The organism is Streptosporangium heterodermiicola (assembly GCF_051390675.1).
GTDB lineage: Bacteria > Actinomycetota > Actinomycetes > Streptosporangiales > Streptosporangiaceae > Streptosporangium.
Genome location: NZ_JBPJSR010000036.1, coordinates 1 through 56,537, shown reverse-complemented (window position 1 = coordinate 56,537; position 56,537 = coordinate 1). Strand labels below are relative to the sequence as shown.

51 protein-coding genes, 2 tRNA genes and 1 pseudogene (1 of these 54 running past the window's edge) are annotated in these 56,537 nt (G+C 72.0%); 37 read left to right on the top strand and 17 right to left on the bottom strand.

Annotated elements, in window-relative coordinates; genetic code table 11:
* The 20 genes from ACSC1Q_RS40495 to ACSC1Q_RS40400 form a co-directional block, all read left to right on the top strand.
* Nucleotides 1–260, top strand: the 3' portion of a protein-coding gene (locus tag ACSC1Q_RS40495; RefSeq protein WP_436764049.1) for a DUF4233 domain-containing protein. The gene continues 79 nt to the left of window position 1, outside the view; only the last 260 of its 339 coding nucleotides appear in the window; its start codon lies off the left edge, out of view; it ends in the stop codon at nt 258–260.
* Between the two features lie 11 nt (nt 261–271).
* Nucleotides 272–2,230, top strand: coding sequence for a hypothetical protein (locus ACSC1Q_RS40490; protein WP_436764048.1), 1,959 nt, complete (start codon nt 272–274; stop codon nt 2,228–2,230).
* Nucleotides 2,231–2,489: 259 nt separating this feature from the next.
* On the top strand, nt 2,490–2,900 hold the full coding sequence (gene ndk / locus ACSC1Q_RS40485; protein WP_344918587.1) for a nucleoside-diphosphate kinase: 411 nt from the start codon (nt 2,490–2,492) through the stop codon (nt 2,898–2,900).
* Between the two features lie 191 nt (nt 2,901–3,091).
* Nucleotides 3,092–4,123: a rod shape-determining protein gene (locus ACSC1Q_RS40480; RefSeq protein ID WP_436764047.1), complete on the top strand. Its 1,032-nt coding sequence runs from the start codon at nt 3,092–3,094 to the stop codon at nt 4,121–4,123.
* On the top strand, nt 4,123–5,139 hold the full coding sequence (gene mreC / locus ACSC1Q_RS40475) for a rod shape-determining protein MreC (protein ID WP_436764046.1): 1,017 nt from the start codon (nt 4,123–4,125) through the stop codon (nt 5,137–5,139). The genes ACSC1Q_RS40480 and mreC overlap by 1 nt, the downstream gene beginning before the upstream one ends.
* Nucleotides 5,117–5,671, top strand: coding sequence for a rod shape-determining protein MreD (mreD, locus tag ACSC1Q_RS40470; protein ID WP_436764045.1), 555 nt, complete (start codon nt 5,117–5,119; stop codon nt 5,669–5,671). Before mreC ends, mreD begins: the two co-directional genes overlap by 23 nt.
* A gap of 118 nt (nt 5,672–5,789) precedes the next feature.
* Nucleotides 5,790–7,853 (top strand): penicillin-binding protein 2, encoded by a 2,064-nt coding sequence (mrdA, locus tag ACSC1Q_RS40465; protein ID WP_436764044.1) that lies wholly within the window; start codon nt 5,790–5,792, stop codon nt 7,851–7,853.
* A 70-nt stretch (nt 7,854–7,923) separates the two neighbouring features.
* On the top strand, nt 7,924–9,087 hold the full coding sequence (gene rodA, locus ACSC1Q_RS40460; RefSeq protein WP_436764043.1) for a rod shape-determining protein RodA: 1,164 nt from the start codon (nt 7,924–7,926) through the stop codon (nt 9,085–9,087).
* Nucleotides 9,088–9,241: 154 nt separating this feature from the next.
* Nucleotides 9,242–9,466, top strand: a complete 225-nt coding sequence (locus tag ACSC1Q_RS40455) for a hypothetical protein (protein ID WP_436764042.1) — start codon at nt 9,242–9,244, stop codon at nt 9,464–9,466.
* Nucleotides 9,467–9,497: 31 nt separating this feature from the next.
* Nucleotides 9,498–10,931, top strand: coding sequence for an NsdA family TPR-like regulatory protein (locus ACSC1Q_RS40450; protein ID WP_436764041.1), 1,434 nt, complete (start codon nt 9,498–9,500; stop codon nt 10,929–10,931).
* Nucleotides 10,928–11,824 carry a phosphotransferase family protein gene (locus tag ACSC1Q_RS40445; protein WP_436764040.1) on the top strand — a complete coding sequence of 299 codons (897 nt, stop codon included), beginning with the start codon at nt 10,928–10,930 and terminating at the stop codon, nt 11,822–11,824. The genes ACSC1Q_RS40450 and ACSC1Q_RS40445 overlap by 4 nt, the downstream gene beginning before the upstream one ends.
* 18 nt (nt 11,825–11,842) lie before the next feature.
* On the top strand, nt 11,843–13,753 hold the full coding sequence (locus tag ACSC1Q_RS40440; protein ID WP_436764039.1) for a TIGR03960 family B12-binding radical SAM protein: 1,911 nt from the start codon (nt 11,843–11,845) through the stop codon (nt 13,751–13,753).
* Nucleotides 13,754–13,855: 102 nt separating this feature from the next.
* A complete protein-coding gene (locus ACSC1Q_RS40435) occupies nt 13,856–14,635 on the top strand; it encodes a TIGR03936 family radical SAM-associated protein (RefSeq protein ID WP_436764050.1) in 780 nt (259 codons plus the stop codon).
* 97 nt (nt 14,636–14,732) lie between these two features.
* A complete protein-coding gene (locus tag ACSC1Q_RS40430; RefSeq protein ID WP_436764038.1) occupies nt 14,733–17,618 on the top strand; it encodes an Rne/Rng family ribonuclease in 2,886 nt (961 codons plus the stop codon).
* A 210-nt stretch (nt 17,619–17,828) separates the two neighbouring features.
* Nucleotides 17,829–18,131 (top strand): 50S ribosomal protein L21, encoded by a 303-nt coding sequence (rplU, locus tag ACSC1Q_RS40425; RefSeq protein WP_030924785.1) that lies wholly within the window; start codon nt 17,829–17,831, stop codon nt 18,129–18,131.
* A 19-nt stretch (nt 18,132–18,150) separates the two neighbouring features.
* The gene (rpmA, locus tag ACSC1Q_RS40420; RefSeq protein WP_030924780.1) at nt 18,151–18,408 is read left to right on the top strand and encodes a 50S ribosomal protein L27; all 258 of its coding nucleotides are present in this window, start codon (nt 18,151–18,153) and stop codon (nt 18,406–18,408) included.
* 117 nt (nt 18,409–18,525) lie between these two features.
* Complete coding sequence (gene obgE / locus ACSC1Q_RS40415; protein ID WP_436764037.1) at nt 18,526–19,875, top strand: GTPase ObgE; 1,350 nt, start codon at nt 18,526–18,528, stop codon at nt 19,873–19,875.
* 68 nt (nt 19,876–19,943) lie between these two features.
* Nucleotides 19,944–21,068 (top strand): glutamate 5-kinase, encoded by a 1,125-nt coding sequence (proB, locus tag ACSC1Q_RS40410; RefSeq protein WP_436764036.1) that lies wholly within the window; start codon nt 19,944–19,946, stop codon nt 21,066–21,068.
* A gap of 17 nt (nt 21,069–21,085) precedes the next feature.
* Entirely contained in the window at nt 21,086–22,354 is a 1,269-nt protein-coding gene (locus ACSC1Q_RS40405; RefSeq protein WP_436764035.1) for a glutamate-5-semialdehyde dehydrogenase, read from the top strand.
* Between the two features lie 201 nt (nt 22,355–22,555).
* Nucleotides 22,556–24,511 carry a serine/threonine-protein kinase gene (locus ACSC1Q_RS40400; protein ID WP_436764034.1) on the top strand — a complete coding sequence of 652 codons (1,956 nt, stop codon included), beginning with the start codon at nt 22,556–22,558 and terminating at the stop codon, nt 24,509–24,511.
* A gap of 41 nt (nt 24,512–24,552) precedes the next feature.
* On the opposite strand, the gene ACSC1Q_RS40395 is transcribed toward ACSC1Q_RS40400, so the two are convergent.
* Together ACSC1Q_RS40395 and ACSC1Q_RS40390 are read right to left on the bottom strand one after the other, a co-directional pair.
* Nucleotides 24,553–25,332, bottom strand: coding sequence for a neutral zinc metallopeptidase (locus tag ACSC1Q_RS40395; protein ID WP_436764033.1), 780 nt, complete (start codon nt 25,330–25,332; stop codon nt 24,553–24,555).
* A 93-nt stretch (nt 25,333–25,425) separates the two neighbouring features.
* Entirely contained in the window at nt 25,426–26,451 is a 1,026-nt protein-coding gene (locus ACSC1Q_RS40390; RefSeq protein ID WP_436764032.1) for a M48 family metallopeptidase, read from the bottom strand.
* Between the two features lie 74 nt (nt 26,452–26,525).
* Here ACSC1Q_RS40390 and nadD point away from each other — a divergent pair, with 74 nt between their 5' ends.
* The 6 genes from nadD (at nt 26,526) to ACSC1Q_RS40360 (ending at nt 31,974) form a co-directional block, all read left to right on the top strand.
* Entirely contained in the window at nt 26,526–27,146 is a 621-nt protein-coding gene (gene nadD, locus ACSC1Q_RS40385) for a nicotinate-nucleotide adenylyltransferase (protein ID WP_436764031.1), read from the top strand.
* Between the two features lie 169 nt (nt 27,147–27,315).
* The gene (locus ACSC1Q_RS40380; protein WP_436764030.1) at nt 27,316–27,873 is read left to right on the top strand and encodes an SMI1/KNR4 family protein; all 558 of its coding nucleotides are present in this window, start codon (nt 27,316–27,318) and stop codon (nt 27,871–27,873) included.
* 360 nt (nt 27,874–28,233) lie between these two features.
* Nucleotides 28,234–28,641, top strand: a complete 408-nt coding sequence (gene rsfS, locus ACSC1Q_RS40375; protein WP_436764029.1) for a ribosome silencing factor — start codon at nt 28,234–28,236, stop codon at nt 28,639–28,641.
* Nucleotides 28,638–29,291 (top strand): histidine phosphatase family protein, encoded by a 654-nt coding sequence (locus tag ACSC1Q_RS40370; protein ID WP_436764028.1) that lies wholly within the window; start codon nt 28,638–28,640, stop codon nt 29,289–29,291. Before rsfS ends, ACSC1Q_RS40370 begins: the two co-directional genes overlap by 4 nt.
* Nucleotides 29,292–29,417: 126 nt before the next feature.
* A tRNA-Ala gene (locus tag ACSC1Q_RS40365) sits at nt 29,418–29,490 on the top strand.
* 360 nt (nt 29,491–29,850) lie between these two features.
* Nucleotides 29,851–31,974, top strand: coding sequence for a WD40 repeat domain-containing serine/threonine protein kinase (locus ACSC1Q_RS40360; protein ID WP_436764027.1), 2,124 nt, complete (start codon nt 29,851–29,853; stop codon nt 31,972–31,974).
* 46 nt (nt 31,975–32,020) lie between these two features.
* Here ACSC1Q_RS40360 and ACSC1Q_RS40355 read toward each other — a convergent pair whose 3' ends face one another.
* The 6 genes from ACSC1Q_RS40355 to ACSC1Q_RS40330 all read right to left on the bottom strand — a co-directional run bounded on the left by ACSC1Q_RS40355 (nt 32,021) and on the right by ACSC1Q_RS40330 (nt 38,134).
* Nucleotides 32,021–32,728 carry a class F sortase gene (locus ACSC1Q_RS40355; RefSeq protein ID WP_436764026.1) on the bottom strand — a complete coding sequence of 236 codons (708 nt, stop codon included), beginning with the start codon at nt 32,726–32,728 and terminating at the stop codon, nt 32,021–32,023.
* Nucleotide 32,729: 1 nt separating this feature from the next.
* Nucleotides 32,730–33,701 carry a DUF4397 domain-containing protein gene (locus ACSC1Q_RS40350; protein ID WP_436764025.1) on the bottom strand — a complete coding sequence of 324 codons (972 nt, stop codon included), beginning with the start codon at nt 33,699–33,701 and terminating at the stop codon, nt 32,730–32,732.
* Between the two features lie 79 nt (nt 33,702–33,780).
* Entirely contained in the window at nt 33,781–34,686 is a 906-nt protein-coding gene (locus ACSC1Q_RS40345; protein ID WP_436764024.1) for a hypothetical protein, read from the bottom strand.
* Between the two features lie 160 nt (nt 34,687–34,846).
* The gene (locus ACSC1Q_RS40340; RefSeq protein ID WP_436764023.1) at nt 34,847–35,833 is read right to left on the bottom strand and encodes a helix-turn-helix transcriptional regulator; all 987 of its coding nucleotides are present in this window, start codon (nt 35,831–35,833) and stop codon (nt 34,847–34,849) included.
* Nucleotides 35,834–36,119: 286 nt separating this feature from the next.
* Nucleotides 36,120–37,460, bottom strand: coding sequence for a sensor histidine kinase (locus tag ACSC1Q_RS40335; protein ID WP_436764022.1), 1,341 nt, complete (start codon nt 37,458–37,460; stop codon nt 36,120–36,122).
* On the bottom strand, nt 37,457–38,134 hold the full coding sequence (locus tag ACSC1Q_RS40330) for a response regulator transcription factor (RefSeq protein WP_436764021.1): 678 nt from the start codon (nt 38,132–38,134) through the stop codon (nt 37,457–37,459). Before ACSC1Q_RS40330 ends, ACSC1Q_RS40335 begins: the two co-directional genes overlap by 4 nt.
* 50 nt (nt 38,135–38,184) lie before the next feature.
* Here ACSC1Q_RS40330 and ACSC1Q_RS40325 point away from each other — a divergent pair, with 50 nt between their 5' ends.
* On the top strand, nt 38,185–38,871 hold the full coding sequence (locus tag ACSC1Q_RS40325; RefSeq protein ID WP_436764020.1) for a hypothetical protein: 687 nt from the start codon (nt 38,185–38,187) through the stop codon (nt 38,869–38,871).
* A 46-nt stretch (nt 38,872–38,917) separates the two neighbouring features.
* Here ACSC1Q_RS40325 and ACSC1Q_RS40320 read toward each other — a convergent pair whose 3' ends face one another.
* Nucleotides 38,918–39,463 (bottom strand): 2-thiouracil desulfurase family protein, encoded by a 546-nt coding sequence (locus ACSC1Q_RS40320; RefSeq protein WP_436764019.1) that lies wholly within the window; start codon nt 39,461–39,463, stop codon nt 38,918–38,920.
* Between the two features lie 86 nt (nt 39,464–39,549).
* On the opposite strand from ACSC1Q_RS40320, the gene ACSC1Q_RS40315 reads away from it, so the two are divergent.
* From ACSC1Q_RS40315 to ACSC1Q_RS40300, 4 genes are all read left to right on the top strand, one after another.
* Complete coding sequence (locus tag ACSC1Q_RS40315; RefSeq protein ID WP_436764018.1) at nt 39,550–39,912, top strand: hypothetical protein; 363 nt, start codon at nt 39,550–39,552, stop codon at nt 39,910–39,912.
* A complete protein-coding gene (locus ACSC1Q_RS40310; RefSeq protein WP_436764017.1) occupies nt 39,909–40,289 on the top strand; it encodes a hypothetical protein in 381 nt (126 codons plus the stop codon). The genes ACSC1Q_RS40315 and ACSC1Q_RS40310 overlap by 4 nt, the downstream gene beginning before the upstream one ends.
* A 68-nt stretch (nt 40,290–40,357) precedes the next feature.
* Nucleotides 40,358–41,029 carry an SRPBCC family protein gene (locus ACSC1Q_RS40305; protein ID WP_436764016.1) on the top strand — a complete coding sequence of 224 codons (672 nt, stop codon included), beginning with the start codon at nt 40,358–40,360 and terminating at the stop codon, nt 41,027–41,029.
* 381 nt (nt 41,030–41,410) lie between these two features.
* Entirely contained in the window at nt 41,411–42,640 is a 1,230-nt protein-coding gene (locus ACSC1Q_RS40300; RefSeq protein ID WP_436764015.1) for a CynX/NimT family MFS transporter, read from the top strand.
* A gap of 210 nt (nt 42,641–42,850) precedes the next feature.
* Here the strand turns inward: ACSC1Q_RS40300 and ACSC1Q_RS40295 are convergent, their stop codons facing one another.
* Both ACSC1Q_RS40295 and sigJ read right to left on the bottom strand, forming a co-directional pair.
* Nucleotides 42,851–44,083 carry a phytoene desaturase family protein gene (locus ACSC1Q_RS40295; protein ID WP_436764014.1) on the bottom strand — a complete coding sequence of 411 codons (1,233 nt, stop codon included), beginning with the start codon at nt 44,081–44,083 and terminating at the stop codon, nt 42,851–42,853.
* Between the two features lie 48 nt (nt 44,084–44,131).
* Nucleotides 44,132–45,064: an RNA polymerase sigma factor SigJ gene (gene sigJ / locus ACSC1Q_RS40290; protein ID WP_436764013.1), complete on the bottom strand. Its 933-nt coding sequence runs from the start codon at nt 45,062–45,064 to the stop codon at nt 44,132–44,134.
* Nucleotides 45,065–45,173: 109 nt separating this feature from the next.
* Between sigJ and ACSC1Q_RS40285 the strand changes: the two genes are divergently transcribed.
* Nucleotides 45,174–46,604 (top strand): MFS transporter, encoded by a 1,431-nt coding sequence (locus ACSC1Q_RS40285; RefSeq protein WP_436764012.1) that lies wholly within the window; start codon nt 45,174–45,176, stop codon nt 46,602–46,604.
* 19 nt (nt 46,605–46,623) lie between these two features.
* Nucleotides 46,624–46,696: transfer RNA gene (locus tag ACSC1Q_RS40280), tRNA-Ala, on the top strand.
* Nucleotides 46,697–46,970: 274 nt separating this feature from the next.
* Here ACSC1Q_RS40280 and ACSC1Q_RS40275 read toward each other — a convergent pair.
* Nucleotides 46,971–47,468: a hypothetical protein gene (locus ACSC1Q_RS40275; protein WP_436764011.1), complete on the bottom strand. Its 498-nt coding sequence runs from the start codon at nt 47,466–47,468 to the stop codon at nt 46,971–46,973.
* Nucleotides 47,469–47,692: 224 nt separating this feature from the next.
* Here ACSC1Q_RS40275 and ACSC1Q_RS40270 point away from each other — a divergent pair, with 224 nt between their 5' ends.
* The 3 genes from ACSC1Q_RS40270 (at nt 47,693) to ACSC1Q_RS40260 (ending at nt 49,561) form a co-directional block, all read left to right on the top strand.
* A complete protein-coding gene (locus ACSC1Q_RS40270) occupies nt 47,693–48,610 on the top strand; it encodes a diacylglycerol/lipid kinase family protein (RefSeq protein ID WP_436764010.1) in 918 nt (305 codons plus the stop codon).
* Between the two features lie 163 nt (nt 48,611–48,773).
* A complete protein-coding gene (locus ACSC1Q_RS40265) occupies nt 48,774–49,070 on the top strand; it encodes an SDR family NAD(P)-dependent oxidoreductase (protein ID WP_436764009.1) in 297 nt (98 codons plus the stop codon).
* Nucleotides 49,067–49,561, top strand: coding sequence for an SRPBCC family protein (locus tag ACSC1Q_RS40260; RefSeq protein WP_436764008.1), 495 nt, complete (start codon nt 49,067–49,069; stop codon nt 49,559–49,561). Before ACSC1Q_RS40265 ends, ACSC1Q_RS40260 begins: the two co-directional genes overlap by 4 nt.
* A 183-nt stretch (nt 49,562–49,744) precedes the next feature.
* Here the strand turns inward: ACSC1Q_RS40260 and ACSC1Q_RS40255 are convergent, their stop codons facing one another.
* Nucleotides 49,745–50,566, bottom strand: a complete 822-nt coding sequence (locus ACSC1Q_RS40255; RefSeq protein WP_436764007.1) for a MerR family transcriptional regulator — start codon at nt 50,564–50,566, stop codon at nt 49,745–49,747.
* A 260-nt stretch (nt 50,567–50,826) separates the two neighbouring features.
* Between ACSC1Q_RS40255 and ACSC1Q_RS40250 the strand changes: the two genes are divergently transcribed.
* Nucleotides 50,827–51,660, top strand: coding sequence for an SCO6745 family protein (locus ACSC1Q_RS40250; protein ID WP_436764006.1), 834 nt, complete (start codon nt 50,827–50,829; stop codon nt 51,658–51,660).
* A 74-nt stretch (nt 51,661–51,734) separates the two neighbouring features.
* Here ACSC1Q_RS40250 and ACSC1Q_RS40245 read toward each other — a convergent pair whose 3' ends face one another.
* The 4 genes and pseudogenes from ACSC1Q_RS40245 to ACSC1Q_RS40230 form a co-directional block, all read right to left on the bottom strand.
* The gene (locus tag ACSC1Q_RS40245) at nt 51,735–52,985 is read right to left on the bottom strand and encodes a serpin family protein (protein ID WP_436764005.1); all 1,251 of its coding nucleotides are present in this window, start codon (nt 52,983–52,985) and stop codon (nt 51,735–51,737) included.
* Nucleotides 52,986–53,207: 222 nt separating this feature from the next.
* On the bottom strand, nt 53,208–53,843 hold the full coding sequence (locus ACSC1Q_RS40240) for a hypothetical protein (protein ID WP_436764004.1): 636 nt from the start codon (nt 53,841–53,843) through the stop codon (nt 53,208–53,210).
* A gap of 82 nt (nt 53,844–53,925) precedes the next feature.
* Nucleotides 53,926–55,311 (bottom strand): selenium-binding protein SBP56-related protein, encoded by a 1,386-nt coding sequence (locus tag ACSC1Q_RS40235; protein WP_436764003.1) that lies wholly within the window; start codon nt 55,309–55,311, stop codon nt 53,926–53,928.
* A 637-nt stretch (nt 55,312–55,948) separates the two neighbouring features.
* A pseudogene (locus ACSC1Q_RS40230) lies at nt 55,949–56,537 on the bottom strand (hypothetical protein); the annotation flags it as partial.

The following is a 56,537-nucleotide window of genomic DNA, read 5'->3' as shown; positions in this document are numbered from 1 at the left end:
CGCCGGTCGCCATCAACACGCAGGGCATCGAACCGGCCGTCGCTGCCACCGTCGGCCTCGGCCTGGCGCTCCTCTGTGTGGTGGTGATCGGCCTGCTCAAGCGGCCTTTCGCCTATGTCGCGGGGAGCGTGATCCAGGTGCTCGCCATCGCCTCCGGCCTCATGGTCCCGACCATGTTCCTCCTCGGAGTGATCTTCGCCGCGCTGTGGATCACAGCGATATTCGTCGCTCGCCGTGTCGAGGGCGTGACTTCTCGCTAAAGTCGGCCAACATGGCCGTCCCTCCCATCCAACCGACTCGGGTGGTGTCCGCCAGGCCCACGGGCCTGGTGCGCGCGCTCCGTGTCTCCCTGATGCTCGACGTCGTCCTCGGACTGCTCGTCGCGGTAGTGCTGCCGCTGGCGATCGTCGCCATCCCCAACACCATCTCGGTGGTCGCCGCCCTCCTGCCGCCGGACATTTCGCAGATAGCGATGATCAGGGCGCACGGGCTGGCGCTTCCCGCGATGGTCCTGACCGTGCCGGTGGCGGCGGTGGCCGTGCACCGGATGAGGGCGGCCCCGACGATGGTCGCGGGGCTTACCCTGCTCGCCTTCGCCGACGCCGCCGGTGGGTACGCCGGGTCCACGGCGCTGGTGGGGGTCCTGCGGGTCCTGCACGGGGTCGGCGCGGGCCTGTTGGTCCCGGCTACCTTGATGGCCGTGTGGGGGCGTTCGGTGCTCCTCAGGGCCGTGTGGGCGGCCGCGTTGACGGCGAGCCTCCTGGCCGCCCAGGCGCTCGCCCTGTGGCCCCTCGACCAGGTCGACTCCTGGCGTGTTACCCTCCAGCCGTACCCGATGCTCACCGGGGTCGCGCTCGTGCTCGCGGCGGTCTACCTGGTGCTGTGGCTGAAGGAGGGCGAGGGCGCGGGTCCCGTGGGGGGCGTCGCGGAACGCGGGCGCACGCTGTGGGTGTTCGTGCCCGCCGTGGGCGTCGCGGCCCTCGCCCTGGGCAGCACGTTCGACTGGTCGCCGAGCCTGGTGATCCGCGCGGCGCTGGTGTCGGTCCTCGTCCTGCTGGCCCTGGCCTCCTCCGGTGCCTCGAAGGGAGCCGTCGGCCGGGCGCCGGCCTACGCGATGATCGCGGTCGGCGTCGTCGCGCTGCCGACCGCCGCCCAGATCACCTATGTCGAGCTCGGCGGGCTGGGAGGTCCCGGGCTGTCCGGGCTGTGGCCGGCCTTCGCGATCGCCGCGCTGGTGGGCCTCCTGTCCGCGGCGCTGGCGAACCGGCTGGGCCACGCGGCCATGCCCCTGGTCACCGCGGGCGGGCTCGTAGTGATGGTCGCGGGCCTGTGCGCCGTGCGGCTGTTCCTTCCCGCCCCCGGCGGGCTTCCGCTGATCATCCCGTTCGCGCTGCTCGCGGGGGGTGCCTCGGTGGCGCTCACCGGCGCGCTGCGCTCCTGCGGGGAGGGGGCCGCGCTCCTGGCGCTGTCGCTGTTCTTCCCCGCGGTGCTCGTGGGCTTCCTGCTGGGCAGCGGCGTCCAGGTCACCCGCCTGGAGGAGGCCACGACCCCGCAGGCGCTGGTCGACGGGTTCGTGGACGCCCTGCACCTGTGGGCGCTGATCGGGGGCGGCCTGGTGCTCGCGGTGATCGTGCTCGGCGCCGTCCTGGCCCGCCTCCTGCCCGGCACCCCGGCGGGCGCCCGGGACGCGAGGGGGACGGGAGACACGCGGGACACTCCGGCCGGTACGGCGGCCCCGTCCGGCGCGGGTTCCGCCTCCGGGTTGGTGCCCTCCCCGGCGAGGGAGGTCGATCTCGCCGGTGGCGCGTGGCCGGCCGCCACGGCGTCGGGACCTCCGAAACAGGCCGGTCAGACCGGCCGGACCGGCAGACCTGAGCAGGCCGGGCAGTCGGACCGGGACGCGCAGGCCGGGCAGGCGAGACACGCGGTGGTGCGGCCGCGTTCCGAGGCCGGGGCGGGTGCGCAGCCGCAGGTCCGCCAGAGCCCCGAGGCCGGGCCCATGGCGACGACCGAGTCCATGAGCGGGTCCATGGCCGTCAGCGGGGGCGGGCACGGGGCGGGGACGGGCGGAAGGCCCAGGCCCCGGCACGAGCCCGACCGGGTTCCCGAGCGCGATCCCGAGCCGGAGACGGAGACCGAGCAGGAGAAGGTCGTCGCGCCTCCCGTGGTGGTGCCGCCGCCCGCGCCCTCTCCCGAGGACGGCCCGGGGAACGGGCCCGCCCTCCAGTGAACTCGCCCGCCCACACAGGCCCTCCGGCAGTAGCTTCACCGCGACCACCCGGGCCCTCCCGGCAGTGACCTCGCCGCCCACACGGGCTCTCCGGTCGTGATCTCGCCGACTACCCGGGCCCTCCCGGCAGTGACCTCGCCGACCATACGGGCCGCCCTCCGGTGGTGACCTCGCCGACCACGGGGAATCGCGCGAAGGACGGTAAACTTCGCGCGATTACCGCAGTCCGCGACCCATACATGTTCAAAGGAGAACTTCAGTGTCCGAGCGCACCCTTGTCCTGATCAAGCCCGACGGTGTGGCACGTGGTCTCATCGGCGACGTGATCGCCCGTGTCGAGCGCAAGGGTCTGAAGGTCGTGGCGCTGGAGCTGCGCACCCTGGACGTCGACACCGCCAAGGTGCACTACGCCGAGCACTCCGAGCGGCCGTTCTTCGGCGAGCTGGTGGACTTCATCACCTCCGGCCCGCTGGTCGCGCTGGTGCTTGAGGGGCCGCGCGCCATCGAGGCCTTCCGCGGCCTCGCCGGCCTCACCGACCCCGTCAAGTCCGCGCCCGGCACCATCCGCGGCGACCACGCCCTGGAGATCGGCGAGAACGTCGTCCACGGCTCCGACTCGCCCGAGTCCGCCGCCAGGGAGATCAAGATCTTCTTTCCGGATCGCTTCTAGACGCACGCTTTCGCCGTGTTCGCCGGGCCCCGCCGTTCTTGTGGACGGCGGGGCCCGGTGTGTTCGGCCAACCCAAGATTTTGCTGCGGCAGGCCGCCTCATTGCGCTCAATGGTGGGTACGTCACGTTACGATTCGAGTGCGTTCCGTAGTTTTCGCCGACGACCTGACGGAAGGAGGCCGGCCTTCCTCATGGGCAGCAATCTTGCTTTTCTGGGCCGTGACATGGCGGTCGACCTCGGCACCGCGAACACCCTCGTGTACGTACGAGGCCGCGGGATCGTGCTCAACGAGCCGTCCGTCGTGGCGATCAACACCGCGACGGGGAAGATCGTGGCTGTTGGTATCGAGGCCAAGCGGATGATAGGCCGCACTCCCGGCAACATCGTGGCCATCCGCCCGCTCAAGGACGGCGTCATCGCCGACTTCGACGTCACCGAGCGCATGCTGCGCTATTTCATCCAGCGGGTGCACAAGCGCCGCCACTTCGCCAAGCCGCGCATCATCATCGCCGTGCCGAGCGGGATCACCGGGGTCGAGCAGCGAGCGGTCAAGGAGGCCGGTTACCAGGCGGGCGCGCGCAGGGTCTACATCGTCGAGGAGCCCATGGCCGCCGCGATCGGAGCCGGGCTCCCGGTGCACGAGCCCACCGGAAACATGGTGATCGACATAGGGGGTGGCACCACCGAGGTGGCGATCATCTCGATGGGCGGTGTGGTCACCAGCCAGTCGATCAGGGTGGGCGGCGACGAGATGGACCAGGCGATCATCGCCTTCGCCAAGAAGGAGCACTCGCTCATGCTCGGCGAGCGCACGGCCGAGGAGATCAAGATGGCGATCGGCTCCGCGTGCATGCTCCCGGAGGAGAGTCACGCCGAGATCCGGGGCCGCGACCTGGTCAGCGGCCTGCCCAAGACGATCGTGGTGTCGGCGGCGGAGATCCGCAAGGCCATCGAGGAGCCGTTGAACGTGATCGTCGACGCGGTCAAGACGACGCTCGACAAGTGCCCGCCCGAGCTTTCCGGAGACCTGATGGACCGCGGGATCGCCCTCACCGGGGGCGGGGCGCTCCTCAAGGGCATGGACGAGCGGCTGAAGGCCGAGACCGGCATGCCGATCCACCTCGTCGACAACGCCCTCGACTCCGTCGCGCTCGGCTCGGGCAAGTGCGTCGAGGACTTCGACGCCCTGCAGCAGGTCCTGGTTCCCGAGCCGCGGCACTGATGAAGGACACCCGCCGGGCACGGGTCAACCTGGGGCTGCTGCTGGCCGCCGCGCTCGTGCTCGTGACCATCGACCACCGTTCGGTCACGGAGTCGCCGTTCGGTCCGCTCAGGACGGTCGGCACGACGCTGTTCGGCGCCGCGGAGAGCGCGGGGGCCGGGCTCGTGCGGCCGGTCGGCGAGTTCTTCGAGACGATGGCCGAGGCTCCCACGGCGCGCGCCCGCATCGAGAAGCTGCGCGTGGAGAACCAGCGGCTCAGGCACGACCTGGCGGCGCAGAGCCTCGACCGGGAGCGGTCCCGGGAGCTTCGCAGGCTGCTCGGGGTCGCGGGGACCGGCGGATACCGGATCCTGCCCACCCAGGTGATCGCCCGGCGCGGCGCCCCGGGGTTCGAGGAGGCCGTCGAGCTCGACGTGGGGCGCGCCGACGGGGTGCGCCCGGAGATGACCGTGCTGAACGCCGACGGCCTGGTCGGCAGGGTGGTCCAGGTGGGCCCGTCCACCTCGACGGTGGTCCTGCTCAGCGACCCCGCCTCGGCGGCCGGTGCCCGGCTGGAGGGCAGCAACGAGATCGGGGTGGTGCACGGCGTGGGGGAGAACGGCCGCCTGGTCCGCTTCCGGCTGCTCGACTCGACCGCGCCGATCACCCCCGGCCACCGCATCGTGAGTTTCGGCTCCCAGCGTGGCGCGCCGTACGTGGCGGGGGTGCCGATCGGGGTGGTGGAGCGGGTGGAGGCCACGCCGGGTGAGCTGACCCGCATCGCGTACGCGCGGCCGTCCGCCGATCTCACCGCGCTGGACGTGGTCGGCGTGGTGGTGCGGGCGCCGCGCCGTGACCCGCGTGACGCGGTGCTCCCGCCGGGACCGCCCAAGGAGCCCAAGGAGCCCAAGGAGAGGGCCTCGACGCCGGAGCGGGTCACGTCACGTTCCCCCGGTTCCGACCCCGACGCCGAGTCCGGCCCCGAGTCCGGCCCGCGTGAGGCGGAGGCTCCCCGTGGCCGGCGAGAGGGGGCCTGACGGGATGGGCCGCAACGCGGCCTTCGTGCTGCTGCTCCTCGGGATCATGATCGTCCAGGTGACCGTCGTCAACAGGCTGCCGCTGCCCGGGCACGCCGCGCCGGATCTGGTGCTGCTCGCCGTGGTGGGGTACGCGCTGGCGCGCGGGGCCGCCGCGGGGGCCGGCATGGGCTTCGCCGCCGGTCTCGTCAGCGACCTGCTGCCGCCGGCGGCGCACCTGCTCGGGCACAACGCGCTCGTGCTCTGCCTCATGGGCTTCCTGGCGGGACGCGCGGTGGAGAGCCGGCCGTTCGCGGCGCCGCTCGTGGCGATGGCCTGCGCGGTCGCCGGTCCCGTGGTCGCGCTGGTGACCGGTGCCCTGGTGGGGGATCCGCGGACCGGGCTGTCCATGCTGACGACGGTGCTGCCGCAGGCGATGGCGTACAACCTGGTCGCCGCGCCCCCCGTGGTGTGGATGGTGCGCAGGCTCGTGCGAGGGCCGGAGCCGAGTCCCGTCCGGGTGCCCCAGCACATCATGCGGAGTCGCCTATGAGGCCACGTACGCGGCCTCGTGCGCCGTGGGGTCGTGGCGGGTTCCGCCGCGAGGGGAGCGGGAGGTCGGGCGGGTCGTGGGCCGGGGGTTCCGGCCGGGTGCGCGGGGAGGACGGGGTATGGGCCTGATGCGGGGGCGGCTGGTCGTGGTGCAGGTGCTGGTGGTGTCGATGCTGGCGCTGCTCGCCGTACGGCTCTGGCAGGTGCAGGTGGTGCGCGGTACGGAGTACGTGGAGGCCGCGACCGAGACGCGTACGCGTGACGTCGTCGTCCCCGCGGTGCGCGGGCAGATCCTCGACGCGACGGGCCGCCCGCTGGTGCGCAACCGGACCACGCTGGTGGTCTCGGTCGACCGTACGCGCCTGAACCGGATGGCGGGCAACGGCCAGGAGGTGCTCCAGAGGCTGGCCGGGGTGCTCGGCCGCCGTCCCACCGAGTTGCGGGAGCGGATCAGGGCGTGTGGCCCCGGGGTGGCCCGTCCCTGCTGGCCTGGGTCTCCGTACCAGCCGATTCCCATCGACGTCGACGTCACCACGCGCGAGGCCCTGCAGATCCTGGAGCGGCAGGAGGAGTTCCCCGGGGTCACGGCCGAGGTGCAGGCCGTGCGGGAGTATCCGCGCAAGGGCGCGGGCGCGCAGGCGCTCGGCTACCTGCAGCCGATCACGCAGGAGGAGCTGGACAGGCGCGACGGGCTGAGGGCGGCGTTCTCCGGGGTCGACCTGGTGGGCAGGGACGGGCTGGAGTCGGTCTACGACGTGCCGCTGCGCGGGACGCCGGGGATGCGGCGGGTGCAGGTCGACCGGCTGGGCAAGGTCATCGGGGTGGAGCGGCACGTGTCGCCGGTTCCCGGTGACACGCTCATCACCAGCATCGACGCCAGGGTGCAGACCTTGGCGGAGAAGGCGCTGGCCGAGGCGATGAAGGGCGCGCCCAAGGCCGACGGGGCGGCGGCGGTGGTGCTGGACGCGAGGACGAGCCGGGTGATCGCGCTGGCCAGCGCGCCGACGTACGATCCGGCGGTCTGGAGCGGGGGGATCTCCGAGGCGGAGTACCAGCGGCTGCTGTCCGGCAAGACCGGCAAGCCGCTGGTGTCGCGGGCGATCAAGGGCGAGTTCGCGCCCGGTTCGACGTTCAAGGTGTCGTCGGTGGCGGCGATGCTCAAGGACGGCTACCCGCTGCACGGCAAGTACGACTGCCCGGGGTCGTTCATGGTGGGCGACCGGCCGTTCAACAACTTCCGGGGCATCGGGCTGGGCGTCCTCAACCTGCACATGGCGCTGGTGAAGTCGTGCGACACGATCTTCTACCGGGCGGCGTACGAGCAGTGGCTGCGCGACGGCGGGCTCCATCCCAGGGGGAGGACCAAGGAGCCGATGGCGAACATGGCGCGCGCCTACGGGTTCGGCCGCCCCACGGGCATCGACCTGCCGGGCGAGTCGTCGGGCCGCATCCCCGACCGGGCGTGGAAGAAGGCGCTCTGGGCGGTGACCAAGGACGACAACTGCAGGCGGGCCAAGACCGGGTATCCGGAGGTGGCCAGGAGCAGTCCCAGCAGGGCCGCGTTCCTCAAGCGGCTGGCGTACGAGAACTGCCTGGAAGGGTTCCAGTGGCGGCCGGGTGACGCCGCCAACTTCTCCATCGGGCAGGGGGACGTGCTGGTGACGCCGCTGCAGCTGGCGGCGGCGTACGCGGCGCTGGTCGGGGACGGCAAGCTGCGCAGTCCCAGGGTGGGCTGGGCGCTGGTGCGGCCCGACGGCACCAAGGTCAAGGAGATCAAGGTGCCGGTGGTGGGCAGGATCCCGATCTCGCGGGAGGAGCGGGCCTACATCAAGGGGGCGCTGAGCGAGGTCGCCTCCGACGGCACCGCGGCCGGGGCCTTCTCGGGGTTCCCCATGGACAAGGTCAGGATCGGTGGGAAGACCGGCACCGCCGAGGTCTACGGCAAGGCCGACACGTCCTGGTTCGCCTCGTTCGCCCCGACGGACAAGCCGCGGTTCGTGATCGTCGCCATGGTGTCCCAGGGCGGGATGGGCGGCCAGACCGCGGCTCCGGCGGTACGGAAGATCTACGAGGGAATCTACGGCTTCAAGCCCGACGGGAAGCCGTCCTCCTCGGCCCTGCCGGGCGGGCGCCCGGCGAGGGCGCTCCCGGTGATCGCCAAGGACGGGACGGTGTCGCGATGACGACTTCGACCTCGATGTCCGCGATGGGGCTCGTGAGGGCGCCGGTGGTGACGTCCGCCGGGGAGGCGGCGTGAACCGGGCGGCAGCGCCGCCGAGGGCGTCCCTGGCCGGCCGGACGGTGGCGGCCGCCTCCACGGTGGGCCGGATGGACGGGGTGATGCTGGTCGCGGTCGCCGCGCTGGCGGTGATCGGCACGATGCTGGTCTGGTCGTCGACGAGGACCTGGGCGGCCGGCTCCACGGGGCTGGTCAAGAAGCACATCCTCAACCTCGTCATCGGTGCCGTGCTGGCCGGTACGGCCGCGATGGTGGACCACCGGGCGCTGCGGACCTTCACGCCGCTGATCTACGGCGCGACGCTGGTCGGGCTGATCCTGGTGATCACGCCGCTCGGCAGCACCGTGAACGGCGCCCACTCGTGGATCATGCTGGGCGGCGGTTTCGCCTTCCAGCCGTCGGAGTTCGCCAAGCTCGGCCTGGTGCTGATGCTCGCCATGCTGATGGCCCAGCCCGTCAGGGGCACCGACCGGCCGCGCGGTTTCGACGTCGTGGTCGCGCTGGTGGTGTCCATGTTCACCATGGGCCTGGTGATGCTCCAGCCCGACCTGGGCACCACGATGGTCATCGGGGTGATCACGGCCGGCACGATCGTCGTGGCGGGGGTCCGCAAGCGCTGGATCGCCGGGCTCACCCTCAGCGTGGTCGGCGCGGGGGTTGCCGTGTGGTTCCTCGACATCCTGGAGCCGTACCAGATCGCCCGGTTCACCGCGTTCCTCAACCCGGCCAGCGATCCGCGCGGTGTCGGCTACAACAGCACGCAGTCGCTGATCGCGATCGGGTCGGGGGAGGTGTTCGGCAAGGGGCTGTTCGGGGGTGGCCAGACCACCGGACGTTTCGTGCCCGAGCAGCACACCGACTTCATCTTCACGGTGGCGGGGGAGGAGTTCGGTTTCCTCGGCTCGGTCACCGTGGTGGCGCTGCTCGGGGTGATCCTGGTGCGGGGGGTGCGGATCGCGCGCGAGTGCGACGACCGGTTCGGCACGCTGGTGGCCGGTTCGATCGTGTGCTGGCTGGCCTTCCAGTCGTTCGTCAACATCGGGATGACCGTCGGGATCATGCCGATCACCGGCCTTCCCCTGCCGTTCGTCTCCTATGGCGGTACCGCCACCTTCGCCAATATGATCGCCTTCGGCCTGCTCCAGGCGATCCACATGCGCCGGCAGCCGTTCCAGTAACTGGCTCAGTGCCCGTTTCGCCGCTTTTCCAGTGCCTTTACAGCGCTGACATGAGAGCGGCCCGCATGTAGGAAACCTCCGATTCTCACTGGTATGGCGTTCGTCAAGCGAACATTCTGGGAACGAAGACGGAACTCGCGATGACGGAGGAACCGTGATCTCTGAGCTCGCCGAGCGGCAACGGGCACTGGAACTGTTACGGACCGCGTTCCCCGATTACCGGATCGTGTTCAGCAAGGGGCGCTGGGCCGCGGTGTCGGCGGGCAGCCCACCGGCGGTGTGGTTCGCCGAGACCCCGAGCAGCCTGTGCGGGCAGCTCTTCCAGGCGCAGCTCCGCAACGGCGGCACGGTCGGGCCCTTCCAGGGCGGCGATTCGTGACACGGGCGCCGAGGCGGCCCGGGGAGCGCCGATGACCCCGGTCTCACGCGGTGGCGACCGCGCCGCGCTGGCGTACGCGACGATCATCCGCAACCGTACGCTGGCCGGTGTCCCCGGCCCGCCGTCCGCCGCGGTCATCCAGCGGATGGTGGACGAGATCCACGTCCGCTATCCCCAGCAGACCAGGTTCAAGTGCCGCAGGCTCGCCCACGGGTGGACCGTGGAGGAGGCCATCGACCACTTCCACGCCATGTGCGACAGGGAGGGGATCAAGCGGCGCGGGCTCAGCGAGCGCTCCTGGCGGGAGTGGGAGGCGGGGGCGAGGCCCGACCGCGACTACACGGACCTGCTGTGCAGGCTCTTCCAGACCGGTCCTGTGCAGCTCGGCTTCGCCCAGGACTACACCCCCGAGGAGCTGCGCTCGGTGCCGCACGCCCCGCCGGTCCTCGATGTGATCACGGTGGCGGCCGACGAGGCCGGCGCGCACGCCGAGCGGGCCGAGGAGAGCGAGCTGGGCGCCGGGGCGCTGGAGCGGCTGCGCACCCAGGTGATCTGGGTCGGCAGGCGCTACGTGTCCGAGGCCCCGCTGCCGCTCTTCGTGGAGATGCGCGAGCTGCAGGAGCGCACCCGCAAGGCGCTGGATCGGCGCGTCCACCCCGGGCAGGCCAGGGAGCTGTACTTCCTCACCGGCGCGCTGTGCGGGCTGATGGCCAACGCCAGCATGGACATGGACCGCCGCGTCCCCGCCGACACCCTCGCCCGCGCCGCGTGGACGTACGGCAAGGTGGCCGGGCACGCGGGGCTGATGGGGTGGGCGCGCGGCATGCAGTCGTCGGTGGCGCTGTGGGACCGCCGCCACGGTGACGCGGCCCGCTACGCGGAGGAGGGGCTGACCCACGTCCGCGCGGGCTCGGGAGCCACCCGCCTGCACATGCTGAGGGCCCGCTCGTACGCGCTTCTCGGGCGTCGCGGGGAGGCCTCGGAGGCGCTGCGCGAGGCGGCCGACGCCCGTGCCGGGGGCGGGCATGACGAGCTGCACGACGAGATCGCCGGGGAGTTCGCGTTCCGCCCGGCGAAGGAGCGCTACTACGCGGCGGTCACCCAGCTGCAGCTCGGCGCCTCCGCCCCGGCGATCGAGTCGGCGCGCGAGTCGCTGTCCCTGTACGCCTCGGGGGACCCGGAGAACCGCTCCTACGGGTGCGAGGCCATGGCCAGCGCCCATCTGGCGATCGCCCACCTGATGGAGGGCGACACCGCGGGCGCCGAGGACGCCATGACGCCGATCCTCGCCCTCCCGCCCGAGCGGCGTATCGGCAGCCTGGGGGCCACCCTCGGCGCGAGCCGCGCGCTGCTGGCCTCGCGGCCGGGCGGGGAGCAGATGGCCGGGCGGATCGAGGGTTTCTGCGCCGTGGACCTGCCTCGGCGGGCCAGGCACGCCATCTCCGACGGGGGAAGTGGACGATGACCGTCGCCGCGGAGGGCCCACTCCTCTCTCGCGCCGCCGTGGCGCTCGCCGAGTCGCGCAGGCAGACCGGGCTCGACACCGGGGACGCGACGCTGATGCGCGACTTCGCCAACGCCGTTTACCACCTGGCGGGCGAGAAGGTCGTGGTACGGCTGGCGGAGGCGACCACGCCGGGCAGGTACGACCGGCTGGTGACCTCGATCAAGGTCACCCGATGGCTCGCCGAGCAGGGCTTCCCCGCCGTCAGGCCGCTGGAGATCAAGCAGCCGGTCGTCGCGGAGGGCTTCCTGGCGACGTTCTGGCACCACGAGGAGCACATCGGGCCGCCTCCCGACCCGGCGCCGCTGGGGCCGCTGCTGCGACGGCTGCACGACCTGCCGCCCGTGCCGTTCGACCTGCCGACCCACGACCCGTTCGGGGGGGTGCGCCGGGCGATCGGCGCGAGCGTCGCGCTGGCCCGCGACGATCGCGACTGGCTGCTCGGCCGCTGCGAGGCGCTGGCCGAGGCCTACTACGAGCGGGTGGAGTTCGCCCTGCCGTACGGGCTCGTCCACGCGGACGCCCACCGGGGCAACCTGATCCGCACGCGTGGCGGTTTCCTGCTGTGCGACTGGGACGGGGTGTGCGCGGGGCCCAGGGAGATCGATCTGATCCCGACACTCCAGGGGGGCAGGTTCGGTCTGACCGAACGCCAGCGGGCCGATTTCAGCGAGGCCTACGGCTACGACGCGACCACCTGGGAGGGCTATCCGGTGCTGCGCGACATGCGCGAACTGCGGACTCTCACGGCCGTGCTGCGCAACGCGCACCGCGATCGCACCGCCCGTGAGGAGCTCCGCCACCGGCTCGACTCGCTGCGAGCGGGCGACGACCGCCTGTGGCACCCCCTGTAGGCGGATATTCTTGGTGGCATGTCTGTCGAGTCGCTGTTTCCCCGCCTGGAAGCGCTCCTGCCCAGGGTGCAGAAGCCGATCCAGTACGTCGGAGGTGAGCTCAACTCGACCGTCAAGGACTGGGACGAGACCACGGTCCGCTGGGCGCTGATGTATCCGGACGCCTACGAGGTCGGCCTGCCCAACCAGGGCGTCCAGATCCTCTACGAGATCCTCAACGAGCTGCCGGAGACGCTGGCCGAGCGGACCTACGCGGTCTGGCCCGACCTGGAGGCGCTCATGCGCTCCGAGGGCGTGCCCCAGTTCACGGTCGACGCGCACCGGCCCGTACGGGCGTTCGACGTGCTCGGACTCTCCTTCTCGACCGAGCTCGGCTACACCAACATGCTGACCGCGCTGGATCTGGCGGGCATCCCGCTGGAGGCGGCCGACCGGGGCGAGGACGACCCGATCGTGCTGGCCGGCGGTCACGCGGCGTTCAACCCCGAGCCGATCGCCGACTTCCTCGACGCCGCCGTGCTGGGCGACGGGGAGCAGATCGCCATCGCGATCACCGAGGTCATCCGCGAGTGGAAGGCCGAGGACCGGCCCGGCGGGCGCGACGGGCTGCTGATGCGGCTGGCCGAGTCCGGCGGGGTCTACGTGCCGAAGTTCTACGACGTCGACTACCACGCCGACGGCCGGATCCAGCGCGTCGCGCCCAACAGGTCGGGCGTGCCGTGGCGGATCCACAAGCACACCGTGATGGACCTGGACGAGTGGCCGTACCCCAAGAAGCCGCTGGTCCCGCTCGCCGAGACCGTGCACGAGCGGTTCAGCGTGGAGATCTTCCGCGGGTGCACCCGGGGGTGCCGGTTCTGCCAGGCAGGCATGATCACCCGTCCGGTGCGCGAGCGCTCGATCACCACGATCGGCGACATGGTCGAGGCGGGGGTCAAGGCGTCCGGCTTCAACGAGGTCGGCCTGCTGTCGCTCTCCTCGGCCGACCACTCCGAGATCGGCGAGGTCGCCAAGGGGCTCGCCGACCGCTACGAGGGCACCAACACCTCCCTGTCGCTGCCCTCGACCCGGGTCGACGCCTTCAACATCGACCTGGCCAACGAGTTCTCCCGCAACGGGCGCCGCTCCGGCCTGACGTTCGCCCCCGAGGGCGGCTCCGAGCGGATGCGCAAGGTGATCAACAAGATGGTCACCGAGGAAGACCTGATCAGGACCGTCAGCACCGCGTACACCCAGGGCTGGCGGCAGGTGAAGCTCTACTTCATGTGCGGCCTGCCCACCGAGGAGGACGCCGACGTCCAGGGCATCGCCGACCTGGCCAAGAAGGTCATCAAGGCGGGCCGCGAGGCCACCGGGTCGCGCGACGTGCGCTGCACGGTCTCCATCGGCGGTTTCGTGCCCAAACCGCACACCCCGTTCCAGTGGGCCGGTCAGGCCGACCACGAGACGGTCGACCGCAGGCTCAAGGCCCTGAAGGAGGCCCTGCGCGGCGACCGTGACTACGGCCGCGCCATCGGCCTGCGCTACCACGACGGCAAGCCCTCGATCGTGGAGGGCCTGCTCTCCCGGGGGGACCGCAGGGTCGGCGAGGTCATCCGCGCGGTGTGGGCGGAGGGCGGCCGGTTCGACGGCTGGAGCGAGCACTTCTCCTACCAGCGCTGGATGGACGCCGCCGCCGAGGTCGGCCTCGACGTCGACTGGTACACCACGCGCGAGCGCGAGGAGAACGAGGTCCTGCCCTGGGACCACCTCGACGCCGGTCTCGACCGCGAGTGGCTCTGGCAGGACTGGCAGGACGCGGTCAACGACGTCGAGGTCGAGGACTGCAGGTGGACCCCGTGTTACGACTGCGGCGTCTGCCCCACCATGGGGACCGAGATCCAGATCGGGCCCACCGGGAAGAAGCTGCTGCCACTGACGGTTGTCTGAGGTGGGCGGTGCGTGAGCACCGCTCTCCGGAAACGACGACCACGACTTGGGAAGGACGACACCACCCTGAAACCCGCTCCCGACGGGCCGCCGCCCGCGCCCGTGGTGCAGCGCCTGCGCGCGCGCTACGCCAAGCGCGGCCGCCTGCGCTTCACCAGTCACCGCGACATCACCCGGGCCCTCGAACGGGCGGTCCGGAGAGCCGACGTCCCGGTGGCGTTCAGCGCGGGCTTCTCGCCCCACCCGAAGATCTCCTACGTGGGAGCGGCCGCCCCCACCGGGGTCGCCAGCGAGGCCGAGTACTTCGAGATCAGCGTGACGCGCGAGTGTGACCCGGAGCGGCTGCGAGCCGCCCTGGACGCCTCGCTGCCGCCCGGTCTCGACGTGCTCGACGTCGTCGAGGCGGGCTCCGCGAGCCTGGCCGACCGGATGGAGTGCTCGGCGTGGGAGCTGCGGCTGCCGGGAGCCGATCTCGCCCTCGCCGAGGTCGCGGTGGAGAAATTCCTCGCCGCGGACCACATCGAGGTCGAACGCCTTACGAAGAAGGGGATGCGACGCTTCGACGCACGTGAAGCGGTGCTGAGCCTCGGGGTATTTGAGGGAACCGAGACAACAGCAGGTCAGGCGTCCAGTCAGCCATGTGTCATACTTCGCATGGTTGTACGGCACGAAACTCCTGCCGTTCGACCCGACGACGTTCTCACTGGACTGCGTCTTGTGGCTGACTTCGCGCCGCCGGTGCCCCCCGAGGTAACCAGGCTGGCGCAGGGCCCGCTGGACGTTCACACCGGTGAGCCCGCCGATCCGTTCGGCCTGGACCGCGACATCACGCGCGGCGGCGAAGCGGAACCGGTGGGCAGGCACGTCGGCGGCGACATATAGGACTTGGCGCCGGGCCCCAGGCCTGGCGGACAGTGAGAGACGAGAGCTCCCGCGCGGCGCGGAGACGCGCCCGGGAGCTGAACGGGAGAGCGCCCGCATGCTCGACAACGAGCCCAACGCCGGGGTCAACAGCCCTGGCGGGGATACGACAACAGAAGACACCCGGCCACCGGTGACGCGCCGCAGGGCCGCGAGCCGGCCCGCGGGACCTCCGCCGGAGCCGCCGGAGCCGGCCCCAGTGGTCACGGCCTCGCCCGCGCCGGTCGCGGCGCCCGTGGCCTCCCCGGCTTTCGAGGCTTCCACGGTGGAGCCCGCGGCCGGAGCGCCGGAGGCCGAGGCGGAGCCCGTGGCGGCCCCCAAGCGCACCCGTGCGCGCAAGACGGCCGTGGCCGACGGTACGACCACCACCACGCGGCGTAGCCGTGCGAAGAAGCCGGTCGCCGAGCCGGCCGAGGCCGAGATCGCGGCGCCCGCGGAGGCCGCGACGCCTGTGGCGCCCGTGGTTCCCCCGGCGGTGCCCGCCGTGCCGGACCCCTTCGCCATCCCCCAGCCCTTCGCCGGGACCGGAGCCGAGGCCGGGTCCGGGCTCGCGGAGCCCGCGCCCCAGGAGGCGCCCGCCGCTCCGGCCAAGCGCACCCGTACGCGCAAGAAGGCCGCCCCGCGTGAGGCGCCGCCGGTCGAGGCCGAGCCGAGTGTCCCCGAGGTGTCCTCCGTCGAGGCCGTCGAGGCCGTCGAGGCCGTCGAGGCGGAGGAGGTCGAGGCGGAGCTGCTGCCCGCCGAGGAGCCGCTCGACGACGAGCCCGCGGGCGAGGACATCGTCGAGGAGCGGCCCGTCCTGTTCGCCGACCCCTTCGGGCTGGCCGGTCAGGAACGTTCCGAGGTGCCCTCGGTGACCTTCCAGGCGCCCGCCGCGGTGTTTCAGCCGCTGTTCCAGGCCCCCGACCCGCAGCGGGCCGCTCAGCCCGCCGCCCGTCCCGCGCCGGCGCAGCCCGCCGTTCAAGAGCCCGAGCCCGCCGAGCCGAAGGCCGACCGGGTCGACAGGACCGACAAGATCGACAGGGCCGAGAAGGCCGAGCTCGCCGAGGAGATCGAGGACGACGACTCCGACGGCGACGACGACGCCAGCGGTCGCCGGCGCCGGCGCCGCAGGGGCGGCCGGGGCCGTGGCAAGGCGCGTGACCTCGACGAGTCCGAGGAGACCGAGGCCGAGCAGGACGACGAGGAGCGGCCGGAGGCCGAGCAGGACGACGACTCCGAGAGCGGCAGCTCGCGCCGGCGCCGTCGCAGGCGGCGCAGGGGCACCGACGAGCCCGGCGACGTCCCGGACGACCCGCCGAACACGGTGGTGCGCATCCGCGCGCCCCGCGCCGGGCGCAGCACCTCGGTGGACGAGGTGCAGAGCGTGCGCGGCTCGACCCGCCTGGAGGCCAAGAAGCAGCGCCGCCGCGAGGGCCGCGAGCTCGGCCGCAGGCGTCCGCCGATCATCACCGAGTCGGAGTTCCTGGCCCGCAGGGAGTCCGTCGAGCGCATGATGGTGGTCCGCCGCACCGGCGGGCGCACCCAGATCGCGGTGCTGGAGGACGGCGTCCTCGTCGAGCACTACGTCAACCGCGAGGCGAGCCAGTCGTACGTGGGCAACGTCTACCTCGGCAAGGTGCAGAACGTGCTGCCGAGCATGGAGGCGGCGTTCGTCGACATCGGCAAGGGGCGCAACGCGGTCCTGTACGCCGGTGAGGTCAACTTCGACACCGCCGGGCTGGAAGGACAGCCCAAGCGGATCGAGGTGGCGCTGAAGTCGGGCCAGTCGGTGCTGGTGCAGGTCACCAAGGACCCGATGGGCCACAAGGGCGCCCGCCTGACGAGCCAGATCAGCCTGCCCGGCCGCTACCTGGTCTACGTGCCCGACGGCTCGATGACCGGCATCAGCCGTAAGCTCCCCGACAAGGAGCGCACCCGTCTCAAGAGCATCCTGAAGAAGGTCATGCCGGAGAACGCGGGGGTCATCGTCCGTACGGCCGCCGAGGGCGCCTCCGAGGACGAGCTGGCCCGCGACGTGGCCCGGCTGTCGGCGCAGTGGGAGAACATCCAGCGCAAGGCCAAGTCGGCGAGCGCGCCCGAGCTGCTCTCCTCCGAGCCCGACCTGACCGTCCGGGTGGTCCGCGACGTGTTCAACGAGGACTTCGCCTCGCTGGTCGTCGCGGGCGACGTGTGGGAGACGGTCGACGAGTACGTCCGCTACGTCGCCCCGCACCTGGCCGACCGCCTCAGCAGGTGGGAGGAGGGTGGCGACGTCTTCGCGGCGTACCGGATCGACGAGCAGATCGCCAAGGCGATGGAGCGCAAGGTCTGGCTGCCCAGCGGCGGCTCGCTGGTGATCGACAGGACCGAGGCCATGACCGTGGTCGACGTCAACACCGGCAAGTTCACCGGCCAGGGCGGCAACCTGGAGGAGACCGTCACCCGCAACAACCTGGAGGCGGCCGAGGAGATCGTCCGCCAGCTCAGGTTGCGCGACATCGGCGGCATCATCGTGATCGACTTCATCGACATGGTGCTGGAGAACAACCGCGACCTGGTGCTGCGGCGGCTGCTGGAGTGCCTGGCCCGCGACCGTACCAAGCACCAGGTGGCCGAGGTGACCTCGCTGGGCCTGGTGCAGATGACGCGCAAGCGGGTCGGTCAGGGCCTCCTGGAGGCCTTCTCGACCACCTGCGAGTGCTGCAACGGCCGTGGCCTGCACGTCTCGTCCGAGCCGGTCGAGGGCAAGCCCGAGCCGCGCGGCACCCAGGGCAAGATGGCCGTGGAGAAGGCCGTCGCGGAGAAGCTCGGCAAGGACGGTAACCACGCGGTGGCGGCCGGTGACCAGTCCGGCCGTGATACGGTGACCGATGCGCTTGACGGCGTCCAGCACGAGGACGGTCAGGCAGCGCAGGCTTCTGGCCGGGGGCGGAGACGCTCCCGCAAGGCCAGGCCGGCCGACTAGACCCCCGTCCCCGCACAGGGACGGGGCCGAAGGCCGGCACCCCCGACGTTCCGCCCGGTTCGACCAGGACACCGTCAATCCGGTACCCTGGTGAACCGGTGCGCTCATGGCGCGCCCTGTTCGCGCGCCTACCCGGTACGTCATCAATGACCACAGCCGGATGCGGGGCGCAGCATCCAGCGAGCAAGCAGTCAGAAGAAGGGTTCCGCGGTGTACGCGATCGTTCGTTGCGGCGGCAGGCAGCAGAAGGTCTCCGTCGGTGACGTCCTTGAAGTGGACAAGGTCGCCGGCGAGGTCGGTTCCACGGTTTCGCTGCCGACGGTCCTCGTCGTCAACGACGGCGACGTGACCACCGAGGCGGGCAAGTTCACGGTTGCCGCCGAGATTCTCGGTGAGACCAAGGGTCCGAAGATCCGGATTCTGAAGTACAAGAACAAGTCGGGGTACAAGAAGCGCCAGGGTCACCGCCAGCGGTACACCCAGGTGAAGATCACCGGCATCGACCAGGCCTGAGTTTCGGGAGTTTTGCGAGATGGCACACAAGAAGGGCGCGTCGTCCACTCGGAACGGCCGCGACTCCAACGCCCAGCGGCTCGGTGTGAAGCGCTTCGGCGGTCAGCTGGTCAACGCCGGCGAGATCATCGTCCGTCAGCGCGGCACCCACTTCCACCCCGGCGACAACGTCGGCCGTGGCAGTGACGACACGCTGTTCGCGCTGGCCGCGGGCCACGTTCTGTTCGGTGTCAAGCGTGGGCGCCGCGCGGTGAGCATCGTCCCGGTCGCGGAGTAGATTCGCGCCGACAGACGTTGACGGCAGGGGTGGATCGCATACAGCGGTCCACCCCTGTTCGCGTTTTAAACAGAGGTTCCCGCAGAGGTTCCCGTAGATAGAGGTAGGAAAGTAGACATGCCGGACTTTGTGGACCAGGTGGTCCTGCACATCAAGGCCGGTGACGGGGGAAACGGCTGTGCCTCTGTCCATCGGGAGAAGTTCAAGCCGCTGGGGGGCCCGGACGGGGGCAACGGCGGCCGGGGCGGTGACGTGATCCTGGAGGTCGACGCCAACACGGCGACCCTCCTGGAGTACCACCGCCGCCCGCACCGCAAGGCCGACAACGGCAAGCAGGGGCAGGGCGCCAACCGCGACGGCGCCAACGGCGGCGACATCGTCATCCCGGTGCCCGACGGCACCGTGGTCAAGAACGCCGACACCGGCGAGGTCCTGATCGACCTGATCGGCGCGGGCACCCGCTACGTGATCGCCGAGGGCGGGCACGGCGGGCTCGGCAACGCCGCCCTGGCCTCCGCCAAGCGCAAGGCCCCCGGCTTCGCGCTGCTCGGCGAGCCCGGCGACGAGATCGACGTCATGCTGGAGATGAAGAGCGTCGCCGACGTGGCGCTCGTCGGCTTCCCCAGCGCGGGCAAGTCCTCCCTGATCGCCGCGCTCTCCGCGGCCCGCCCGAAGATCGCCGACTACCCGTTCACCACCCTGGTCCCCAACCTCGGGGTGGTCACCGCGGGCGAGACCGTCTTCACCGTCGCCGACGTGCCCGGCCTGATCCCGGGCGCCTCGCAGGGCAAGGGCCTGGGGCACGAGTTCCTGCGCCACGTCGAGCGCTGCAACACGCTCGTGCACGTGATCGACTGCGCCACGATGGAGCCGGGCCGCGACCCGATCAGCGACTACGAGGCCATCGAGGCCGAGCTGGCCGCGTACGGCAAGCTGGAGGACCGGCCGCGCCTGGCGGTGCTCAACAAGTCCGACGTGCCCGACGCCCGGGATCTGTCCGACATCGTGGGGCCGATGCTCCAGGAGCGGGGCCTGCGGGTCTTCACGATCTCCGCGGCTACCCACGACGGGCTCAAGGAGCTCACCTACGCCATGGGGGAGATGGTCGCCGCCGCCAGGGCCGCCGCTCCCGTCCTGGAGCCGACCCGCCTGGTCATCAGGCCCAAGCAGCACGGTGACACGGGGTTCGCGGTCCGCAGGGTCGACGAGCGCACCTTCCAGGTCACCGGGGTCAAGCCGGAGCGGTGGATCCGCCAGACCGACTTCACCAACGACGAGGCCGTGGGCTATCTGGCCGACCGGCTGGAGCGGCTCGGTGTCGAGGAGGAGCTCACCAAGGCCGGGGCGAAGGCCGGGGCCGAGGTGGTCATCGGGTCCATGGAGAACGGTTACATCTTCGACTGGCAGCCGACGCTCAACGCGGAGGCCGTGCGCCAGGGACCGCGCGGTTCCGACAACAGGCTCTAGCGCGACACCGTCGCGGGCGGTTCGAATAACCTGGTCTTCCAAGTGATCATCTTTGAGAGGTGCGTGTCGTGGACTCTGCGCGCGAACGGATCCGTACGGCTTCACGCCTCGTCGTGAAGGTGGGTTCGTCCTCGCTCACCACCCCGCAGGGAATGATCGACGTCGACCGGGTGGACGCCCTGGTCGACGTGCTCGGCGCCCGGCGGAAGGCGGGGACCCAGATCGTGCTGGTCTCCTCGGGGGCGATCGCGGCGGGTCTCGGCCCGCTGGGGCTGCCCGCCAGGCCGCGCGACCTCGCCACCCAGCAGGCCGCCGCCTCGGTCGGCCAGGGCGTGCTGGTGGCCCGCTACACCTCCTCCTTCGCCCGGTACGGCCTGCGGGTCGGCCAGGTGCTGCTCACCGCCGACGACATGATGCGCCGTTCGCACCACGTCAACGCCGAGCGCACGCTGGCCAGGCTGCTGGAGCTGGGCATCGTCCCGGTGGTCAACGAGAACGACACCGTGGCCACCGACGAGATCCGCTTCGGCGACAACGACCGGCTCGCCGCGCTGGTCGCCCATCTGACCCGGGCCGACGCGCTGGTGCTGCTGTCGGACGTGGACGCCCTCTACGACGGCGATCCCCGCCGCCCCGGCGCCCGCAGGCTCGCCGACGTACGCGGGCCCGAGGACCTCGTCGGGGTCGAGCTCGGCAAGGGCGGCGCGGTCGGCACCGGGGGCATGGTCACCAAGGTCCAGGCCGCCAAGATCGCCACGGGGGCGGGGGTGCCGGTGGTGCTGACCGCCGCCGCGCACGCCGCGCAGGCCCTCGCGGGGGTCGACGTCGGCACCTACTTCCACCCCGGCGGGCGCCACCCGGGCACCCGCCTGCTCTGGCTCGCCCACGCCACCACCGGCCGCGGCCGCCTCCACCTGGACCCCGGCGCCGTCGAGGCGGTGGTGAGCCGCCGCAAGTCGCTGCTCCCGGCCGGGGTCACCTCGGTCGAGGGCGAGTTCGCGGCGGGCGACCCGGTGGACCTGTGCGGGCCGCTCGGCCGGGTCGTCGCACGCGGCCTGGTCAACTTCGACGCGGGGGAGATCCCCGGGCTGCTCGGCCGCTCCACCCGGGAGCTGGCGGCCAGCCTGGGGCCGGAGTACGAGCGAGAGCTGATCCACCGCGACGACATCGTCATACTGGAATCCCACAACTAGTTCTTTTGGAGCGCGAGATGTCCGAGGACTTCCTGAAGGTTGCCCTGGCGGCGAAAGAGGCCGCCGCCGAGCTGGCCCCGCTGCCGAGGGCGCCGAAGGACGCCGCGCTCCGCGTGATGGCCGACGCGCTCGTGGCCGCGTCCGCCGAGATCGTCGCGGCCAACGCGCTCGACGTGGAGCGGGCCAGGGAGAGCGGGATCTCCGAGTACATGGTCGACCGCCTCCGTCTCGACGAGGCCAGGATCGAGGCGATCGCCGAGGCGGTCCGCCAGGTCGCCGACCTTCCCGACCCGGTCGGCGAGGTGATCCGGGGCAACACGCTGCCCAACGGGCTGGAGCTGCGCCAGCTGCGGGTCCCGCTCGGCGTGATCGGCATCATCTACGAGGGCCGCCCCAACGTGACCGTGGACGCCGCGGCGCTCTGCCTCAAGAGCGGCAACGCCACCCTGCTGCGCGGCTCGTCCAGCGCGTACGAGTCCAACACCGTCCTCGTCAGGATCATGCAGGAGGCGCTGGCGGGCACGCGGGTGCCCGCCGGGGCCGTCCAGCTGGTTCCCGGGCAGAGCCGCGACTCGGTGAAGGAGCTCATGCGGGCCCGCGGCCTGGTCGACGTGCTGATCCCGCGCGGCGGCGCCTCGCTGATCAACTCGGTGGTGGAGGAGTCCACCGTCCCGGTGATCGAGACCGGCGTGGGCAACTGCCACGTCTACGTCGACGCCGACGCCGACCAGGACCTCGCGATCCAGATCCTGATCAACTCCAAGGTCCAGCGGCCCTCGGTGTGCAACTCCGCAGAGACGCTCCTGGTGCACGCGGCCGTCGCCGACGCCTTCGTGCCGCGCGCGCTGGCGGCGCTGGCGGCGGAGGGCGTCACGGTGCACGGTGACGCGCGCGTCGCGGCGTACGGCGACGTGGTGCCCGCCGAGGAGGAGGACTTCCGGGTGGAGTACCTCTCGCTGGACATCGCCGCCGCCGTGGTCGACTCGCTGGAGGACGCGGTGGCGCACATCAGGAAGTACGGCTCGGCCCACACCGACGCGATCGTCACGCGCTCGGTGAGCGCCTCCCGCAGGTTCGTCGCGCTGGTCGACTCCGCGGCCGTGGCGGTCAACGCCTCGACCAGGTTCACCGACGGCGGCGAGTTCGGCTTCGGCGCGGAGATCGGCATCTCCACCCAGAAGCTGCACGCCCGCGGTCCGATGGGCCTGCCGGAGCTGACCTCGACCAAGTGGGTCTACACCGGTGAGGGCCACCTGCGCACGGCCGAGGGCACCGTCCTCGCCTAGCCCGAGGCCGCCGCCCGCTAGTTCCCGGTGGGGCGTCCCGGACTCCCGGATCTTTCGGGAGTCCGGCGTGCCGCCGGGAAAACGTCACACTCGCCCGCTATGGTGTGGTCTCCTATGGCTGGAGAGCAGGGAAGCGAGCGGGAGTGAGCGACCCGATAGGCGCAGCGGTCCCTGACCCATGTGGCCGACGCAGGAGGTCACGTGGGTCGTCTCGGGCGGGTCGGTCCCTACACGTTGCTGGAACGTCTCGGCCGTGGGGGAATGGGCGAGGTCTACCTCGCCTCCAGCCGCCGGGGTGACAACGTCGCGCTCAAGGTGCTCCACGACGTCCACGACGCCTCCTCCGAGGCCCGGGTGCGCCTGGAGCGGGAGGTCCGCGCCCTCCGCAGGGTGGAGAGCCCCTACGTCGCCCGCGTCGTCGACGCCGATCTCGACGGTGACCGGCCCTACCTGGTCATGGAGCACATCGAGGGAGACACCCTCCTGGAGCGGGTGCGCCGCACCGGTCCCCTGGAGGGCGCCGGCCTGCTCAGCGTCGCGCAGGGGCTCGCCGTCGCCCTGTCGATCATCCACGCGGCCGGGGTCGTGCACCGCGACCTCAAACCGGCCAACGTGGTGGTCGGCGGGGACGACGAGCCCGTCCTCATCGACTTCGGCATCGCCCACGTCCTGGACGCCACCCGGCTCACCCTGACCGGCACCTTCCTGGGCACCCCCGGCTACGCCGCCCCAGAGCTGTTCGCCGACGAGCACGTGGGCGAGCCCGCCGACGTGCACGCCTGGGCGGCCACCGTGGCCTTCGCCGCGACCGGCCGCCCCACCTTCGGCGGCGGCACCGTCGAGGCGCAGATGTACGCGATCCTCAACGGCCAGGCCGACCTTGAGGGGGTCCCGGCCGCCCTGCTGCCCCTGATCCGCGCCGCCCTCCACCGCGAGCCGGCCAAGCGCCCCACCGCGGCGCTCCTCACCGGCCGCCTGGGCCGGCTGGCCCGGGTGATCCCGGCCGAGGCGGGCGCGGTCAGGAAGCCGTCCGCTTCGGCGGGCTCGGCGGGCTCGGCGGGTTCCGCCGGTTCGGCCGGGAAGCAGAAGGGCCGCTCCAAGGCCGCCGCCAAGGGTGAGGATCCCGCCAGGGGCGGCAGGGCGGCCAGGGCGGAGTCCGGCGGCAGAGGAAGGCCGCCTGCCCCGGTGGACGGCGCGGTGCGGGCGCCCCGGCTCCCGGCCGGCGCGGACGGCACGCCGCGCGGCGGGCGGGCGGTGCCCGCCGGTGAGGCGGCCCGCGCGGCGCGGGCGCTCCCGGCGGGTGAGACGTCGCGCGGCGGGCGCTCGGCCTCCGCGGTCGGCGAGGCGTCCCGCGGCGGGCGCCCGGCCGCTGGAACAGGTGAGACACCTCGCGGTGGGCGCCCGGCCACCGTGACGGGCGAGACACCTCGTGGCGGGCGTCCGGTCTCCGCGACGGGGGAGACGCCTCGCGGACGTACGGCCGCCGCGGCCGGTGAGGCGTCCAGGACCGGCCGGGCCCCCGCGGCGGGTGAGACGTCGCGCGGGGGGCGACCGGCCGCCGCGGCCAGGGTCCGGCGCCAGGACGGCAAGGGGAGGGGCGGCGCGGCCGGGGAGCCCCGGGAAGGGGGCAGGGCGGGACCGCTGCCCGCGGGCAACGCGGCGCTGCTCCTGCTGGCCGTCCTGGCCGTCCCGTGCGTCGTGGCCACGGCCATCTGGCCGGCGGCCACCTTCGCCGTCACCGGGCTGTTCGCCACGCTCGCCCGTGCGCTGTGGGCCGGTCACTGGCTGGTCAGGAAGCGCAAGTCGGCCAGGACCCGGGTGATCCTGCGGGTGCTGGGCTTCCCGCTGACCTTCGTCGTCTCGCTGCTGACCGCCCTCGTGTGGCCGGGGCTGCCGGCGGCGGCCCTCGCCGGGTGCGCGCTCTGGCTCACCCTGGGCGGCTCGCTGCCGCCCGACTGGTGGACGCATCCCGCCCCGGTCGCCGTCGCCGGCGTCGTGTTCGGCGTCGTCTGCGGAGGCATCCTCGGCCGGGAGATCGAGCGGATCGGCACCGAGCTCGTCGAGCTCCGCAAGGAGGGCCTGCGCGCGCTGGCCGTGCTGGGCGGATTCGTCGCCCTCTGCTCCGCGGCCGTACGCGCGATCGCCCTCCTCGTGTAGACGCCCCCGGGAATCCTCCCGGGGGCGTCTACACGCGGAGGCTAGGCGACCTTGGCGGGTGTGGCGGTCCAGGTGTTGCAGGAGGCCGGGTCGCCGGTGGTGTAGCCGAGCTTCGTCCAGGCGGCGCGGCTGGTGCCCTTTCCGTAGACCCGGGGCTGACCCTTGGCGTCCCCGCTCTTCCTCAGGACGCGCAGCAGCTCGTTCCAGTCCCCGGTCTTCCGTCCGAGGGAGGACCAGACGCTCCGGATGAACACACCGCTCAGGCAGTCGTCCTGCAGGTTGGTGCGGCGGGTCTGCTCGTTCAGCTCGTTGTTGTTGGCGTACGGGGCGTCCTGGTAGGCCTTCTCGATGCCGGTGAGCCTCCCCAGATGCGTGGCGTACAGCACGCCCGTCGCGTGGAGCAGCGAGAGATCCTCGACATCGGAGAGCCAGTCCCGGCCGATCTGCATCATCATCGTCCGCGACCGGCTGCAGTAGTAGAGCTGTGAATCCTCCTTGCGATCCACTTTCTCACCGCAGTAGCGTGCGGGCGCCTTGTTGAGGACCTGGAGCCTGGGCTTGCCGAACGGCAGCTCCGCGGCCCTGAAGTGCGCTCCCCACGAGGCGTCCAGGCATTTGGCGACGCCCGCGATGTATCGCCTGACCAGCGTCCGGTTGTTGTTCCTGATCGGCGGTTCGGCGCACTTGGTCGCGGCGAGCTCGCCGGAGCTGTAGAGGGCGTTCTCCGTCAGGGCCGGGTCCTCGATCGGATAGGCGTTCGCCGTGCCCGTGAGAAACAGCCCGGCCGCCCCGGTCATAGCGATGATCATTCGAATTCTCATGGGGCACGATAATAGGGCAATATCAGCTTATATCCGACCTATATAAAAAAGGGCCCGGTGGCGGTTGCCGGGCCCTATTGGTAGAACTCTTCGTTAATTTCCATCGCGGCGGGAGAAGCGGTTGAAGATGCGCTCCCCGGCGTTGACGGCGCCTTCGGCCACGTCGCGCAGGACGCCGATGAACGGGTCCTGGGACTGCGACCAGGAGTCGCGGTAGGAGCGGGCGGCGGCCTTGATCTCCTCGGAGACCTTCGCGTTGGCGTCGTCGGCGCGGCGGGGGTAGTCGCCGGCGAGGATCGTGTCGTACTCGCCGCTGCGGCGCCACTTGTCGAGCTCGGCGACGCGGGAGACGGCGAACGGGTGGGTGGTGCCCAGCAGGTTGAGGACCTTGAGCAGGCCGTCGCGGACGTCGCCCGCCGTGTCGTACTCCCGTGCCTGGTCGAGGAAGGCCTCGATGTTCATCTCGTGCAGGCGCGAGCCGCCGGCGAGCTTCATCAGGGCGCGCAGGGCCGCGTCGGAGTCCTGGCCGCAGAGCAGGCCGCCACGGTCGGCGGAGAGCTCGGACTTGCGGTGCCACTCCTCCAGGCCGGCCACGATCGCGCGCAGGCCGATGTAGCCGAGCGGGATCCAGGCCACGCGGGTGGCCAGCCGGGTCAGGATGTCGAGCATGGTGCGGTAAACCGCGTGGCCCGACAGGATGTGGGCGGTCTCGTGGCCGATGACGAAGCGCTGCTCCTCCTCGTCCATTAGGTCGAGGAGGCCGGTGGTGACGACGATGAACGGGTCGTCGAAGCCGATCGCCTTCGCCTGCACCAGCGGGCTCTGCTGCACGTAGACCTCGGGAATGCGGTGGAGGTCGAGCGTGTAGGCCGCGTCGCGGCCCATGTCGTGCAGGGCTCTGAACTGGGTGTCGCTGGTCCGTACGGCCGAGGCGAGGTAGATCAGGCGCAGGCGGCGCTCGCTGACCAGGCCGGACATCTGCTTGAGCACCGTGTCGAACCCGCTGAGCGACCGGAGGGCGACCAGCGCGGACCGATCGGCGGGATGTTCGTAGGCGCGCGAGCTGATGCCGGGAAGCTGCACGCGATTGCGATCCGGGGTGGTGGTCATGTCCGGCATGCTACGTCGGGTATGCCTGCCCCGCGCGGGGGGTGGTTAAAAGCTGTGTACGGCTTGCACGTATGGTCCGTTTCATGATGAACGCGCCTACCGGCCGGGGAAAGCGACGTCTGGGCGTCATGGGCGGGACCTTCGATCCCATCCATCACGGTCACCTGGTCGCGGCCAGCGAGGTCGCCCACCACTTCGATCTCGACGAGGTGGTCTTCGTGCCGACGGGGAAGCCGTGGCAGAAGGCCGACAAGATCGTCTCCGCCGCCGAGGACCGCTATCTCATGACGGTCATCGCGACCGCCTCCAACCCCCGGTTCTCGGTGAGCCGCGTCGACATCGACCGTCCGGGGCCGACCTTCACCATCGACACACTCAGGGAGATCTCCGCCGCCTGGGGGCCCGACGTGGATCTCTACTTCATCACCGGAGCCGACGCCCTCGCCCAGATCCTGAGCTGGCGCGACGTGGACGAGCTGTTCACCATCGCGCATTTCGTGGGCGCCACCAGGCCCGGCCACGTCCTGCGCGACCCCGGCCTGCCGGAGGGCAAGGTGAGCCTGGTGGAGATCCCGGCGCTGGCCATCTCGTCGTCGGAGTGCCGCCAGCGGGTGGCCTCGGGGGAGCCGATCTGGTATCTCGTCCCCGACGGCATCGTCCAGTACATCAACAAGCGCGGCCTTTACGGTCACGCTCGGTCATGAGCGGGTAAAACGCCCTACCTCGTTCGCCGCCCGCAGAGGTTACCGGGGGTCACGCCGCCTGCCGCGCCGGTCCTTCGCGGGATGCCGGTGACGGGGCCGTCCCGGACCGGGAATTCGTCGACGGGCCTCGCCGGCGCGTGGTGATGACCATTGGCCGTATGAATACCGTATGAACACCGATCACGCCGGCCCCGCTGATCTCGCCGCTCTTCGTGCCGCCTTCGGCGGCGGCGCGTGTCGGCCGCCGCTGGGCCGGGACGCCGTGCGCGCCTTCGAGGTGGAGCACGGGATCGTCCTGCCGGAGCCGTACCGGACGTTCGTCGCCGAGATCTGTGACGGGTCCTCCTCGGGGCCGCCGGGTTACGGGCTCGTGCCGCCGGCCGATCTGCCCGATGACTGGGGGGACGACCGGCCGGGGCGGGTCCTGGCCCGGCCCTTTCCGCTGACGAGCATGTGGATGTGGGAAGAGGATCCTCGCCCTCGGGAGGAGATCGATCCCGTTCTCGAACGGGTCTTCGACCACGGCTCGATCGTCCTGGGCACCGACGGGTGCGGCATGTACTGGCACCTCGTCGTCAGCGGGCCGCACCGGGGGCATGTCTGGCAGATCAGCGGGGAGGGCGCCGTCCCCTTCGGCGCCGGGTTCGGTTTCACCACGGGGGAGCCCGGGTTCGCCGGATGGGCCGGGCACTGGGCCGCGGGCAGGCCCTGGTTCGATGCCGCCTGAGGGGAGGGGCTGGAGCGATAGATGGTGAAAAATCCTGTTAATCGCGATGATCTGCTGGAATGCCGCAGGCTAGAACGTGTTCCGATGAAATTCGCTATGATTTGGGAAGTTTGCGTGGGACGAGTATCCGCAGCTCACCCGGCTTGATCGTCGAACGGCCCGGCCGGTGCCCGTCCCACCGGAGATCCACAAGCGCGGTCCCGGCCGCGAAGACGCCCCTGATCAGGCCGCCAATTCGTTTGCGGCGCGGAATCGGGTGGCACACGATAGGCGTTGTTCAGAAGGCGGCTCTTCAACGAGCGCCGAATCGGGCACCCTGATAGGTGACAGCGCCGACTAGCAGGAGGACTGACCCACACCGTGACAGCAACCGACAGATCCGTCCAGCTCGTCAGGCTCGCCGCCGAGGCGGCGGCCGACAAACTGGCCGATGACATCCTTGCCTACGACGTGAGCGACCAGCTCGTCATCACCGACGCGTTCGTGCTCTGCTCCGCCACCAACGACCGCCAGGTCCGCGCCATCGTCGACGAGATCGAGGACCGGCTGCGGATCGAGGCCGACGCCAAGCCCGTCCGCCGCGAGGGCGAGCGCGAGGGCCGCTGGGTCCTGCTGGACTACATCGACATCGTCGTGCACGTCCAGCACGAGGAGGACCGCACCTTCTACGCGCTGGAGCGCCTGTGGAAGGACTGCCCCTCCATCTCGCTGCCCGACAGCGTGACCCAGGTCGCCGCCCAGCGCGCCCGCGGGGCGGTAGCTGAGTGAGTCGTCGCGTCGTCTGCCTCAGGCATGGCCAGACGCTGTGGAACGTCGAGCACCGCTTCCAGGGTCACAGCGACATCCCCCTCGACGAGACCGGGATCGCGCAGGCCGCCCGCGCGGCCTCGCTGCTCGCCGCGCTCCGCCCCACCATGATCGTTTCCTCCGATCTCCAGCGGGCCTTCGACACCGCCTCGGCGCTGGGCCGCGTCACCGGCCTGGACGTCACCGTCGACAAGGACCTGCGCGAGCGCGGCGGGGGCCGGTGGGAGGGGCTCACCCGGGAGGAGATCTCCGAGAGGTGGCCCCGTGAGTTCACCGCCTGGGAGGCCCCGGGCGGTGAGGCGGTCGGCGACGTCGCCGACCGGGTCTCCTCGGCCGTGCGCCGCTGGGCGGGGGAGATGGACTCCGACGGCCTGCTGGTCGTCGCCTCGCACGGGGCGGCGATCCGGCTCGGCATCGCCAAGCTAATGAACCTGCCGCAGGAGCTCTGGCCCGCCCTGGGCGGGCTCGGAAACTGCTCGTGGTCGGTGCTGGAGGAGGCGCGCAAGGGCTGGCGCCTGCTGGAGCACAACGCCGGGACCCTCCCCGAGCCGGTCAGCAGCGACGACAGCCCCGAGGCCACCGACGACGGCCCCGAGGCCGCCCGGGAGTGACCTTCGGGCGACGCGGCTTGCGCCCCGGTGGCGGGCGCGGGCCGGGCGGTCGTCGATTAGGTGAACACGCGGGTGTCCTTATATGCTTCCCGAGCGCCGCGACGAGAGCACTCGAAGCGGTGACCAGGGGCTATGGCGCAGCTGGTAGCGCGCCTCCATGGCATGGAGGAGGTCTGGGGTTCGAATCCCCATAGCTCCACACCCGACCCGCCCCTGACCCGCGCTACGGCGCCAGTCAGGGGCGGTTCTCTTTTGCCCGGACCCCCGGTTCTCCTTTGCCCGGCCCCTCGGGGTCTCGTTGCCCGGCCCCCGGGTTCTCTTTTGCCCGGCCCCCGGGTTCTCTTTTGCCCGGCCCCTCCGGGTCTCTTTGTCCGGGCACCCCGGTTCCTCTCTGCCCGGACCCTCCGGGTTCTCGTTGTCCGGGCCCCCGGGCCGGGAACGGTCCCACTGGTGCCGGGCCGTAGGCTGGGGCGATCGGCCGGTGGTCCCGCGCTCCCCTCCGAGGACGTCCGCGGGTCTCCCGCCGCCGAGCGTTCACGGGATCGCCGGGGAGGTCGAGGTGCCGGACAGCCGACCGCTGCGGCCGGGCGAGGTCGAGTCGATCGGCGAATACCGTCTCGTGGGGCTGCTCGGGGAGGGCGGCCAGGGCACGGTCTACCTGGGGGAGACCCCCTCGGGAGTCCCGGTGGCCGTCAAGGTGCTGCACGCGAGGCTGGTGGCCGACGCCGGTGCCCGGACGCGGTTCCTGCGGGAGGTCGAGCTGGCCCGGCGGGTCGCGGAGTTCTGCACGGCCCGGGTGCTCGACGCCGACGTGACCCACGACCGCCCGTACATCGTCAGCGAGTTCGTCCGGGGTGAGTCGCTGGAGGAGCTGGTGCGCAGGGAGGGGCCCCGCGACCGCGGCGCGCTCGACCGGCTCGCCGTCGGGACCGCCGCCGCGCTGGCGGCGATCCACCGGGCGGGCATCGTGCACCGTGACCTGAAACCCAGCAACGTGCTGCTGGGCCCCGACGGCCCGCGGGTCATCGACTTCGGCATCGCCAGGATGGTGGACGTCGCGGCGACCCTGGCGAGCGAGGTACAGGGCACCCCCTCCTACATGTCACCCGAGCAACTGGAGGGATGGCGGCCGGGGCCGGCCTCCGACGTCTTCGGCTGGGCGGTGCTGATGACGTTCGCGGCGACCGGCCGCCCTGCGTTCGGCAACGACAGCATCCCCGCGGTGATGAACCGCATCATGAGCCGTGAGCCCGATCTCGACGGCGTTCCCGAGCGGCTGCGCGAGTTGCTGGCCACCTGCCTGGCCAAGGACCCGCGGCAACGCCCCACCTCCGATCAGGTGCTGTACGCGCTCATGGAGAGCGACGCGGAGGGCCTGCGGGCGTACGGGAGCGGTGAGCCGGGCGACACGCTGGAGACGACCGCGTCACCCCCTCCGGAACCGGGTACGCGCGAGGGCCTGACGTCCGTCGCGGGTCTGGAGGAGGGAGGCGCCCGGCCCGCAACGGGTACGCGCGATGACCTGCCACCCGCCACCGGCCCGGTGGTGGACGTCACCCGGGCCGCGCGGCCGACACGGGTCAGGGTGGTGATCGCGGGGGTGTCGCTGCTCCTGGCCGCGGCCGTCGTCGTGGTGCCGGTCGTGCTGCTCGGCCAGGAACGCGACACCCCCTCCGCGCCCCGGCCGGCGCCGGTGGCGGTCCTCGCCGTCGGCCCCCGCTTCGGCGCTCCCCTCGGCGGCCCGTTCACCGGTCACACCGCCGACGTGCTCGCCGTCGCCACCGCGACCGTGGACGGGCGCGCGGTGACCGTGTCCGCCGGGCGGGACAGTGTCGTCCGCGTCTCGGAGCCGGGGTCCCGCGAGCGGGCCGGGCGGTCCTTCAAGGTCGGCACCTCGTACGTGTCGTCGCTCACCGCGGGCGAGGTGGGCGGCCGGGCGGTGGTCGTCTGCGGGGGGCTCGGCGAGGGGCTCGGCGGCGGCCTCTGGGTCTGGGACCTCGCCAGGGGCGCCATGCTGGGACGCCCGTTCCGGGGGCACCGGGGTGACGTGCTGTCGGTCGTCCTCACCGAGCTGGACGGGCGGAGCGTCGTGGTCTCCGGGGGACACGGCGGGCTGCTCGTCTCGGACGCGGCGACCGGCAAGGAGGTCGACTCGCCGCTGCGCGGCAAGGACGGCGAGGTCACCTCGCTCGCGCGGGCCGAGCTGGACGGCCGTCCAGTGATCGTCGCCGCGGGGGCGGGCGACGCCGTGCGGGTGTGGGACCCGGCCGACGGCCGCCTCGTCGCGGGGCCGTACGCGAACGGCGGCGCGCCGATCACCGCTCTCACCGTCGGGTCGGTGGGGGGACGGCCGGTGATCCTCCACGGGGGCGACGCGACCGTGCGGGTGCGTGACCTGCGTACGGGGGCACCCGTCGGGAAGCCGTGGACCGGCCACACCGACAGGGTGGCGGCCCTGGCGGTCACGGAGCTGGACGGGAGTCCCGCGGTCGTCTCGGGCAGCTGGGACAGGACCGTGCGGGTGTGGGATCTCGCGACCGGCAGCCCTCTCGGGGCTCCGCTCACCGGATCCACCGGCTGGGTCACCTCCGTCGCGGTGACCCGGGTCGGCGACCGGCCGGTCGTGGTCGCGGGGGGCAACGACCGCGCGGTCAGGGCCTGGAGCCTGGATCCGCGCCGCTGACGGTCGGGGGGGATCGGACGGAGGTCCGCGGGGGTTTCGGTCGCCGTCAGGGTTTCAGGGAGGCGAAGACGATCACGTTGTCGGTGTAGTGGCCGCGCTCGCCGTCGAACCGCCCGCCGCAGGTGATGAGCCGGAGCTGGGCGTCGGGGGTCGCGCCGTAGACGTCGCCGGTGGGGAAGTCGGCCTTGGCCGCCGTACGCACCGTGTCGACCTCGAAGCGGACCCGCGTGCCGTCCGCACGGTCGATGTGGATCTCGTCTCCCCCGCGCAGCCGCCGGAGTCCGGCGAAGACGGCGGGGCCGCTCTCGCTGTCGACGTGGCCCGCGATGACCGCCGGTCCCGTGTCGCCCGGCCGCACCCCGGACGCGTACCAGCCCGCCCGGTCGAAGGCGCGGGGCGGGGTCAGTTCCCCGCCCGGCCCGATGAGCAGCCGCTCCAGGTCGCTTCGGACGCCGAGGGCCGGGATGGTGAGGAGGGCGGGCTCGGCGTGCCGCGCGCCGGGCGAGGGCGTGGGCGGTACCGCGACCTGGCCGGGTACCGCCGACCACACGGGGCCGGGCGTGGTCGCGCCACTCGTGCCGGGGGCCGGTGAGGGCGAGGCGGTGTCGGAGCCCCCGCCCGGAGCGGCCGGACCGGTCGAGGCGGCACGGGTGGCGGCGGCCTGGGGCCCGGGGGTGGCGGCGGGCGCCTTCCCGCACCCGCCCACCAGGAGCCAGGCGCACAGGAGGGGGGCGAGCGCCCTGGAGACCTCCACGTCAGCGTGAGCCGTACCGGGAACGCTCCACCGGCCGGTCGCCGCCGGAGAGGGCGGGAGGAACGGAGGGGGCGGGGGTGCGGCGGCGTACCGTGACCGCGGTTCCGGCGATGAGGGCGGCGAGGACGGCGACGGCGAGGATCGTCCCGGGAGAACCGGTGCCGGTGTTCGCGGTGTCGGCGTTCGGCGCGCCGGCCGGTGCGGTGCCGATGTTCGACGCGCCCGCGGGTGCGGTGGTGGCGAGGCCGCCGAGGCCGGTGTCGACGCCGCCCTCGGGGGTGATGCCCGGTCCCGCGGCGTCGCGTACGTCCAGCAGGGTCAGGCCGGCCTCGCCGTCGAGGACGACGACCGTGTGGACGGCGCCCGGCGCCAGGCTCAGCTTCGAGGTGGCCGATTCGCCGGAGGCGCCCCTGGCCGTGACGGTGCGCTCGCCGGGCGGGAGCACGAGGTGGCCGGAGGCCGCGCCGAAGCGGAGCCTGGACGCCACGGTGCCGTCTCCCACCCCCAGCCGCAGCGACCGCGTCTTCAGCGAGGCGGCGACGAACCGGAGCCCGGCCCGCTGGGAGGGCACGTCGGCGGTGTCCGGCAGCACCGAGAGCCTGATGCTCTTGAACGGGCCGGTGCCCGCGACGGTGTAGGCGCGGCCCGTTACGACCCGCACGTTGGTGGAGAGCACCGGGGGCGCCGAGGACTCCGCCCCCGCGGCGCGCATGGCCACGGTGTACTGGCCGGGAGCGAGCTTCTGGTAGGGCGACAGGGCCCCGTACGGGACGTGCTTGAGGACCAGCCGCGCCTTCTCGCCGCCGAAGTCGTAGAGGTAGACGTCCACGGCGGGAGTGTCGGGGGAGAAGTGCGCCAGCCGCACGTACCCGTCGGCGGCCGTGGCCCCGGGGGGCGCGGCGGCGGCGGGAGGCGTGGCGCACAGGGCGATCAGGGCAGTGAGGGGAAGCGTCAGCAGACGCGTGAACTTCATCGCTGTTGTCTCCAGGAGACTCGGGGGACCCAGGGGAACTCGGGGGAACTCAGGGGAATGCGGGGGAATTCGGGGGCACTCAGGGGGTGAGCAGGCCCAGCGGGCTCGGTGCTCCGTACCGGATGCGCAGGACGGGTGTGCTTCCTTCGGGGGGTGTGGCGAGCGTGGTCTCGGCGGGGCGGAAGCGCGGCTCCTGGTCGCGCAGGACGCGGCCGATACCGGTCACGGCGGCCGCCGGGGGCGGTCTGCCGTCGACGGTGGCGATGTCCACGCTGCGCAGGGGGACGCCGGAGGTCTCCCCGGCGTCGCCGAAGGAGCGGAGGTACAGGCGCCGGTCGGCGCTGAGCATCGCGATCACCGTGAGCAGCCGCCCGTCGACCTGCCCGGCCGAGAGCTGGCGCGCCACGTCGGGGGTGACGCCGAGACGGCGGTTGGCCAGCAGCTCGCGCCCGGCGTACCGACGGTCGCGCACGTCGGCGGCCTGCCGCACCCGGTGGGCGGCCCTGCCCTCCGGGGCGACCTCGCGCACCTCGAAGCGGCTGGCGCCGGTACCGAACCTGGCCAGCACCTCGGGGCTGAGCAGCACCTCCAGCTGGGCGGCGAGCGTGCCGCGCACCTGGGCGGTCACGATCACCACGTCGCTCTGCAGGATCGTCCCGGGGCCGTCGGGACCGTCGAGGCGGAGCAGCGAGCCCGCGGGGGTCCCGCGGCCCGCGAGTTCCTCGCACGTCGACGGGTCGCAGGCGACGGTCCTGCCCGCGTCGATCTCCCTGACCGTCCACTCGGCCGCCAGCGCCCGCCATTCCACGGCCGTGTCGAGGCTCATCGGCTCCGGCCGGGAGGGTGGGGCGGTGGAGGCGGTCCGCGCGCCGCCCCTGAGGACGACGACACCGGTCGCGAGGAGCGCCGTGACCGCGATCGCGAGCGCCACCACGACCCTGCCCTGGGCGGTGGAGATCCAGTGATGGACGGCGTGCGTGGACACGGGAATCCTTATTCGTACGACATAAGATTATTTAGTGGTAGTTAGATAAGTTCGTCATCGGTCTTCGTTACACAGAGGCGCCGATAATGTTCAACCCGTTTACCCGGACATGCGACACCATAACCGGCATTGGGTGGTTTTGTGGCTTCCTGACCTGCGGTCATCCGGTTCCGGGGCGATCGTAGATCCCGGCCACCGCCCGCGCGGTCTCCGCGACGAGGTCGCGCAGCTCCGCCGGGGCGACGACCTCCAGGTCCGCGCCGAAGCGCAGGAACTCCGCCAGCGCGTGCCCCGGGGACTCGACCGGGACCGTGACCCGGGTCCAGCCCTCGTGGTCCGGGGGTTCCGCGGTGGCCTCGGCGGCGCGCAGGACGGCCGGGCGGACCATGTCAGGCAGCCGCCTCATGCCGAACGGCGAGAGCCGGACGACGGCCTCACCCCCCAGGAGCCGCGCCTCGAACTCCTCCAGGGCGCCGTTCCAGTGGGCGGCGAGATCGAAACCGGCGGGCCGCTCGAACGGCTCCCGGAGTGTGTGCAGCTCCAGGATCTGCGAGACCCGGTAGGTCCGCACGTGCTCGCCGCCGCGCGCGACGAGATACCAGCGCCCCGCCTTGAGGACCAGCCCGTACGGCTCCAGCGTGCGGACCACGTCCTGGGGGGCCTTCCAGCGGTGGTAGCGGATCTCCAGGCGGCGCTCGTTCCAGACGGCGTCGGCCACCGCCGCGAGGTACGGGGTCTCGTCGGTGCCGTGGTACCAGCTGGGCGCGTCGAGGTGGAAGCGTTCGCGGATCCGCCCTGCCCTGTCCCTGAGCTCGACCGGGAGCGCCGCCATCAGCTTGAGCCCCGCGGCCGTCACCACCGAGCCCAGGCCGAGCTCGGCCGCGGGACCCGGCATCCCCGCCAGGAACAGCGACTCCGCCTCGCCCGCGGTCAGCCCGGTGAGCCGGGTGCGGTAACCGTCGAGCAGCCGGTAGCCGCCTGAGGGGCCCGCGTCGCCGTACAGCGGCACGCCCGCCGAGTGGAGCGAGTCCACGTCGCGGTAGATGGTCCGGACCGAGACCTCAAGCTCGGCGGCCAGTTCCCGGGCGGTCATCCTGCCACGGGTCTGCAGGAGCATCAGCAGGGAGATGAGACGGCTCGCACGCATGTCACGAATTATCGGGCGAGGTCGGAGAAACGGGGTTCCCGCCGTCGTCCGGGCGGCGCCGGAGAGGCGGGTTCCCGGCTCGCCCTTGCCGCGCCGGCCGCGCCTCCTCCGTCTGGATGCGAGGCCGGCACGGTAGGGCGAGCCGGGAACCACGGACGCGGGTGACGTCCGCGCTCCTCCTCATGATCTGTCAGTCGGAACGGTGAGACAGCGCGTTTTAGCCTTACTTAAGGTGGGTTTACGGGTGACCTAACCAACCTTCCCCAGAGGTCCCCGGGCAGATCCCTCAGCGGGCCGCGTTCCTGCGCGGCCAGCGGTCGCCGACCAGGCGCCGGGCGGTACGCGGGGGCCGGTCGTGCCGGTCGGTGCGGAACCAGAGCTGGACCCTGGCGCCGCCGAGCGAGGAGGCGTCGATCCGCAGCGTGCCGCCCGAGGACTCGGCGAGCCTGCGGGCGATGTCCAGGCCGAGCCCGGTGGAGCCCGCCCCGCTGGCCCCGCGCCGCAGCGCCGCCTCGGGGTCGGGGATGCCCGGACCCGCGTCGGCGATCAGCATGCCGACGGTGCCCGCGCCCTGGTGCAGGGTCACCGTGAACGCCGTGCCCTCGGGGGTGTGCCGGAAGACGTTGCCGAGCAGGGCGTCCAGCACGGCGCTGAGCTCGGTGGCCGCGACCGGCACCCGCACGGGGGCCGAGGCGCCGATCAGCTCCCAGGGGCGCCGCTGGTCCTCGGCCAGCGCTGACCAGAAGGTCAGCCGTTCGCGCAGCACCTCGGTGGCGTCGCAGTGGACGAGCTCCGGCGCCCGGGAGGGCTGCCTGGCCGCCGCGATGATCTGGTCCACCTCGGCCTCCAGGCGGCCCAGCGCGCTCCTGCTCTGCTCGGCCTCGGGTCCCAGGTGGTCGAGGCTGAGCCGGAGCGCGGTGAGGGGGGTGCGCAGGCGGTGCGACAGGTCGGCGGCCATCTCCCGTTCGGCGGCGAGCAGCTGGACCACGCGGTCGGCCATGCTGTTGAACGCCTCTCCGGCCGCGACCAGCTCGGGCGGGCCCTCGGGCTCGATGCGGACGCTGAGGTCCCCGGCGCCCAGGGCGCTCGCGGCCCGGCCCAGCCGCCGGGCGGAGCGCACCACGCGCACCCCCAGCCGGTCGCCGACCAGCAGCGACCCGGCGACGAGCACCGCCGCCACCCCGCTCAGCACCGCCCACGACGAGGCGACGCCCCGGGTGAGGTCCGCCGACGGGATGAAGATCTCGATGACCACGGTCCTGCCGCCGTCCAGGGCGACCGGGCGCAGCAGGAGGTAGCCGGTGTCCATCTCCGTGGTGATGGCCCGGGTGAGCCGGGAGGCCGCGGCCACGGTCTCGGCGGGGGCCCTGACGGTACCGGCCGAGCCGCCGCCCGGCAGGTGGACCGCGATCCGGTCCCGCGCGCCCGTGCTGAGCAGCGCGTGGGTCAGCCGGTCCGGGTCGACGGTGATGGCCAGCACCGGGACGAGCGCCGACGCCTGCCGTTCCGCCTCGGCCATGGCCCGGCCGTGGGCGATCTCCCTGACGGTGAGCCCGAGCGGGATCAGGAAGGCCAGGGCGACCATCGAGGTTCCCGCGACGGTGAGCAGGGCGAGGGTCCGCCTCACGGCGGTGTGATCAGCATGACCCCCACGCCGCGTACGGTGTGCAGGTAGCGGGGGGAGGACGCGCTCTCGCCGAGCTTGCGCCGCAGCCAGGACAGGTGGACGTCGATCGTCTGGTCGTCCCCGTAGGACTGCTGCCACACCTCGGTGAGCAGTTCCTTGCGGGAGACCACCCGGTCGGCGCGGGCGGCGAGGTAGGCGAGGAGGTCGAACTCGCGCCTGGTGAGGGTGAGAGGGGCGCCGTCCAGCCCGGCCTCGCGCCGGTTGAGGTCCACCGACAGCGCGCCGACGCACAGGACCGCGGGCGGGGTCGCGCTCCGCGCCCGGCGCAGCACGGCGTCCAGGCGGGCGTTCAGGTGGTCGCCGGAGAACGGTTTGACCAGGTAGTCGTCGGCCCCCGCCTGGAGCAGGCGGACGATCTCCGCCTCGTTGTCCCTGGCCGTGGCCACGATGACCGGCACGCTGGAGACGCTGCGGACCATCTTGAGCGCCTCCGCCCCGTCCAGGTCGGGCAGCCCGAGGTCGAGGATCACCGCGTCCGGGGGGTTCTGGGTGATCTCCCTCAGCGCGTCGAGGGCGCGCCCCGCGCTGCGCACGGCGTGCTGGCGCCTGCTGAGTTCCTGGATGATCGCGGATCGTACGTACTCGTCGTCTTCGACCACCAGAACCGTCGCCATGCCATGTAACGGTAGTGAACAATGAGACATATGGCGTAATAATTCACGACATGCGGCAGACGCTGGGATTCGTAGCGGTGTGGTGCGGGGCCACCGTCCTGGCGATCTCGGTCGCCTGGTTCGGCGTCCGCGACGTGCTCCGCAGCGAGGTCTTCGACGACGCGAGCGTCGAACCCCTCAACGCCGCCATCGGCCGTACGGGAGACTCGGTGCTCCCGCCGGGAGCGCCCACCGGACCGCCGGCCGTCGGCACGCCGGCCGCCTCCTCCACCGCGCCCGGCCGGACCCCGGCGCCCCGCCTCACCACCCCGCCCGCGCGGGACACCGCCAGGCCGCGACCGGATCGTTCCCCGTCGAGGCCCGCCGCGACGCCGGCACGCGCGCGGGAGACCGGGCTCTCCCGTCCCGGGCCGTCGGCGTCCCCGTCCCGGTCGGCGTCCAGGCCCGCCGCGTCCCGGGCCGCCCCCTCGTCGTCCGCCGCGCCCAAGGCGGCGGCCACCAGGACACAGTCGATCTCCACCGAGAACCTGCGCGTGGTGAACGTCAAGGGCGGTTCGGTCTCGTTCGCCATCGAGAGCGGCGTGTGCCGCCTGATCGCCGCCGCTCCCAACGCGGGTTACGAGGCCAAGGTCGCCTCGGCCACCGGCTGGATCCGGGTCGACCTCGTCCAGGGACAGCACGGCTCGGCGGTCTTCTGCATCGGCGGGGAGAACCGCACCGACCTGTGGGAGTACTAGAGCCGGTAGGACCGGTTCTCGGCGATCGGGACGGGTTTCCCGGGTGCTAAAACCGGTCGCCGAGTTCGCCGAGTTCGCCGAGTTCGCCGAGTTCGCCGAGTTCGCCGAGTTCGCCGAGGCGCGCGGCGGCCTCGGCGACGCGCTCCTCGCCGAAGACCGCGACGCCGTGCCGTGCCAGCAGGGCGGTGGTGACCCCGTGGCCGGGCGTCCGCCGTCCGCCGAAGGTGCCGTCGTAGACGGTCAGGCTGCCGCAGGAGGGGCTGCCCTCCTTCAGGATCGCCACCCGCACGCCGTGGGCCCGCGCGGCGTCGAGCGCCGCCCGCGCGCCGGTGAGGAAGGCCTCCGTGACGTCGGCGCCCCCGGCGGTCAGCACCCGGGCCGTCCCGGCGAGCACCGCCTCGCCCCCGGCTCCGCCCTCGATCTCCGCGGCCGGGCGCGGGACGGGCAGGCCGCCCTCGACCTCGGGACAGAACGGGACGAGCCGTCCCTCTCGCCGCCACGCGGCCAGCAGCGCGTCGCCGCTGGTCTTGGCGGCCCCGTCGTAACGGACCTTCCGCCCCATCAGGCAGGCGCTGACCAGGATTCTCTCCACGGCCCCAGAGTACGTGGCGCGGCGCGAGGGGCGAGGGGGCCGGGCAGTACCCTGCTGCCCATGCTTCTCGATGTCCCGGGGTCCCGATGATCGGCCCGCTCGCGACCGGCCTGATCCTGTTCTCGCTGGTGATCGGGATCTTCGGCCTCGTCACCACGCTAAGGAACAGGGCGATGGGAAGGACGCTCCTCGTCGCGCTCGCGGTGCTGGAGCTCGGCCTGCTCGTCCAGGCCGGGTTCGTGGTCGCCGCGCTGGTGAGGGGTGAGGGGCCCACGCATACGGCCACGCTCGTCGGCTACCTGGCGGGCAGCCTGGTGATCCCGCCGGCGGCGGCGTTCTGGGGGCACGGCGAGCGCTCGCGCTGGGGTCCCGCGGTGATCGCGGTGGCGGGCTTCGCGATCCCCGGCATGGTCGGGCGGATGCTCCAGGTCTGGCAGGGACTGCCGTGAGCGAGCCGGCGATCGGCAGCGGGCCGGGACGCGCGCTGGTGGCGGTCTACGGGGTGTTCGCCCTCGCGGCGGGAGCCCGCGCCGCCGTGCAGATCGCCACCCGTTTCCACGAGGCCCCGCTGGCCTACTCGCTGTCGGCCTTCGCCGCGGCCGTCTACGTCGTGCTCACCGTGGCGCTGGCCAGGGGGAACAGGACCCTGGCGCTGGTCGCCTGCGGTGTCGAGCTGGCCGGGGTGCTCGTCGTGGGCACGCTCGGCATGGCCGACCCGGAGGCCTTCCCGCGTGCCACGGTTTGGTCGGGTTACGGAAGTGGATACCTATTCATCCCACTTGTACTTCCTGTCCTGGGGCTTTACTGGCTTTTGCGGCGCCGCTAGTTAGGCCCGCACCTCACCGGGCATGGGTGCCTCCCGAACCGACCGAACCACACTAGGGAGGCACGGTCATGAGCTCGATTGAACAGTCCGTCGACGTCAACGTCCCGATCCGGACCGCGTACAACCAGTGGACCCAGTTCGAGAGCTTTCCCGAGTTCATGGAAGGCGTCGAGTCGATCAAGCAGTTGAGCGCCACGCGCACGGCGTGGGTCGTGGAGATCGCGGGGGTCCGCCGGGAGTTCGAGGCGGAGATCACCGAGCAGCACCCCGACGAGCGGGTGGCCTGGAAGTCGGTCGAGCGGCCGCACCAGGCGGGCGTGGTGACCTTCCACCACCTCGGGCCCGACACCACCCGGGTCACGTTGCAGATGGAGTACGACCCCGAGGGGTTCGTCGAGACCGTCGGTGACTGGCTGCAGCTCGTCCGCCTGCGCGTCCGCGGCGACATGGAGCGTTTCAAGACCTTCATCGAGTCGCGCGGCGACGAGACCGGCGCGTGGCGCGGCGACGTGCCCGGCCCGCACCAGCAGGGTGACGCGGCCGGTGACCAGGGACCGGGTGAGCATCGCGGCACCGGCACGGGAGGCGGCCACGGGCTCGACGAACCCGCGCCTCCGCGCACGGTGGGCCAGTCCTACCCGACGGACCCGTCGCTGCCCCCGCCCGGTGGCACGCCGCTGCCCCCGGCCGGCCGCGGGCTCGGCGAGGAGCCGCCGCCCACCCCGGGACCGCGCGTCTGACGTACGCCCGCCGGAGCCGCCCGCCTGAGGCCCCGCCGCCCTGACCGGGCGGCGGAACCTCGGCCGAGGAGCGCGTCCGGCGCCGGTCGCTTCCGGGCCGCGTGCCCGACGTAGGCGCGCCCGGTGTCGCCGCCCAGGCGTCCGGTGCCCGAACCGTCCGGGATTGGGCACCCGGGAGCCGGGGAGCCACACCGGTGCGTGAGGAGCCGGGTCACGTTCTGTAAACAGGGACGTGGCCCGGCTTTCATGTTGTCAGCGATTCGTCCTGCCGTGATCCGGCGCGTCCGGTCAGGAACAAATTGAGGTTTCACTCCTGTTACAGTCGGGGTCAGCCAATCATCCTACGATTGGATGAAACCACTGAGGAGGACTGGAACCAGCATGAGCGTGCTCACCCATCAGACCAGGGGCCGCACCGGTGGAACGACAGGCTCCCTCGCCTGGTTGCTCGTGCTGGGAATCGTTCTCGCCGCGCTGAACCTGCGCACCGCCGTCACGAGCGTCGGGCCGGTTCTCGACCAGATCACCTCCGGTCTCGGCATGACCGCCGTCGGAGCCGGGCTGCTCACCACGCTCCCCGTGCTCATCTTCGCCTCGGTCGGCGCGGTCACCCCCGCGCTGTCCAGGAAGGTCGGCGAGCACCGCCTTCTGCTCCTCGCGCTCCTCGTCCTCGGCGCGGGCCTGCTCATCCGGTCGATGGTGGGCTCGGCCGAGGTCTTCCTCTACAGCAGCGCGCTGGCGCTGTCGGGCGGCGCGGTGGGCAACGTGCTCATCCCCAGCCTGATCAAGCGTCACTTCCCCGGCCGGGCCGGGACCATGACCACCGTCTACACCACCGCCCTCGCGGTGGGCACGATGCTCGCGGCCGCCGCGACCGTGCCCATCCAGCGGGCCACCGACGGCAACTGGCACGTCGCCCTCGGGGTGTGGGGGGCGTTCGCCGCCGTCGCCGCCATTCCGTGGCTTGCGCTCTCGCGCAGTGAGCCGGAGCGGCACGGAGCGAGCGGGGGAACGGGTGCCCGCGCCCTGCTCCGCAGCAGGACGGCCTGGGCGGTCGCCGCCTACTTCGGCACCCAGAGCATGGTCGCCTACATCATGTTCGGCTTCCTGCCGAAGATCCTCACCGACGGCGGCTACACCACCTCGCAGGCGGGCCTGGTGCTGGGCGTCTTCACCGCGATCGGCATCCCGGTCTCGCTCGTCGTGCCCTCGGTCGCGTCGAGGTTCTCCGACCAGAGGCCCGTGGTGGCCGCCTTCGTCTTCTTCTACACCGCGGGTTTCCTCGGTCTCTGGCTCGGGCCCTCCGCCCTGGCCTGGGCCTTCGCCAGCCTGGTCGGCGTCGGCATGGGGTCGTTCCCGCTCGCGCTGACCATGCTCGCCATGCGCACCCGCACCCCCGAGGCGACGGCCGCGCTGTCGGCCTTCGGGCAGAGCACCGGATACCTCATCGCGGGTGCCGGGCCCCTGGTCGTCGGTGTCATGCACGAGTCGACCGGTGGCTGGACGCTGCCGTTCCTGCTGCTGTTCGCGGTGGTCGCCGTCCAGCTCGTGGCCGGCTGGTACGCGGGCCGTCCGGGCTACCTGGAGGACGAGCGGGCCCTCGCGCGCTGACCCGCCGTGACCGTACGGCTCGCGCCCCGCGGGGGCGGCGCGAGCCGCGGCGGCATGCCGGGACGATCACCCCAAGGTCGCCTGTCTCTCCCGGATGCCCGGTACGGCCCCCGGGAGCGCCCGGCGCCCGGTCAGCCGGTCACGCGGTCGGGCGGTCATGCGATCAGCTGTCTTGCAGTCAGCCGGTCACGCGGTCATGCGGTCGGCCGGTCACGCGGTCAGACGCGGCTTCGAGCGGCCCGTTCCCGGGACGATCTTGAGACGGCTCGCCCCCGAGACGGCCCGCAGGGCGGCCTCCGCCGCGATCAGGGCGCTGTGCGAGGAGACCTCGCTGAGCAGCCCGGGAGCCGCCACCGCGTCACCGATCAGCCAGACGCCGTCCCCCCGGTCGATCGCGGGCCGATCCCGCCAGGTGGACCCCGGCAGGTCCAGGGCGCCGGTGCGTCCGTTGCACATGGCCTCCCGCCGCCAGGTCGTCCGCTCCCGCCAGCCGGGCAGCCCGAGATCGGCCACCCGCTCCACCCGGGAGATCGCCTCCGCCCTCGTCTCGCCCGGCCTGACCGGCATCTGCAGCTGGCAGAGGCTGTGCCCGTCCGGGGCGAGCGAGGGGTCCGGCAGGCTGTAGCGCTCCAGGAAGCCTCCCTCGTCCAGGTCGTAGACGAGGAAGAGGTCGTCGGCGCCCGCGCGCAGGCCCAGGTCGAGCAGGACGGCCTTCCCGCTCTCCCCGCGCAGCGACTCGTCGCCGAGCAGGGTCCTGGCGGCGTCCAGTGAGGTCGCCACGATCACGGGGGTGTCCTCGGGCAGGCGGTCCACCCGCGAGCCGGTCTCGATCCGCACGCCCAGGCCGCGCGCGTGGACGGCCATCCGGTCGACCACCCGCCCCCAGCCGCCGGTGACGTAGCGCGGCGCCGGATACCTCGGCGCGGCCGCCCGCAGCGCGCGCTCCCAGACGAACGCCGCCGACAGCCGACCGGGGTCCGCGTCGTAGGTGATCACGCCGACCAGCCCGGCGAGGGCCCGCATGCCCTCCTCGCCGAAACGGCGGGTGGCCCAGGTCCCGAAGTCCTCGTCCACCGGCGCCCGCAGCCGCCGCCTGGCGAGCGCCCTCAGCAGCGACCAGGGCGGCATGCCCGACAGCCGGCCGCCGTGGCGGAACCTGCTCCTGGCGAGCATGCCCGGCGTGAGCCTGGTGTACGGCTGGACCAGCCCCCTGGCCGCCAGCCAGCGCCACGGCTCGCCGTCGGAGTAGAAGACGTGGGTGCCCTCGTTGGCGACGTACGGCGCGGCGGTGCTCCTGGCCCGGCCGCCCGGCTCCCGGTGCGCCTCGTGGAGGGTGACCCGCGCGCCGCCCTCGGCGCACGCGATGGCCGCGGTGAGGCCGGCGAGCCCGCCGCCGACGATGGTGATGTCGTTGCCGCTGATGTCTCGCGTCTCTCGTGTCATGCCCGTACGACGGATCGAAGGACGCCGTTCGTGACATCCACCGCGATATCAGAGATGGGAGAGCTTCTCCGGGTTCGCCACCAGGAAGACGGTCGTGATCAGGCCGTCCTCGACGACCAGGGAGAGCACGGTGACCGGCCGTCCCTCCGCGGTCACCACCACGGCCGGCCCGCCGTTCACCTCCGCGATCTCCACGCCGAAGCCGGAGCCCGGCTCCACGCCGAAGCCGGAGCCCGGCTCCACGCCGAAGCCGGAGACCGGTCCGGCGCCGATGCTCTCCATGAAGGCCCGCAGGCGGTCACCGGTCGCGATCGAGGCCAGGAAACGCGCCACCTTGCGCGCGCCGGTGATGACCCGCAGCGGGGCCTTGGCCTTGCCGCCGCCGTCGCCGACCAGCGACGCGTCCTCGGCGAGCATCGCGGTCAGCGCCCCCAGGTCGCCGCCCACGGCCGCCTCGGCGAACCGCTCGGTGATCCTGCGCCGCACGCCCCGGTCGACCTCGAACCTCGGCCTGCCCTCCTGGACGTGCTCCCTGCCGCGCCGGGCGAGCTGCCGGGTCGCCGCCTCGCTGCGCTCGATCATCTCGCCGATCTCCGCGTACGGCATGCCGAACGCCTCCCGCAGCACGAACACCGCGCGCTCCAGCGGGGACAGGGTCTCCAGCACCACGAGCAGCGCCAGCTCCACCGAGTCGGCCAGCTCGGCGTGCTCGGCCACGTCCGGGGTGACGACCAGCTCGGGCAGCCACGGCCCGACGTAGGCCTCACGCCGGGCCCTCACCCGCCGCAGCCGGTCGATGGCGAGCCGCGTCACGATCTTGACCAGGTACGGCCGGTCGTCCTCCACCCGGGAGACGTCCACCCCCGACCAGCGCAGCCACGCCTCCTGGACGACGTCCTCGGCGTCGGTCACGCTGCCCAGGATCCGGTAGGCGACCCCGGTGAGCAGGTCGCGGTGCTCTTCGAAACGCTCGACGGCCATAGGGGAACAGACGTATCACAGCGCCCCGATGTGACACGACCCGGTAAACGGTTGTTTACAGCCACCCTCTACCATGCGAGGGCGGAAGCCGACAGCGGAGGAGCGGGCAGTGACGGGAACGACCCTCGCCGAACCGGGCACCACGCGGCAGGGCAGACATCTCTGGCTCACCCTGGTGGCGCTCTCCACGGCCGGGATGGTCGTGTCCGTCCAGCAGACCGTGGTCATCCCGCTGCTGCCCCGGCTGATGGTCACCTTCGGCGCGTCGGTGGCCGAGGTCACCTGGGTCTTCACCGCCTCGCTGCTCGCCGCCGCGGTGGCCACGCCCCTGCTGTCGCGCCTCGGCGACATGTACGGCAAGAAGCGGATGATCCTGTTCACCGTCGGCCTGCTCGTCGTGGGCTCGGTCGTCTGCGCGCTGTCCGACACCCTCCCCGTGCTGATCGCCGGGCGGGCCCTGCAGGGCGCGTCCTCCGCGCTGATCCCGCTGGCCATCGGCATGATCAAGGACGGTTTCCCGCCCGCCAGGGTGATGACGGCCATCGGGGTGGTCAGCGCCACCATGGGCGTCGGCGGCAGCCTCGGCATGATCGTCACCGGCCTGATCGCCGACCGTACCCCCAGTCACCACCCCGTCTTCTGGATCACCGCGGGACTCGGGGCGGCCGCGGTCGTCCTCATCGCGCTCAGCGCCCACGACAGCGGGACCGGCGCCGGAGGCCGCCCCGACCTCGTCGGCGCGGCGCTGCTGTCGGTCTGGCTCGTCTGCCTGCTGCTGGCGATCTCCAAGGGCAACGACTGGGGCTGGGGCTCGGGAACCGTCGTCGGGCTCTTCGCGGGCGCGGCCGTGTTCTGCGCCGCGTGGGTCGTCAGCCAGATGAGACTTCGAGCGCCGATGATCCGGCTGCACCTGCTCGTCGGGCCCCGGTCCCTGCCGGCCAACCTGGCCTCGCTGCTCCTGGGCTTCGCCATGTTCGGCTCCTTCACCCTGATCTCCAGCTTCGTCCAGACACCCCCCTCCGCCGGGTACGGCTTCGGCGGGTCGGTCCTCGACGTCGGCGTCTACGCCCTGCCCAGCACCGTGACCATGCTGCTCGCCTCCTTCACGGCGGGCCGCCTCTCCACCCGGCTCGGCCCCGCCTACTCCCTCGCCCTCGGCGCGGCCCTGTGCGCGACCGGATTCGGCTGGTTCACCCTCTTCAACGACTCGGTGCTCCACCTGATCGGCTCCAACGCCGTGCAGGGGCTGGGATTCGGCATCGGCTACGCCGCGCTGGGGGCGCTCGCCGTACAGCACGTCCCCATGGACCAGAGCGGCATCGCCAGCGGCATCAACTCCCTGGTCCGCTCCATCGGCGGCAGCGTCTCCGGGGCCGCGACCTCCGCCCTCCTCACCTCCGTCACCATCGCCGGCACCTCCGTCCCCTCCCGCGACGCGTACGTGATCTCCTTCGGCATCATCACCGCGAGCGCCGTGGGCTCCGCGGCCGTCGCGCTCGTGACCGGAATGAGGGCGCGAGGACTGTCCCGAGTCGGTTAGGATTTCATCTGCATCGCAAGGGGCTATGGCGCAGCTGGTAGCGCGCCTCCATGGCATGGAGGAGGTCTGGGGTTCGAATCCCCATAGCTCCACTTCGGTGACTGGGGTCCGCTGTTCGCAGGCTTGAAGGCCTGCTCCCGGCGGGTTCCTTCGTCGTTTACACGGGGGGACGACCCCCCGGGCCCCCCGGTGTGGGGGCTCCGCCCCCACACCCCCCCGCTTCGCTTCGCTCAGGGGCCGCCTCACGGGCTGGGCGATTTCGGCTCGTTGGCCGTTCACGGGTGATGAGACCGCCGGAGCGGTCGGCCGGTGGCATCGCCGATGCGGGGCGGAGCGGTGGTCAGGAAGAGGGTTGGCCGGGGCGGGTCAGTCGTCGGAGGCGACGATGACGGTCAGGGAGTCCTCGTTCCGGTCGATCAGGATGAGTTCGTGGAACTCGCCGAGGATCCAGCCCAGGTCGTCGTCGCGGGACGCCTCGTCGAGGTCGCGGAGGCGGTATCGGGAGGTGGCCGCGCGGATCAGCGGGTAGACCTCGGCCTCCAGGTCGTGGGCGATCGTCTCCGGGAGGTCGGCGTATCTTCCGGCCCAGGTGCGGATCGTGGCGCAGGCGGCCTCCTGGTCGACCTCCTCGAACGAGGCGGGGGAGAGCGCGTCGAGGCGGTAGGGGCCGTGCACCGGGCCGCCGTCCTTCCAGGAGTCGGCGCCCAGGTAGTCGTCCCGGTACAGCTGGTGGGAGAGCACCGCGGTGAGCAGCGGTTCGTCGTCCTGCGGGGTGGCGAGACGGAAGTGCTTCACGTCCACCCAGCGGTAGGTCCCGTCCTTGAAGTTGACCAGGGTGGTCGAGGCGAACGCCAGTTGCTCCATGGGTGTGACGATAGTGACTCCTGGGATCTGATCATCACCGATTGGCCGAACTGGATAAGTGATCGGCAAACGGAGGAAACGGGGCACGAGCTGGGCGTGCGCGGCGACGGATGCCCGTTCCCCGGGTGAGGAAGCGACGTTTGCCGCTCCGGGGTGGGGGCAGCCGTTGACACATCCGACGCGGTGCTGTTCGACGTATCCGACGTGGTGTAACAGGAGGTCAGATGCTGTCCGGGAAGCAGAAGTTCGGCACGGTCGCGGTGATCGCCCACCAGAAGAAGACGTTCGGCGGAGGACTCGACGAGCTGCGCAGGCTCCTCGCCGACGAGGGTGTCGGCGAGCTGCTCTGGTACGAGGTTCCCAAGAGCAAGAAGGCGCCGAAGAAGGCGAAGAAGGCGCTGAAGGAAGGGGCCGACCTGGTCCTGGTGTGGGGCGGCGACGGCATGGTGCAGCGCTGCGTGGACACGCTCGCGGGCTCCGGCGTCACGGTCGGCATCCTCCCCGCGGGGACGGCCAACCTCTTCGCGCAGAACCTGGGCATCCCCGAGGACCTGCCCAAGGCCGTGCAGATCGCCTTCCACGGCGAGAGCCGGAAACTGGACCTCGGGAAGGTCAACGGGGAGCACTTCGCCGTCATGGCCGGGGTCGGGTTCGACGCGGCGATGATCGAGGACGCCGACCGGGGGCTGAAGGACCGCCTGGGGCGCGTGGCGTACGTCTGGACGGGCCTGCGCCACGTCCGGGGGGAGCTCGTGCGGATGGAGGTCAAGATCGACGGTGTGACGTGGTTCGAGGGCGAGGCGAGCTGCCTGCTGCTGGGCAACGTCGGCACCATCACCGGCGGCATCGAGGCGTTCGACGACGCGCGTCCCGACGACGGGTGGCTGGAGATCGGCGTGACCACCGCGACGGGGCCGATCCAGTGGGCCCGCGTGCTCGGCCGGATGAGCGTGGGGCGGTCCGACGAGTCGCCGTTCGTCCGGATGTCCCGGGCGCGCAAGGTGACCGCCACGTTCGCCACCCCGATGACCTACGAGCTGGACGGCGGCGCCAAGGGCACCGTCACCGAGCTCAAGGCCAAGGTCGTGCCCGGCGGCATCACCATCCGCGTTCCCGAGTCCGACGGCTCCGACCAGAAGTGATCCTGGATCACCTGTGCTGACCGGCCCTGACCGGCCGTGATCGCGGGTCACCGCGCACGGCCGCCAGGCTCCCCCTTAAAGCCCCTTTTAGTTAACATTCATGACAAATGCAGATTGGATATGGTTTGTCGACTAATTTCGCTTAATGGGAAAGAGCGGGTCGATGGCCGGTAATCGCTGGACCGAGGCCGACGTTCCCGGCCAGTCGGGGCGGGTCGTACTGGTCACCGGCGCCAACACCGGTCTCGGCCTGGAGACCGCCCGGGTGTTCGCCGCGCGCGGGGCGACCGTGGTGATCGCCTGCCGCGACACCGGCCAGTACTACGGCCCGTCCGGACCGGGCGGGTTGCGCGGTCACCCCGTACTCGCCCGTTCCGGCCCCGCCTCGCACGACGCCGCCGCCCAGGCCCGCCTGTGGGCGGAGTCCGAGCGGCTGACGGGGATCGTGTACGGGCTGTGATCGATCTGAGGGTGTCGATCGACATAGACCGTCCCGCGGCCGAGATCTGGCGGATCGTCGCCGACTTCGGCCAGGATCCCCGGTGGCGCGCGGGCGTGACCACGATGGCGCCCGACCCGCCGGGCCTCGTCGTGCCGGGCACCACCACCGACGAGACCATGCGTTTCGCCGGACGCGGCTTCTACATCAGCGGGCTGGTGACCTCGGTGGTGCCCGGGAGGGAGTTCCTCTGGAGGGGCACGTCGGGGATCGACGTCGAGGGTGGCAGGTCGGTCGTGCCCCTGGACGACGACCGGTGCCGGGTGACCATGTGGTTCAGGCTCAGGCTCCCCGGCCTGCTGCGGCTGCGCGCTCCCATCCTCGAACGCATGCTGAGGCGCAAGCTCCAGCAGAACGTCCGCCGCCTCGGCGACCTGGTCACCACGGACGCGTGGCGCCGCCCGGGGACGACGGCCACCCCGCGCGACCGCTGCCCGTGGTCGTCGCGGTGACCGTGTTCGGGGGATGTGCCCCGTGGCGTCGCCGTCCGTGTGACGTGACGGTCGCCCGTGGGCGTCGCGGTGGCCGTGTTCGTGTGGCCCGTGGCGTCGCGGTGATCGCGTTCGTGCGGGCGTGGCGTTACGGTGAACGCGTTCGTGGGGACGTGACCCACGGTGTCGCCGTGCGGGTGTCGGTCACGCCCGGGTGACCGTCATCTGCAGTTCGGTCACCCAGTTGTCGTAGTCGCCCTCGGGACAGTCGATGGAGACCTCCCTGGCCAGCCCGACGCCGCGGTAGCCGTGCTCGTCGATCCAGTGGGCCAGCGTCTGGAACGTCGGTCCCACCTCCTCCATCGGGCCGCGGTGGATGATGGTGGCGGCCTGCTCGATCTCCGGCAGGTCCAAGACCGCGAAGTCGTGGTCGCCGCCCGTCTCCGCGGCGACCTCCAGCCCGGCGTGCACGGTCACCCGGCCGTCGGTCTCGGGCTCGTAGCGGGCGATGCCGTATCCGGTGATCCTCACCCCGGCGGCGTCGAGGCGCCGGCACAGGTCGGCGAAGAGCGGCTGGATGACGGGGCCGATGTCCTCGCCGTCGTAGCTGGCCGCGACGGCGCTGAGCTCCGCCACGCGCGTCGAGGGGATCGGCTTGAGAAGAACCTCTTCGGGGTGCATGTGACCTTCCTTGGCGATTGTCGTGAGCCGTACTTCCACCCGGACGAGCCGGGCCGTGTCCGACGCGATCCGTTCCTCCAGCTCGGCGCGGCGCAGCCGCAGCATCCCGTACAGCTCCGCGGCGTCGACCCGCTCGTCCAGGATCGAACCGATCTGGCGCAGGGTGAGGCCGAGGTCCTTCAGGGCGATGACGCGGTTGAGCCGCGACAGCTGGTCGGCCCGGTAGAAGCGGTGTCCGCTGCCCGGGTCGACATGGGCGGGCCGGAGCAGGCCGATCGCGTCGTAGTGCCGCAACATGCGCACCGACACCTGGCCGAGCTGGGAGAACTCTCCGATACTGAACATGGTGCTTCCATTTATAGGGGCTGACACCGTGTCAGCCGCAACCCTCGGGACCTCGCCTCCGCCGGGCCGTCCCTCTCCCGTACGTCCCGATTCGCGGCCGTCACCGCGACGCCCCGGCCAGGGGTCGTCGTTGACGGCTACTGGCGGGTAGGAATAAGTTTCCAGATACCAACTGGTCGGTTCGGAGGGGACATCGGCCTCGCCCGGCGCGAGGCCGGAGAACCCGGCCGCCGGCCGTTCGCTGACTCCCTGGAGGCGTGATGACCGACGTCCGGCTGGCCCGTCAATCCTGGCGCCGACTGGAGCCCGTCCACGGGATGATCTACTTCGTGCCCGAGGCCACCGAGCGCTACGCCGCGCTCGGCCTCGACAGCCGCGCGGGCTACTTCGCCTCCCGCTCCGCGGCCTTCGGCACCGCCTCCGCCGAGCTGGTCATCGCGACCTTCTACAACTTCCACCCCGCCCTCGTACGGCGTGCGCTTCCCGCCGCGTGGCAGGTCACGACCCCGGAGAAGCTGCTCGCGGCCCGTCTCGAAGCCGCCGGGGCGGCCCTGCGCCGGGCCGGGATCCACGAGATCGACACCCTCGCCGAGACGACGGAGCTCGCCACCCGCGCCGCGGAGCGGGCCTGCGAGCATCCCCAGGGACGCCCGCTGTTCGCCGCGCACGCCGCGCTGCCCTGGCCCTCGGAGCCGCTCCTGCGGCTCTGGCACGCCCAGACGCTGCTTCGCGAGTTCCGGGGTGACGGGCACGTCGCGGCCCTGCTGACCGAGGGCGTCGGCCCGCTGGACGCGCTGGTCCTGCACGCCGCGAGCGGGCACGTCCCCACGGTGTTCCTCAAGTTCAGCCGCGACTGGCCCGAGGAGGAGTGGGCCTCGGCCGAGGAGAGGCTGCGTGAGCGCGGCCTGCTGGCCGGTGACGGGCTCAGCGAGGAGGGCGCGGCGCTCAGGCAGCGCGTCGAGGACCGCACCGACGAGCTGGCGCTGCCCGCGTACGCCGCGCTCTCCGACGACGAACTGGCCCGCCTGGCCGAACTCGCGCGCGTCTTCGGCCGGGCCGTGGTGGACAACGGCCTGTTCAACGTCTCCGCCTGAGCCCGCCGGGGGCCGACCTTCGCGGCCGCCCCCGCCGGGCCGCAGGGCCGTCGCGCCTCCGCAGGGAGGACGGCTCAGTCGCTCGCGGACGGGTCGCCGACCTGGCCGACGAACAGCGGGGTCAGTGTCGGCCGGTGGACGATCGCGAAGGCGAACGGGTGGTCGGCGCGGACCTCGGCCTCCGGCGGGGGCGGGGCCGATATGGCGAACATGAGACCGGTGACGGCGGCGGCCTCGGTACCCCACTCGTCCACGGTGATGTTCGCGCGGTGGACCGCCTGGTCGAGCGAGGCCCCGTCGGTGAGCCCCGAGTAGTCGTTCCCCCGCAGCCCCAGCCTCGCGAGCGGTTCCGCCAGGTCCAGGCTCGCGGAGAAGTCCCACCGGGGCATGGCGAGCCGCACCGTCCGCCGCTCCCCGAGCCCGGTGGCCACCTTCGCCATCACGTCGGGGGAGAGCAGGTCGACGGGGGAGCCGCCCGCTCGCGGCACGAGGACCCACATGGCCAGCTCGTCCCCGGCGTAGCGCAGCTCCACGGCCTGCCAGCCGGGCCCCTCCGCGTACGGGAGGAAGCCCTCGCGGCGCATCAGGGCCGTGCGGATCGTCGTGCCGTCCGCGCGGGTGAAGGTGGCGCCCTCCTCCGGCGGGTCGGTGAACGGCGTCGTCCAGTCGGCCTTGAGGTAGACGGCGTTGGCGATGACCAGCTTGGTCCTCGCGGGCAGGTTGTCGAACACCTTCTTGACGCGCCCGGCGGTCCGCTCCTCGGCCCAGGCGTCGATGACCTCCGTGGCGTTCCCGGCGAAGTCCACCTGGCGCACGCCCGTGCCGTACTGCGCGGCGAGCGTGCGCAGGAACTCGGGCCTGACGTTCAGCCCCTCCTGCGTGAACACCTCGTTGGCGATGCCCACGACCGGTGGCTCGGGTTCGCGCTCCTGGGCGTCGCGTTCCGCGTCGGGGGCGGTGAGGGGAGGCGGGTCGTCGGTCGTGACGATCCGCCGGGTGAGCGCGTTGAGGGAGGTGTGCGGTCCTTCGGAGGGGAAGCCGAAGACCGCGTCGAGTTCGGTGGCGGTGTCTCCGGCGGCTCCCGCCCTCGCCAGGCCGAAGGCGTAGCCGATGCTCAGGGGCGACAGGACGATGTTGGCCCCGGGTTTCGCGATCGCGGCGAACAGGGCGTGCCCGAAGGAGGTCAGGCCGCGTACGGTCTCCGCGATCGGGGGATCCTTCGGGACCTCCCGTTTCACCCCCTTCGCGGTGATCGCGCTGGAGTCGGTCATGGCACACGCCGAGAGGGCGGCGACGGCCAGCAGGGCGGGTAACAGTCGGCGCATGATCCTGAAACGTACGCCGCCGCCGGGTGGTTCACCCGGTTCACTCGATTCACCCGGTTCGCCCGGTTTTCGGGTCGCGCGTTCGGTTCGCGTGCTCGGTTTGGTTCGTGCGCTTGGTTCGTACGGCGTTCGGTTCGTGCGCTCGGTTCGTGCGGGGTTCGGGTCGCGCGTTCGGTTCGTGCGCCCGGCTCGCGTGGCGTTCGGTGCGCACTCTGGGCGGCATCAGGTGAGCACGGCGAAGGCGCCCGCCCCGATGAGGGCGACGGCCCAGGCGAGGTCGAGGTTGAACCACGCCTTGCGGAGCACCGCCACTCCCAGCCGCTCGTAGACGACCAGGGCCAGCACGGTGGTCGTCACCAGCATGGCCGTCGTGTGCACCCCGGTCGCCAGCAGGCTCTGCGAGGCCAGCGCGGCGGCCTCGTGCCCTTCGTGGCCACCGTGGCCGCCATGCCCGCCGTGTCCGTCGTTCAGGGTGACCGGGAGCACCATCAGCCCGGCCCCGTGGGCGGTGGCCATCAGGAACGACCACCCGGTCAGCTGCCACTTCGTCACCTTCATGCCGACCCAGCGGGGGTGGCGCCGCCTCAGCAGCCGCCAGAGGCCGAACCCGCACACCACGGCCGCCACGCCGTACGAGACCACTTTGGGCGGGGCGGCCAGCCGGGCCGCCGACACCAGCCCGAGGGTGATCAGCACCGAGCCCGCGTGGCCGAGCACGATGGGCGGCAGCGCGCGCAGCACCCCGTCGCGCGAGCGCTCCTGCAGCCCGAGCGCGACCGCGAAGAGCCAGCCCATGGCCGGGTTCAGGCCGTGGAAGGCACCGAGCCCGGCCAGGATGAGCAGGGACGTCAGATCCATCGGGCACGCCTCGCGGAGAGTGGGAAGGTGGCGGGGTCCGGCGGGCCCGGGGCCGGGGCCGGGGTCAGGGGCAGGGCCAGGGTCACGGGAAGCAGTAGGAGTCGGAGGAGGAGTCGCCGCCCTGCAGGCGGACCTGGTGCGCGCGGCGGCCGTCGGTGGCGAAGTCGACGAAGAAGCCCGGATCGAGGGCGATCGAACCGTCGTCGGCGATGTCCACCTTCGCCATCCAGCCGGAGATGCCGTCGGGATAGAAGACGTCGTCCCAGGAGCGGTAGAGCGAGTTGGTGAAATAGACCCGCCGCCCGTCCCTGCTCGCCTCGACCATCTGCGGCCCCCCGTTCAGCGCCCGGCCCGGGGCGGCGGGGTGGCCGTCGCGCCTCGCGATCCCGCCGATCCGGACCGAGCCGGTCTCGCGCGGGGCGAACGGGTCGGAGACGTCGTACGCCTTGAGCTCGCCGGTGCCCCAGGCGGAGACGAGCAGGATCCGGTCGTCGAGGGTGAGCGAGATGTCGCTGACCAGCGGGGGCACCGCGCCGAACTGCTTGAGCGGCTCGGGCAGCAGGTCGGGGTCGGCGGGCTCGGCCGGGATCGTGATCGTCTTGCGGGCCTTCCAGACGCCGTCCTCCAGGTACCAGGTGAAGATGTTGGCCGACAGGTCCTCGACGTTGATGACGCTGTTGACGAAGCCGTAGGTCTTGGTCGGGTCGTGGGCGGGCCGGAGCTCCAGGGCCATCTGGTGCTGGTCGCCCAGGTCGATCTCCTGGAGGTGCCTGCGCTTGGCCAGGTCCCAGACGTGCAGCTTGTGACCGTACTGCCTGCCGACCAGGAGCTCCAGCGAGGGCCCCGGCTCGATCTGGTTGGGCGTTCCCCACTCGCTGGTGATCATCGTGTCGTGCCCGAGATGCCACCAGAAGTCGTAGTGCAGCCGCTGCGACCCCCGGTCGGCCTCCCAGCGGCCCTTGGGCTCGAAGGTGTCGTGGTCGAGCGTGAACACACCGCCGGGCGCGTCGCCGTCCACGTTGCCGAGCGCGCTGACGTAGATGGCGTCGGTGCCGCAGTGGACGGTGTGCGGGCGGCTGTAACCGGTCTTCTCGAAGATCGTCTCCGGCTCGATCGTCTTGACGAGCTTGGGGGACCAGGGATCGTCCTTGACGTCGAAGATGTAGATCCTGCTGGACCTCAGACCGGGGAGGACCAGGTAGCGCCGCTCCACGTGCGGATGTGGCGCGTACGGGCACAGGGCCGCGCTGCACACGTTCCAGCCGAAGTGGTGGAGCTCGTCGCCGGGGACGGACATGTCGTGCACGTCGGCGATCGACCCGGTCGACAGGTCGATCGTGGCGAGCCCGTCAGGCCGGTCGTCACCGGTCGTGGCGAGCAGCGCGACGTAGGCGAGCTCCTCCTTCGGGGCCGCCATGGCCTCGCGGGCCGACGGGTAGAAGGTGGGATCAGGCTGGATAAGCGCCACGGTGAACTCCTGAACTCGTAGCCGGAACCGGTACCCAACTAATCATGTAGGAAAACTGTATGTTGTCCAGAGGTCATGTTGCGTGACCGGCGTGGACGGGAGGAGGTGTCCGACTGTCCGGTTTTGTCGGTTCTGCCGGTTTGTGGGGCCGGTGAACGTGGCAACCGGTCCGCGCGGGCGCGAGATCCTCCGGTGAAGGTTTCGGACGAAGGGTGTTAAGAGAACGTTTCGGATAAGCGGAGAGGTGCGAGGCATAATGCCCCGCACCTCTCCGTGTTTCAGTTGACGGTCACCCGGCCCGTATGGCCGTTTCCGGGTTTCACTCTTCCGGTCTCGTGGACCTTCGAAGCGAACCTCCGGTCTGGTAAGCGTCAGGTGACCTGTTTAGTGGTGTCCTTTTTCGTGACGCTTTCCGTGAGGATTTCCGTGAGTCTCCGTGAGACCTTTCGTGGGGCCCCTTTTCGAGAGGCCCCTGGAAAACCTCAGCAGACTCGCACGGCCGCAGTCGTGCAGGCCCTCGGATAGGCCCAGTAGACCGGGACGCTGACCACCGGGCTGACGACCGGGTAGCTGACGACCGTTCCCCTGACCGGTGTCCCCCCGGCCGGACCCTGAGGTCCGATCGGGCCCTGGGGTCCTACTGGTCCCTGGGGTCCTGCGGGTCCCGCCGGTCCGGGTGCGCCGTCGGCGCCTGCGGGTCCTGCGGGTCCCTCGGGTCCTGCCGGTCCGGGCGGGCCCGCCACACCGTCGGTGCCATCGGCACCGTCACCCCCCGGAGGTCCTGCGGGGCCTTCCGGTCCCTCAGGTCCTTCAGGTCCTGCGGGGCCTTCCGGTCCCTCGGGTCCTTCAGGTCCTTCCGGTCCTGCGGGCCCCGGTGCGCCGTCGGCGCCTGCGGGTCCTGCGGGTCCTTCGGGTCCGGGTGCGCCGTCGGCGCCTGCAGGCCCTGCGGGTCCTTCCGGTCCGGGTGCTCCGTCAGCTCCCGGTGCTCCGTCGGCGCCTGCGGGTCCTTCGGGTCCGGGTGCTCCGTCGGCGCCTGCCGGTCCTGCCGGTCCTTCAGGTCCTGCCGGTCCCTCGGGTCCGGGTGCTCCGTCGGCGCCTGCCGGTCCTGCGGGTCCTTCCGGTCCGGGTGCTCCGTCGGCGCCTGCGGGTCCTTCGGGTCCGGGTGCTCCGTCAGCTCCCGGTGCGCCGTCAGCGCCTGCGGGTCCTGCGGGTCCTTCGGGTCCGGG

What these genes read in the sequence shown, in the direction of transcription:
- ACSC1Q_RS40405 (WP_436764035.1), top strand. Translation starts at nt 21,086, where the DNA reads ATGTCCGAGGACTTCCTGAAGGTTGCCCTGGCGGCGAAAGAGGCCGCC.
- ACSC1Q_RS40380 (WP_436764030.1), top strand. Translation starts at nt 27,316, where the DNA reads ATGAACACCGATCACGCCGGCCCCGCTGATCTCGCCGCTCTTCGTGCC.
- ACSC1Q_RS40315 (WP_436764018.1), top strand. Translation starts at nt 39,550, where the DNA reads ATGATCGGCCCGCTCGCGACCGGCCTGATCCTGTTCTCGCTGGTGATC.
- ACSC1Q_RS40295 (WP_436764014.1), bottom strand. Translation starts at nt 44,083, where the DNA reads ATGACACGAGAGACGCGAGACATCAGCGGCAACGACATCACCATCGTC.
- ACSC1Q_RS40325 (WP_436764020.1), top strand. Translation starts at nt 38,185, where the DNA reads ATGCGGCAGACGCTGGGATTCGTAGCGGTGTGGTGCGGGGCCACCGTC.
- ACSC1Q_RS40275 (WP_436764011.1), bottom strand. Translation starts at nt 47,468, where the DNA reads ATGGAGCAACTGGCGTTCGCCTCGACCACCCTGGTCAACTTCAAGGAC.
- ACSC1Q_RS40445 (WP_436764040.1), top strand. Translation starts at nt 10,928, where the DNA reads ATGACCGTCGCCGCGGAGGGCCCACTCCTCTCTCGCGCCGCCGTGGCG.
- obgE (WP_436764037.1), top strand. Translation starts at nt 18,526, where the DNA reads ATGCCGGACTTTGTGGACCAGGTGGTCCTGCACATCAAGGCCGGTGAC.
- ACSC1Q_RS40330 (WP_436764021.1), bottom strand. Translation starts at nt 38,134, where the DNA reads ATGGCGACGGTTCTGGTGGTCGAAGACGACGAGTACGTACGATCCGCG.
- ACSC1Q_RS40450 (WP_436764041.1), top strand. Translation starts at nt 9,498, where the DNA reads ATGACCCCGGTCTCACGCGGTGGCGACCGCGCCGCGCTGGCGTACGCG.
- ACSC1Q_RS40305 (WP_436764016.1), top strand. Translation starts at nt 40,358, where the DNA reads ATGAGCTCGATTGAACAGTCCGTCGACGTCAACGTCCCGATCCGGACC.
- ACSC1Q_RS40395 (WP_436764033.1), bottom strand. Translation starts at nt 25,332, where the DNA reads ATGAGAATTCGAATGATCATCGCTATGACCGGGGCGGCCGGGCTGTTT.
- sigJ (WP_436764013.1), bottom strand. Translation starts at nt 45,064, where the DNA reads ATGGCCGTCGAGCGTTTCGAAGAGCACCGCGACCTGCTCACCGGGGTC.
- rpmA (WP_030924780.1), top strand. Translation starts at nt 18,151, where the DNA reads ATGGCACACAAGAAGGGCGCGTCGTCCACTCGGAACGGCCGCGACTCC.
- ACSC1Q_RS40390 (WP_436764032.1), bottom strand. Translation starts at nt 26,451, where the DNA reads ATGCCGGACATGACCACCACCCCGGATCGCAATCGCGTGCAGCTTCCC.
- ACSC1Q_RS40430 (WP_436764038.1), top strand. Translation starts at nt 14,733, where the DNA reads ATGCTCGACAACGAGCCCAACGCCGGGGTCAACAGCCCTGGCGGGGAT.
- ACSC1Q_RS40265 (WP_436764009.1), top strand. Translation starts at nt 48,774, where the DNA reads ATGGCCGGTAATCGCTGGACCGAGGCCGACGTTCCCGGCCAGTCGGGG.
- mrdA (WP_436764044.1), top strand. Translation starts at nt 5,790, where the DNA reads ATGGGCCTGATGCGGGGGCGGCTGGTCGTGGTGCAGGTGCTGGTGGTG.
- ACSC1Q_RS40480 (WP_436764047.1), top strand. Translation starts at nt 3,092, where the DNA reads ATGGGCAGCAATCTTGCTTTTCTGGGCCGTGACATGGCGGTCGACCTC.
- mreC (WP_436764046.1), top strand. Translation starts at nt 4,123, where the DNA reads ATGAAGGACACCCGCCGGGCACGGGTCAACCTGGGGCTGCTGCTGGCC.
- ACSC1Q_RS40245 (WP_436764005.1), bottom strand. Translation starts at nt 52,985, where the DNA reads ATGCGCCGACTGTTACCCGCCCTGCTGGCCGTCGCCGCCCTCTCGGCG.
- ACSC1Q_RS40270 (WP_436764010.1), top strand. Translation starts at nt 47,693, where the DNA reads ATGCTGTCCGGGAAGCAGAAGTTCGGCACGGTCGCGGTGATCGCCCAC.
- ACSC1Q_RS40250 (WP_436764006.1), top strand. Translation starts at nt 50,827, where the DNA reads ATGACCGACGTCCGGCTGGCCCGTCAATCCTGGCGCCGACTGGAGCCC.
- ACSC1Q_RS40300 (WP_436764015.1), top strand. Translation starts at nt 41,411, where the DNA reads ATGAGCGTGCTCACCCATCAGACCAGGGGCCGCACCGGTGGAACGACA.
- nadD (WP_436764031.1), top strand. Translation starts at nt 26,526, where the DNA reads ATGATGAACGCGCCTACCGGCCGGGGAAAGCGACGTCTGGGCGTCATG.
- ACSC1Q_RS40490 (WP_436764048.1), top strand. Translation starts at nt 272, where the DNA reads ATGGCCGTCCCTCCCATCCAACCGACTCGGGTGGTGTCCGCCAGGCCC.
- ACSC1Q_RS40440 (WP_436764039.1), top strand. Translation starts at nt 11,843, where the DNA reads ATGTCTGTCGAGTCGCTGTTTCCCCGCCTGGAAGCGCTCCTGCCCAGG.
- ACSC1Q_RS40255 (WP_436764007.1), bottom strand. Translation starts at nt 50,566, where the DNA reads ATGTTCAGTATCGGAGAGTTCTCCCAGCTCGGCCAGGTGTCGGTGCGC.
- ACSC1Q_RS40240 (WP_436764004.1), bottom strand. Translation starts at nt 53,843, where the DNA reads ATGGATCTGACGTCCCTGCTCATCCTGGCCGGGCTCGGTGCCTTCCAC.
- ACSC1Q_RS40340 (WP_436764023.1), bottom strand. Translation starts at nt 35,833, where the DNA reads ATGCGTGCGAGCCGTCTCATCTCCCTGCTGATGCTCCTGCAGACCCGT.
- ACSC1Q_RS40350 (WP_436764025.1), bottom strand. Translation starts at nt 33,701, where the DNA reads ATGAAGTTCACGCGTCTGCTGACGCTTCCCCTCACTGCCCTGATCGCC.